A 49,287-nucleotide genomic window follows, 5' to 3' on the forward strand; every position below is an offset into this window, starting at 1 on the left:
GCAATGGCAGAAGCTCACTTGGCAGCTAAATTTAACAAACCAGGTTTTGATATTGTTGACCACTACACATATGCTTTGCATGGTGATGGTTGTTTGATGGAAGGTGTCAGCCAAGAAGCAGCAAGTCTTGCTGGACATCTTAAACTTGGTAAATTGGTCCTTCTTTACGATTCAAATGACATCTCACTTGATGGTCCAACATCAAAAGCCTTCACAGAAGATATTAAAGGTAAATTTGAAGCTTACGGTTGGCAACATATTTTAGTTAAAGATGGTAACGACCTTGAAGCTATTGCAAAAGCAATTGAAGAAGCAAAAGCTGAAACTGAAAAACCATCTATCATCGAAGTTAAAACAATCATCGGTTTCGGTGCTGAAAAACAAGGAACATCTGCAGTCCACGGTGCTCCTCTTGGTGTTGATGGTATTGCCTACGCTAAAAAATCTTACGGTTGGGAATATCCAGAATTTACAGTACCTGAAGAAGTGGCTAAACGCTTCGAAGTTGGTATCAAATTCCGTGGTGAAGCTGCTCAAAATGCATGGGAAACTAAATTCCGTGAATATGAAGCTGCTTATCCAGAATTGGCTGCTGAATACAAAGCAGCATTTGCTAACAAACCAGTTGATGTAAAACTTGAAGACTTCGAACTTGGAACAAGTCTTGCTAGCCGTTCATCAAGTCAACAAGCTATCCAACAAATTTCAGCACAAGTTCCATCATTCTGGGGTGGTTCAGCTGACCTTTCTGCATCAAATAACACAATGGTCAAAGTAGAATCTGACTTCCAACCAGATAACTATCTTGGTCGTAACATTTGGTTTGGTGTACGTGAATTTGCTATGGCAGCAGCAATGAATGGTATTGCTCTTCATGGTGGTACTCGTGTTTACGGTGGTACATTCTTCGTATTCTCAAACTACCTTCTTCCTGCTGTTCGTATGGCTGCTCTTCAACAATTACCAACAGTTTATGTTATGACACACGATTCAATCGCTGTTGGTGAAGATGGTCCAACTCACGAACCAGTTGAACAATTAGCTAGCGTTCGTTCTATGCCTAACCTTAACGTTATTCGTCCAGCAGACGGTAACGAAACAAATGCTGCATGGAAACGCGCTCTTGCTGAAACTGATCGTCCAACAATGCTTATCCTAACTCGTCAAAATCTTCCTGTTCTTGAAGGAACAAAAGAATTGGCAGAAGAAGGATTGAACAAAGGTGCTTACATTATTTCAGAAGCTAAAGGTGATCTTGATGGTATCCTTATTGCAACAGGTTCTGAAGTGAAATTAGCACTTGATACGCAAGCTGCTTTGGAAGCTAAAGGTATTCATGTTCGCGTTGTTTCAATGCCAGCTCAAAACATCTTTGACGAACAAGATGCTGCTTACAAAGAAAGCATCCTTCCATCTAACGTTACAAAACGTTTGGCAATTGAAGCTGGTTCAAGCTTCGGTTGGGGCAAATACGTTGGTCTTCAAGGTAAAACTCTTACTATCGATACTTGGGGAGCTTCAGCACCAGGTGCTAAAATCTTTGAAGAATATGGCTTCACAGTTGATAACGCTGTTAACCTTTACGGATCATTGTAATCTTTGATTATTTATAGATAGAAGTCCTTGCTTTAGCAAGGGCTTTTTATAATTAGTTGACAAATAAAGTAAGAAAAGGTAATATATTGTAAAACCTTATTTGTGTTATTATGATAGTACAAATAATCTTGGGGGAAGGTGAGATTTAATGGAAGAAAAATGTAGTAAGTTATATTCAGCTATTAAAGTCGCTTATGAAGATATGATTGTCAGACAAGATATAGAACTATCAAAGATTTTACTATCAGCGTCTAATGAAGTTATCAAGAGTAGAGATGCTGGTTTATGTGCTTTGCATTTAAATCGCAAACTAAATCTCTACAGCGCTCATAACGATTTAATTTTGCCGCGTGGTGTTAAGGAATTAAAAAAATTAACTCAACAGTGGGCAAGAGATTATTACGAAAAAAAAGAAGTCTCTAAGTGGATAAAGTCACTTTGAGGAGATTAGGGGGAAAGAAAAAATGATTCGTTTTGAACATGTTTCAAAATTATATGGGGATAAGGAAGCACTTAGTGACCTAAACGTGAGTATTGAAAATGGGGAAATTTTTGGTTTAATTGGTCATAATGGTGCTGGGAAAACAACAACTATTAGTATCTTGACGTCAATTATTGATGCGACATACGGTGAAGTTTACGTGGATGATTTGGCACTTTCTAAACATCGTGATGAAATCAAAAAACGTATTGGTTACGTCCCAGACTCACCTGATTTGTTCTTGAATTTGACAGCTAGCGAATACTGGCATTTTTTGGCTAAAATCTATGGTGTTGCTGATGCGGAAGCTTCTGAACGAATTGATCGTTTGTCGCACTTATTTGATATTGCAGAACATGTCGATGACTTGATAGAAAGCTTCTCACATGGGATGCGTCAAAAAGTGATTTTAATTGGAGCTTTGATTTCGAATCCTGATATCTGGATTTTGGATGAACCATTGACTGGTCTTGATCCTCAAGCTTCTTTTGATTTGAAAGAAATGATGAAAGAACATGCTCGTGGTGGCAATACAGTTTTGTTCTCAACACACGTTTTAGCAGTTGCGGAACAATTGTGTGATCGTATTGGTATCTTAAAAGAAGGTAAATTAATTTTTGTTGGTTCTTTAGAAGAACTAAAAGCTAATCACCCTAACAAAGATTTGGAAACTATTTACCTAGAACTTGCGGGGCGCAAGGTAGAAGAGGGGTGAGCGTATGAACTGGTCAACTGTTTGGGAACTCGTTAAGATTAATATTCTATATTCAAATTCACAAACTGTAACTGCAGTTAAACGTAAGCAAGAAAAGAACCCAAAGAAAAAATTTTCAATGTATAAAAGTGTGATTCGTCAGCAAATTTTCTTGAGTCTTTTCTTTGCGGTGATTTACATTTTTATGTATGTCAACCTAGATTTTAACTACTATCCAGGTTATTTCACTTTTTATACTGCTATCTTTTTTATCATGGCAACTTTAAATGCATTTACCGCCATGTATAGCATTTTTTATGAAAGTGATGATGTTAAGCTTTATGCACATTTACCAATAAAATCAAGTGAGCTTTATTTAGCAAAAGTAATCTCAAGTTTTGGAATGGGACTAACTTTTTTGATGCCTATATTATCACTCTTTTTCATAGCTTATTGGCAAATGGCAGGCCTTCTAGTTGCCATTATTGCAACTTTGATTGGATTTGGCATTCTTTTTCTAACGTCAACAGTGCTGGCACTTTATGTCAATAGTTTTGTTGGTGGCTTAATTGCTCGTAGTCACCATCGAAAATTGATTTCAACAGTTTTGATGTCACTTTCTACGATTGGTGCAGTAGGGGCCATTCTTTATATGAATGTCATCAACAGTAGAAATATGGGTGATGTTACAGCAATTACTGATTGCCCAGTTATTCCTTATTTTAGAGGTTTTTATGATCTTGTTAAAGCCCCCTTTAGCTTGGCGACAGTTTTGAATTTTTATTTACCTGTACTTGTTCTTTGCGGCCTAGTGATTGGTCTGGTTAAATGGGCGATGCCAAATTATTACCAAAGTACTTTGTATGCTAGACCTAAAGAAGTTAAGGCTAACAAGCAGCCAAAATCTCATTCAGGTAAAATTCCTTCGTTGACAAATATGATGATTCGTCATCATACGTCAACACTTCAAAATGCAACCTTACTGAGTCAAACTTATTTAATGCCTTTGATTTATGTGGTTATTTTCCTAACCCCAATGCTGGTCAATGGATTTTCTTTAGCTAAGGTATCTAACCAGTATTTTGGAATAGCTTTGTTGGTTGGAGCTATTTTGGGAACAACTTGTGCTATGCCAACGACTTTATTAGGTGTTGGGATTTCACTTGAAAAAGACAACTATAATTTTTTGAGAAGTTTGCCGCTTAATTTTAAAGGTTTCCTTGTTCAGAAATTCATCGTTTTGGCTTTTCTTCAAGCCTTAGTTCCTGCTTGTGTTTATTTAGTTGTTGGATTAGGGCTTTTGCATATCAGTTTGCCATTGATGCTAGCCTTTTTGGTGGGACTGTGCGCTATGATTGTTATTCAAGGTCAACTCATGTATTGGCGTGATTATAAGCATCTCAATTTGCTTTGGCAAGATGTGACACAGCTCTTTAATCGCAATTCTGGTCAGTGTCTTGCCTTTGGTATTATGATGTCAGCTTACCTTCTTGGTGGAGGTCTTGCGCTAGGGTTGGTTATTCTTGGTAATGCTATTCAGCAGGTTCAACTTATTAATATGACCTTGGCAATTGTTTTAATCATTCTAGCAATTATCAGTCAAGCCTTGATTAGTCAAAAATTTTGGAAGAAAATCTCACATTAATTTCTAAAATCTCCTGAAATTAAGATGAGAATTAAAACTGACTAAATAGTTAGATAAAACCTTATAAAAACAGTTCCTAGGACTGTTTTTTTAGTGTATAATAAGCGTATGAAACGAAATTTTGAATCAGTACAACGAATTGTTATAAAAATTGGGACAAGTTCTCTTGTCATGCCAAATGGCAAAATTAACCTTGAAAAAATTGATCAGCTAGCCTTTGTTATTTCTAGCTTAATGAATAAAGGAAAAGAAGTTGTTTTGGTATCATCTGGTGCCATGGGATTTGGTCTTAATGTCTTGAATATGGACAAACGTCCAACTGAGATTGCACGTCAACAGGCGGTGTCAAGTGTTGGGCAGGTGGCTATGATGAGCCTCTACTCACAAATCTTTTCACATTATCAAACAGAAGTCAGTCAGCTTTTGATTACACGTGATGTTATCGAATATCCTGAAAGTTTGGCAAACTTTACGAATGCCTTTGAGACTTTGTTGTCAATGGGAATTGTGCCAATTGTCAACGAAAATGATGCTATCAGCGTTGATGAAATGGATCATGCAACAAAATTCGGTGATAATGACCGACTTTCTGCTATTGTAGCTAAAGTAACCAAAGCAGACTTGTTAATCATGTTATCAGATATTGATGGTCTTTATGATAAGAATCCAAATGTTTATGAAGATGCTAAACTTCGTGAACATGTTACTGAAATTACTGATGAGATTATTAAGTCAGCTGGCGGTGCCGGTAGTAAATTTGGTACGGGTGGCATGCTTAGCAAGATTAAGAGTGCTCAAATGATTTTTGATAATAACAGTCAGATGATTTTAATGAATGGTGCTAATCCACGTGATATTTTACGTGCTCTAGAAGGTGCTAATATCGGAACATGGTTTTCACAATCTAAGTAATAAGGGAGGTCTTGAGATGGGCTATATTGATGAACTAGGTAAAAATGCAAAGACAGCTTCTCAAAGTTTGGTAAAGCTTGGGACAGCAGAGAAAAATAAAATCTTGGCTCAAGTAGCGGACGCTTTGCTTGCTGAAACAGATTTTATCTTGCAAGAAAATGCACGTGATGTGGCAAAAGCGCAAGAAAATGGTATTTCACCAGTTATGGTGGATCGCTTGCGCCTAGATGCTGGCCGCATTGAAGGTATTGTCGAAGGTGTTCGTCAAGTAGCTGATCTTCAAGACCCAATTGGACAAGTTGTTCGTGGCTATACGAATCTAGATGGTTTAAAAATTGTTCAAAAACGTGTGCCATTAGGTGTCATTGCTATGATTTTTGAAAGTCGTCCAAACGTATCTGTTGATGCTTTCAGTCTTGCTTTCAAAACAAGTAATGCCATTATTTTACGTGGTGGTCGCGATGCTATTCATTCAAATACAGCTCTTGTGACAGTTATCCGTAAGGCACTTGCTAAAGCTGGTATTGACGAAAACGTTGTACAACTTGTTGAAGATACTAGTCACGCTGTTGCTGAAGAGTTGATGCAAGCTGTCGATTATGTTGATGTTTTGATTCCACGTGGTGGAGCCCGCTTGATTCAAACGGTCAAGGAAAAATCTAAAGTTCCTGTTATTGAAACAGGTGTCGGAAATGTTCACATTTATGTTGATGATTCAGCAGATTTTGATATGGCAACTAAGATTGTGATTAATGCTAAAACACAACGTCCAAGTGTTTGTAATGCTGCTGAGAGTCTTGTAGTTCATGAAAAAATTGCAGAGCAGTTCTTGCCTCAATTAGAAAAAGCTATTAACAAGGTTCATCCAGTGGAATTCCGTGCAGACCAAAAAGCGCTAGCTATTTTTAAAGATGCAAAGGCAGCAAGTGAGGAAGACTTTGCAACAGAATACAATGATTACATCATGTCTGTTAATGTGGTGTCTTCACTCGATGAAGCTATTGATTGGGTAAATCACTACACAACCCATCACTCTGAAGCGATTGTGACAAAAGATCTTGAGAACGCCGAACGCTTCCAAGATGAAGTGGATGCAGCAGCAGTTTATGTGAATGCCTCAACACGATTTACAGATGGATTTGTCTTTGGCTTGGGAGCAGAAATTGGAATTTCTACCCAAAAAATGCATGCGCGTGGTCCAATGGGCCTAGAAGCATTAACAAGCACAAAATTTTACATTAACGGTAAAGGACAAATCAGAGAATAATTTATTTTCTTTCGGAAATGAGTTCATTTTTCAAATAAAAAAGAGCCAAGTGTCTCAAATATGGGACGCTTGGTTTTTCTATTTCTCCTCATCTTTTAAGGAAGAATCTTTCTATTTGTGTTATAATGAAAGGTATGACAAAAGACTTTCATCATATTACAGTACTTCTACATGAAACCGTTGATATGCTTGATATCAAGCCAGATGGAATCTATGTAGATGCAACGCTTGGAGGAGCAGGACACAGTGAATATCTCCTCTCTAAGCTTGGCCCGAATGGTCACCTCTATGCTTTTGACCAAGACCAGACGGCTATTGACAATGCACAAATTCGATTAAAAGATTATATTGAAAAAGGACAAGTCACTTTTATCAAGGACAATTTCCGCAATCTTGCTTCAAATTTAGCAATGCATGGAGTAACTGAGATTGATGGTATTTTATATGACCTTGGGGTGTCAAGTCCGCAACTAGATGAGCGTGAGCGTGGATTTTCTTATAAAAAGGATGCTCCGCTTGATATGCGTATGAACCGTGAGCAAGATTTAACGGCTTATGATGTGGTGAATACTTACGATTACCATGATTTGGTTCGTATTTTCTACAAATACGGTGAAGATAAGTTTTCAAAACAAATTGCGCGCAAAATTGAACAAGCTAGACAAGAAAAGCCGATTGAAACAACGACTGAATTGGCAGAAATCATCAAATCAGCTAAGCCTGCTAAAGAGCTTAAGAAAAAAGGGCACCCTGCTAAGCAAATTTTCCAAGCCATTCGTATCGAAGTTAACGATGAATTAGGAGCAGCAGATGAGTCTATCCAACAAGCGATTGACTTATTAGCGGTTGATGGTCGTATTTCTGTGATTACTTTCCACTCGCTTGAAGACCGTTTGACAAAACAATTGTTTAAAGAAGCGTCTACAGTGGAAGTTCCAAAAGGGTTGCCTTTTATTCCAGATGATATGCAGCCAAAACTTGCTCTTGTCAATCGTAAACCGATTTTACCAAGTCAAGAAGAGTTGGAAGCCAACAATCGTTCTCACTCAGCAAAATTGCGCGTGGCTAGAAAGGTTCGTAAGTAATGACTGATAAACACCGTAACGAAGCCATTGCTAAGGCTCTTAGACGTCGTATTCGAAAATTTTCACGCATCGAAAAAGCTTTTTATGGTTCTATCATTTTAACGGCTATTACCATGGCGATTAGTATTATTTACCTTCAAAGCCGTAATCTTCAAGTGCAACAGCAAATCACTGACTTAAATAGTCAGATTACTGAAGTACAGACAAATTACGACAATGCTAAACAAGAGGTCAATGAACTGTCAAGTCGTGACCGTGTTGAGCAAATTGCCCAAAATGCTGGTTTAACAAGCCAACAGGATAATATTAAACAGGTGGAGTAGTCTATGAAAAAATTAATGAATCGTTTTTTAGACTATGTGGTAAAGGACAGACGCACACCCGATAAAAATCGCGAGCGTGTTGGTCAAAATCTAATGATTTTGGCAGTCTTCCTTTTCTTTGTGTTTATTATCAATTTCGCGATTATTGTGGGAACAGATACCAAGTTTGGTCATAATCTATCTAAAGAAGCCTCAGATGTTTACCAACAAACAGTGACGGTCCAAGCTAAACGTGGTACGATTTATGACCGTAATGGTGTTGCACTAGCTGAGGATTCGACAACTTATAGTGTTTATGCTATTATCTCGAAATCTTATGTGTCAACAACTGGTGAAAAACTCTACGTTAAAAAATCTCAATACGATAAAGTTGCTGAGATTTTGAATGCCCAAATCGGTATTGATAAAGACGAAGTCTTAAAACAATTGAATCAAAGTGGGCTTTTCCAAGTATCATTCGGAAGTTCAGGGTCTGGTTTATCATACAGCAAGAAATCAGAAATTGAAACAGCTATGAAGGACGCTGGAATTAAAGGAATTGGATTTGAATCAACACCTGGACGTATGTATCCAAATGGTGTCTTTGCTTCACAATTCCTAGGACTTGCCCAATTAAAAGAAAATAAAGATGGTAAAACATCGAGCCTTGTCGGAACATCAGGTTTAGAAGCCTCATTGAACGATGTGCTATCAGGGACAGACGGAAAAGTAACTTACCAAAAAGATAAAAATGGTAACTTGTTACTCGGTACAGAAACGACAGTTAAACGAGCAGTTGACGGAAAAGATGTCTACACAACACTTTCTGAACCACTGCAATCTTATCTTGAATCACAAATGGACATTTTCCAAAATGATGCTCAAGGTAAATATGCTAGTGCGACAGTGGTTAATGCTAAAACAGGAGAAATCTTAGCAACCACACAACGTCCAACCTATAATGCACAGACAATGGAAGGTTATAATGAAGATAACCTTAAGACATGGAATACCATTCTCTATCAAAGTTATTATGAACCAGGGTCAACCATGAAAGTGATGACACTTGCTTCAGCTATTGATGATGGTATCTTCACGCCAAACGAAGTGATTTCAACAATCAACGGTATTACAGTTGCTGATACAAAAATCAATGACTGGAACGTCAACGAAGGTAACACTTCTGTTCAATATATGACGTATGCTCAAGGGTTTGCTTGGTCAAGTAACGTTGCTATGACAAGTCTTGAACAAAAAATGGGTAATGACAAATGGCTAAACTACTTGTCTAAGTTTAAATTCGGTTACCCAACACGTTTTGGTATGGTCAATGAAGGTAGTGGCTTGTTACCATCAGACAATGAAGTAACCATTGCCATGAGTGCTTTCGGTCAAGGTATTGGTGTGACACAAGTTCAAATGCTTCGTGCCTTTTCTGCGATTTCTAATAAAGGGGTTATGCTTGAACCACAATTTATTAGTCAAATCTACGACCCAAATAATAATACAGCCCGTAAAGCGTCAGCTGAAATCTCTGGTAAACCTGTCTCAGAAAATGCTGCTAATCAAACACTTGATTATATGGTAACGGTTGGTACAGATTCACAATTTGGTACCTTGTATGATAGCACGGAAGGGGCACCGGTTATTCAAGTCGGTGATTACTCAGTTGCCGTCAAATCTGGTACAGCCCAAATTGCCGCATCTGCTGAAGAAGGTGGAGGATACTTGACTGGTGATAATGACTACATCAACTCTGTTGTTGCTATGGTGCCATCAGATGATCCTGACTTTATCATGTATGTTACCCTTCAACAACCAACAACGACTTTTAAACGTAGTTTCTGGAAAGATGTAGTTAATCCAGTGCTTGAACGTGCCATGATGATTAAGGACACTTTGACAAGTACAGCCGTGACTGGTACAGATACAGAAACCAAATACCAATTGAAAGATTATATCGGAAAAGCACCTGGTGATACCGCTCAGGAACTTCGTAATAATCTTGTTCAACCAGTTGTCGTTGGGTCAGGTAACAAAATCAAGAAAATGTCTAAAAAAGTCGGAAGCAATCTTTCACAAAATGAACAAGTGCTACTTTGGACAGGAAAATTAAAAACAATGCCAGACATGTATGGCTGGACGAAAGAAAATGTTGAAAAATTTGCGAAGTGGACTGGAATCAAAGTAACCATTAAAGGCTCTGGTTCAAAAGTCACTAAGCAAAGTGTCGATACCGGAAAAGATATTGACAAAGTCAAAAAAATTAAAATTACTCTAGGAGACTAAACTAAAATGTTTTTAAGTTTAATTGCAGGTATTGTCGCGTTTGCCTTGACAGTATTTGCTATGCCGCATTTTATTCGTATTTATCAATTGAAAAAAATTGGTGGGCAACAAATGCACGAGGATGTCAAACAACATTTGGCTAAAGCTGGAACACCAACAATGGGTGGGACAGTCTTTCTAACAGTTGCCATTCTTGTTAGTCTTGTCTTTAGTTTCTTTATTGAAAGACAAGCTGGTGCTTCAATGGGAGCAACCGTAGGAATTTTAATGGTTCTTTTGATTTATGGAATTGTTGGATTCCTTGATGATTTCTTGAAAATCTTTAAACAAATCAATGAAGGTTTGACACCTTGGCAAAAAATGAGTTTGCAAATTATTGGTGGTTTGATTTTCTATTTTGTTCACGTGCGTCCAAGTGGAACAGATGACTTGAATGTCTTTGGATTTGATTTACACCTTGGCGTTCTTTATGTTGCCTTTGTTCTTTTCTGGATTGTTGGATTTTCAAATGCGGTTAACTTGACTGATGGGATTGACGGTTTGGCTTCAATTTCAGTAGCTATTAGTTTGGCAGCTTACGGTGTTATCGCAGTTGTTCAAAAACAATTCGATGTTCTCTTGATTATTGTTACTATGATTGGTGCTTTGTTTGGTTTCTTTGTCTTTAACCATAAACCAGCTAAAGTCTTTATGGGTGATGTGGGAAGCTTGGCATTGGGTGCTATGCTTGCCGCAATTTCAATTGCCCTTCGTCAAGAATGGACATTGCTAATCATTGGTTTTGTTTACGTTTTTGAAACAGCTTCAGTAATGCTTCAAGTATCTTACTTCAAATACACTAAGAAAAAATATGGTGAAGGTCGTCGTATCTTCCGTATGACACCATTCCACCATCATTTGGAGCTTGGTGGTTTGTCTGGAAAATCAGAAAAATGGTCTGAATGGAAAGTTGATGCTTTCTTGTGGAGCGTTGGAGCTATTGCAAGTATCATCACATTGATTTTCCTTTATGCCTTATAATAGTGAAAGCGAGTTGAGACATTCTCAGCTCGTTTTTTTACTTCTTAAAGCGCATAGTGCTTTGCTTTAATCCCCCTTTTAATGATATAATAGAAAGGAATGAAAAAATTCACCTAGCAATACTGGCTAGGGATGAAACGATAAACAGATATAGAGAAATTTCAAGTAGAACTTGATGAGATAAGAAATTGAGGTAAAACATGTCTTTTAACGATTTTAATTTTAAGCCCTACATCCGTGAGGCACTCGCAGAGCTTAAATTCAAAAATCCGACAGAAGTGCAACAAAAATTAATTCCTGTTGTACGTTCAGGTCGTGATTTGGTAGGTGAATCAAAAACTGGTTCAGGGAAAACACATACTTTCTTGCTACCTATCTTTGAAAAATTAGATGAAACAAGCGACAACGTTCAAGTTGTTATCACAGCACCAAGCCGTGAATTGGCAACACAAATCTATCAAGCCACAAAACAAATTGCTGAAAAATCTGAAACAGAAATCCGTGTAGCAAATTATGTTGGTGGGACAGATAAACTTCGTCAAATTGAGAAACTAAAATCATCTCAACCGCACATCGTTATTGGGACACCAGGTCGTATCTATGATTTGGTGAAATCAGGCGATTTAGAAATTTATAAAGCTCATACCTTTGTTGTTGATGAAGCTGATATGACGCTTGATATGGGATTTCTTGATACGGTTGATAAAATCGCTGGGACATTGCCAAAAGATGTTCAAATTTTGGTCTTTTCAGCAACTATCCCACAAAAACTTCAACCATTCTTGAAGAAATATTTGACAAATCCAGTCATGGAAAAAATCAAAACAAATACTGTTATCGCTGATACAATCGATAACTGGTTGGTATCAACTAAGGGACGTGATAAAAATGCACAAATTTTGGAAATCACAAAAGCCCTTAACCCATACCTTGCCATGATTTTTGTTAACACTAAAGAACGTGCTGATGAATTGCACAGTTACCTTGCGTCAAATGGTTTGAAAGTGGCCAAAATCCACGGTGGTATTCCGCCACGTGAACGTAAACGTACAATGAACCAAATCAAAAAATTGTCTTACGAGTACATCGTAGCAACTGATTTGGCTGCGCGTGGTATTGATATCGAAGGTGTTAGTCACGTTATTAATGACGCTATTCCACAAGATTTGTCATTCTTTGTTCACCGTGTTGGACGTACAGGACGTAATGGTTTGAATGGTATTGCGATTACTTTGTATCAACCAAGTGATGATTCAGATATTCGTGAACTTGAAAAACTAGGAATCAAATTTGTACCGAAAATGCTTAAAAACGGTGAATTCCAAGATACCTATGATCGTGATCGCCGTGCTAACCGTGAAAAATCATACCAAAAACTAGATACAGAAATGATTGGTTTGGTTAAGAAGAAAAAGAAAAAAATCAAACCTGGTTACAAGAAAAAAATTCAATGGAAAGTTGATGAAAAACGTAAACGCGAACGCCGTGCAGCTAACCGTGCTAAGGGTCGTGCAGAACGTAAAGCTAGAAAACAAACTTTCTAAGATGAGAAGTAGTCTGAAACAAAAGTTTCGGACTATTTTTTATGCTTTTTTTAATGATTAGGGTATAATTGTCAAAAATAGAATCCCCCAGAAATTTGGCTTGTTGCAGTTCTGTCAAGAAATAGGATTTATGCCTTGATAGTTTTTCTTTATCGAGTCTATAGAAAATATATATTGGGAATGTCATGTTAAGTTTGGTAGACTGTAACAAAGATGATTAGAAGAGAGGACATTTAGATGAAATTGAAGAGATTATTGACTGTGACTTTCTTAGCAGCTACAGCTATTACTTTAGCAGCTTGCTCAAATCAAACACAATCTGGTGGAAAAACAGTTGTAAAAGTGGCAACTGACTCAGATACAGCACCATTTACTTATAAAGAAAATAATACCTTTAAAGGTTATGATATTGACGTGGTTAAAGCCATTTTCAAGGACTCTAAGAAATATAAAGTAGAATTTGTGACAACAGCCTTTGACTCTATTTTGACAGGGGTTGATGCTGACCGTTATCAAATTGCCGCAAATGATTTTAATTATAATGACGAACGAGCTCAAAAATACCTTTTCTCAGACCCAATTTCACACTCAAATTATGCTATTACGAGTGCTGAAGGAACAAGCTATGATAGCTTAGATGATTTATCAGGTAAAAAAACTGAAGTGATTTCAGGTTCTAATTATGCCCAAGTTTTGGAAAAATGGAATAAAGAGAATCCTGACAAAGATCCTATTAAAATCAAATATGCTGCAAGTTCAACTGGGCTAACAACACGTGTCCAACACATTGAAAATGGAACCATTGATTTTATTCTTTATGATGCGATTTCATCAAATTATCTGATTGAAGATCAAGGCTTCAATTTGACCGTGACAAATGTGAAAGATCAAATTGGTGGTGAAAATGATGGTTTGGAATACCTTTTATTTGCTGATACAAGTGAAGGAAAAGAGTTACAAAAATTTGTCAACAAACGCATCAAAGACCTCAAAGAAGATGGAACATTAGCTGAATTGAGTCAAACTTATTTTGGCGGTGATTTTGTTTCATCTGTTAAGTAATAGAAGGAGTTTACATGTCTTTAACAACAATTGCAACTGGCTTGTCTTGGTATGACAAGTTGGTTGAAAAAATACCTGAAGGTCAGTTATTTAGTTGGCGAGCAGTTTTTGATGCCATTCCTGATTTGATTGGTCGCTTACCAACAACTTTGGGCTTGACTGTAGCAGGTGCTTTATTTGGTTTGATTTTAGCTTTGGTATTTGCGATTGTGAAGATTAATCGCACTAAGGTTCTATATCCTATTCAAGCTGTCTTTGTCAGCTTTTTACGTGGAACACCAATTTTAGTTCAACTCATGTTAACTTATTATGGGATTCCACTCTTTCTAAAATTTCTCAAATTGAAATATGGCTTTGATTGGAATATTAATGCCATTCCAGCTTCTGTATTTGCAATTACTGCTTTTGCCTTTAATGAAGCAGCTTATACAAGTGAAACCATTCGTGCAGCTATCCAAGCTGTCAATGTTGGAGAAATTGAAGCAGCGCGTAGTCTTGGAATGACCACTTTTCAAGTTTACCGTCGAGTCATTATTCCAAATGCGGCAGTCATTGCAACCCCAACTTTGATTAATAGTTTGATTGGTTTGACGAAAGGAACGTCGCTAGCTTTCAATGCGGGGATTGTTGAAATGTTTGCCCAAGCACAAATTTTGGGTGGATCAGATTACCGTTATTTTGAACGTTACATTTCTGTCGCCCTTGTTTATTGGGTTATTAGTATTATTATTGAGCAAATTGGCCGTTTAATTGAAAAGAAAATGGCTATTGATACACCGCAAGTTAATCAAGATACCGTAACAGGAGAGATTCGCTAATGATTAAGATTACAAATTTAACAAAAGCATTCTCTAATCAGAAAGTTTTAGATGGGCTAGATGTTGCAATTGAAAAGGGTGAAGTACTTGCTCTTGTTGGCGCATCTGGAGCTGGGAAATCAACATTTTTGCGTAGCTTGAATTATTTAGAGCAAGCTGATTATGGTAGTATTGCCATTGATGATTTTAAGGTTGATTTTCAAAAAATATCAAGAGAAGAAGTACTTGAACTTCGCCGAAAATTAGCTATGGTTTTTCAGCAATTTAATCTTTTTGAACGTCGCACAGCGCTTGAAAATGTCAAAGAGGGATTAAAAGTCGTTAAAAAACTATCAGATGTTGAAGCGACTAAGATTGCTAAAGAAGAACTAGCAAAAGTTGGCCTTTCTGATCGTGAGAATCACTACCCGCGACATTTGTCAGGTGGGCAGAAACAACGTGTGGCTTTGGCGCGTGCCTTGGCTATGAAACCAGATGTTCTTTTGCTTGATGAACCAACATCCGCGCTTGATCCAGAATTAGTTGGAGAAGTGGAAAAATCAATTGCTAACGCTGCTAAGGCTGGTCAAACTATGATTTTGGTTAGTCATGATATGAACTTTGTTTATCAAGTAGCGGATAAAGTTCTCTTTTTGGATAAGGGACATATTCTTGAAGCAGGGACACCTGAAGAGGTTTTCAAACATCCTAAAGAAGCAAGAACCAAAGAATTCTTTGCAAATTATACAAAAACGTATATTTAAGTAAGCAGATTTGATATAATAAAAGCTGAAAGTTTTTTTCAGCTTTTTTAGAGCAATAGAATACTAGTGCAAGGTGAATTATGTTTTTAGAAATTTTTAGTCTTTATATTCAAGGCTTACTTTTATCAATAGTCAGTGTTTTGTTAGTTGGAGTGATTTGGAATTTTTGGCGAGCTAGTCGTAAATATGATAAAACAGCCAAAGAACGCCAGGCTTTTTTGTATGATATTTTGATGATATCTATTATGGTGATTCCAATTTTTTCATTTGCTTTTATGGCTATCTTATTGATGTTTAAAGCATAATAATTGCCTTTTAGTAACGAGATTGATAGAATAGAAAAATAATCAATAAGACGAGGTAAAAAAATAATGTACGATACACTAATTATAGGTTCAGGTCCTGCTGGTATGACTGCAGGGCTTTATGCCGCCCGTGCTAACTTAAAAGTTGGTATTATTGAACAAGGAGCTCCTGGTGGGCAAATGAATAATACCTCAGAAATTGAGAACTACCCAGGATATGATCATATTTCTGGACCAGAGTTGTCAATGAAAATGCACGCACCGCTTGAAAAATTTGGTGTGGAAAATATTTATGGTATCGTCAAAAGCATTGAAGATGCTGGCGATGTTAAACGAGTTATCACAGAAGACGCTACTTACGAAGCTAAGACTATTATTTTGGCAACAGGTGCTAAAAATCGTGCTCTTGGGGTAGCAGGTGAAGAAGAGTACACTAGCCGCGGAGTTTCATATTGTGCTGTTTGTGACGGAGCATTCTTCCGTAACCAAGATTTATTGGTTGTCGGCGGTGGTGACTCAGCAGTAGAAGAAGCTGGGTATTTGACACAATTTGCAAAATCAGTGACTATTATTCACCGTCGTGATGAATTACGTGCCCAAAAAATCTTGCAAGAACGTGCTTTTGCCAATGAAAAAATCAACTTTATCTGGGATTCTGTAGTTAAAGAAATCAAAGGAAATGACATTAAGGTTTCAGGTGTTGTTGTAGAAAACGTTAAAACTGGTGAAATCAGTGAACACGACTTTGGTGGAATCTTCATCTATGTTGGGGTTGACCCAGTTTCAAAAATGGTGGAAAATCTTGGCATTACAGATGAAGCTGGATGGGTTATCACAGATGATCACATGAGAACTTCTATTCCTGGAATTTTTGCCATCGGTGACGTTCGTAAAAAAGAGCTTCGCCAAATTACAACTGCCGTTGGTGATGGTGCTATTGCTGGTCAAGGTGTATACCAATATATTGAAAACATGAAATAATGGTACAGAGTCCGAGATGAGAATCTCGGGCTTTTTTATATCTATTAACTAAGATAGAAAGATGAAAATATTTTCTGAAAATCATTATTTTTTCAAATCTTTGCGCAAAACCTCACAAAGTTTTAGCCAGTCTCCCGTAATTGTGCTATAATATGGGGGATAATTAATCTTTTGACAATACTAGCAAAGGTTGTTTGAAACCAGATATGATAAGACTAGTATTAGGTCAATAATCTTAAAAAGGGGATACCACATGTATCAAGATGATAGTTTAACTCTCCACACAGATTTGTATCAAATTAATATGATGCAAGTTTATTTCGATAAAGGCATTCATAATAAAAATGCTGTTTTTGAAGTCTTTTTCCGTAAAGAACCATTTGAAAATGGTTATGCTGTTTTTGCTGGTTTGCAACGTATGGTTGAATACCTTAAAAACCTTCGCTTTACAGAAACAGATATTGCCTATTTAGAAGAATTAGGTTATCCAGCTGATTTTATTGCTTACTTAAAAGATTTTAAATTAGAATTAAGCATCCGTTCTGCTCAAGAAGGAGATGTAGTTTTTGCCAATGAACCAATTGTTCAAGTTGAAGGACCACTTGCTCAATGTCAATTGGTTGAAACAGCTTTGCTTAATATCGTTAACTTCCAAACTTTGATTGCAACAAAAGCCGCACGTATTCGTTCAGTGATTAACGATGAACCATTGCTCGAATTTGGTAGCCGTCGTGCTCAAGAAATGGATGCTGCTATTTGGGGAACACGTGCTGCCGTAATCGGTGGTGCTAATGCCACTTCAAATGTTCGCGCTGGTAAAATGTTCGATATTCCAGTATCAGGAACACACGCTCACGCTTTAGTTCAAGCTTATGGTGATGACTATGAAGCCTTTATGGCTTACGCTGGCACTCACAAAGATTGTGTTTTCTTAGTTGATACTTATGACACCCTTCGTTTAGGTGTTCCAGCAGCTATTCGTGTGGCAAATGAACTTGGTGACAAGATTAATTTCCTTGGCGTTCGTATTGACTCAGGTGATATGGCTTACTTGTCTAAGAAAATTCGTGAACAATTAGACGCTGCCGGTTATCCAGATGCTAAAATTTATGCATCAAATGATTTGGATGAAAATACTATCCTTAATCTTAAAATGCAAAAAGCCAAAATTGATGTTTGGGGTGTAGGGACAAAACTAATTACTGCTTATGACCAACCTGCTCTTGGTGCAGTTTATAAAATCGTTTCTATTGAAGACGAAAATGGGGTTATGCAAGATACCATTAAGTTGTCTAATAACGCTGAAAAAGTATCTACCCCAGGTAAAAAACAAGTTTGGCGCATTACTAGTCGCGAAAGAAATAAAACAGAAGGTGACTACATCACTTTCACAGATACTAATGTGAATGAACTTGATGAAGTTTACATGTTCCACCCAACATATACTTACATCAATAAAACAGTTAAAGATTTCGAAGCTGTACCTCTTCTTGTTGATATTTTTGATAAAGGTGACTTGGTTTATGATTTACCAACACTTGCTGAAATTCAAGATTATGCTCGCAAAGAATATGATAAACTTTGGGACGAGTATAAACGTCTGCTTAACCCGCAAGATTATCCAGTTGATTTGTCACAAGAAGTTTGGCAAAATAAAATGGATCTTATCGACCGTATTCGCAAAGAAGCACAACAAAAAGGAGAAGTTAAGTAATGACTTTACAAGAAAAAATTATTGCTGAATTAGGTGTTAAACCAAGTATTGATGCTAAAGAAGAAATCCGTGTCTCTGTTGATTTCTTAAAAGACTACATGAAAAAACATACTTTTCTTAAAAGTTATGTGCTTGGTATTTCTGGTGGTCAAGATTCTAGCTTGGCAGGACGTTTGGCACAAATCGCTATGGAAGAATTGCGTGCTGAAACTGGTGATGACAGCTACAAATTCATCGCAGTTCGTTTGCCATACGGTGTTCAAGCTGACGAAGAAGATGCACAACGTGCGCTTAAATTCATCAAACCAGATGTTAGCATTGCTGTAAACATCAAAGAAGCTGTTGATGGACAAGTTCACGAACTTGAAAAAGCTGGTATTGAGGTTTCTGACTTTAATAAAGGTAATATTAAAGCACGTCAACGTATGATTACACAATACGCAGTAGCAGGTGCCAACAGCGGTGCTGTTATCGGTACTGACCACGCTGCAGAAAACATTACTGGATTCTTTACAAAATTTGGTGATGGTGGTGCTGATGTGATTCCACTTTACCGTTTGAACAAACGTCAAGGGAAACAATTGTTAGCTGAACTTGGTGCAGATCCAGCTATCTACGAAAAAATTCCAACAGCTGATTTGGAAGAAAATCGTCCTGGTATCGCTGATGAAGTAGCACTAGGAGTTACTTACAATGATATTGATGATTACCTTGAAGGTAAAACAGTTTCACCAGAAGCACAAGCCAAAATCGAAAACTGGTGGAATAAAACAGAACACAAACGTCACCTACCAATTACAGTATTTGACGATTTCTGGAAATAATATTTCATTTTAAAGAGACCCTTGGGGTCTTTTTTTCTTATGCATCTAACATTAAAAGGTAGAATCTCTAGTAGGTGGAGCGTTTGATGTTTGAATTCCCGACATAAGTTGTTATAAAAGTTTACGCATTTTTTTGAAAATTTCAAAAAGTGCTACAAATTCCCTTGCATTCTTCTTAATAAGCGTTATAATGGTTATTAGTCAAGTTGGGTTAAGTCAGAAAATATAACATAATTGCTTAATCCAAAATATTAGGAGGAAATATGTCAGAATTATCATCAACATTTACTGATAAACTATTTGCTGATTTTCAAGCAGATAGCAAATTGCGTGCTGTTGAAAATGCTGTAACTCACAATGGTTTGTTAAAATCACTTGAAACTCGTCAAAGTGAAATGGAAAACGACCATGCTTTTTCAATTGATTTAACAAAAGATAAAGTTGCTAACCAAAAAGCATCTGGTCGCTGCTGGATGTTTGCAGCTCTTAACACATTCCGTCATAAAATGATCTCAGATCTTAACTTGGAAAACTTTGAACTTTCTCAGGCACACACATTCTTCTGGGACAAATATGAAAAATCAAACTGGTTCTTAGAACAAGTTATTGCAACTGCAGACCAAGAACTTGGTAGCCGTAAAGTGAAATTCTTGCTTGATGTTCCTCAACAAGATGGTGGTCAATGGGATATGGTTGTTGCCCTATTTGAAAAATATGGTGTCGTACCAAAAGCAGCTTACTCTGAATCAATCTCATCAAGCAATAGCCGTGAATTGAACCAATACCTTAATAAATTGTTGCGTCAAGATGCTCAAATCTTGCGTGAAGCTATTGCAGCTGGTGCTGATGACAAAGCTGTTCAAACTAAAAAAGAAGCTCTTCTTCAAGAAGTCTTCAATTTCTTGGCAATCAATCTTGGTTTACCACCACGTACATTTGACTTTGCTTACCGTGATAAAGACAATAACTATCATTCAGATAAAAATATCACACCACAAGAATTCTTCAAAAAATATGTTGGTTTAGATCTTTCTGAATATGTATCAGTTATCAATGCCCCAACAGCTGACAAACCTTATGGTAAATCATACACTGTTGAAATGCTTGGTAACGTGGTTGGTAGCCGTGACGTTCGTTACATTAACCTTGATATGGAACGCTTTAAAGAATTGGCTATCGCTCAAATGCAAGCTGGTGAAACAGTTTGGTTTGGTTCTGATGTTGGTCAAATCTCAGATCGTCAAAAAGGTATCATGGCGACAAATGTTTACGACTTTGAAACAGCTATGGATATCAGTTTCACCCAAGACAAAGCTGGTCGTCTTGATTACAGCGAAAGTTTGATGACACACGCTATGGTCCTTACAGGTGTTGATTTGGACGAAAACGGAAAATCTCTTAAATGGAAAGTTGAAAATTCATGGGGAGATAAAGTCGGTAACAAAGGTTACTTTGTCGCTTCAGATGCTTGGATGGATGAATTTACATACCAAATCGTGGTACGTAAAGAATTCTTAACAGCAGAAGAACGTGCTGCTTATGAAGCTGAACCAATTGTTCTTGCACCTTGGGATCCAATGGGAGCTCTTGCTAGCAAATAATAAGATATATAAATACCAGAAGCATTAATACTTCTGGTATTTTGGGTATTAGAAAACCTCCTCTGTCTAGAGGAGGTTTTTAAAATCTAATCATTGGTTTCTGTACTGCTATTGTTATTATCAGCAGTTGCTTCAGATGTTTGGCTATCTTCTGTTGAAGAACTGTCCTCACTAGATGATTGGCTAGATGAAGAGTCTTCTGAAGAACTTGAGCTTGAACCATAGATGTTACTGTAGACAGAACTTGATGAAGCTGAGTAAGTGTAGTTGCTTGAACCGCTTAGATAAGCGTAGCCACCACTTGTGTAAACACCTTTAGGAACATCAAAGTCTTCGTTACCACTACCGTATTTTTCATTTAGGTAACTTTGCATAGCTTTGTAAACGTCAGCAGCAACGTTTAGACCATTACCGTAAATAGGTGTCATACGGTTTTTGTAACCTGTCCAAACGGCCATTGAATATTGTGGTGTGTAACCAACAAACATTTCATCAGGAGCCATTGTTCCAACGGCACTGTTGTAAATACCTGTTGATTCTTCAATTTCAGCAAGTTCATCATCTGAATAGTTAGATGTCCCTGTTTTACCTGCTTGGTAGATACCAGGAAGAGCAGCTCTAGTACCAGTACCGTAAGTCAAAACAGTTTTCATCATTGAAGTCATTAAGTAAGCTGTTGATTCTTTCATCGCACGGCTACCAGATGCATCGAATGACTTGCTTGTGCCATCATTAAATTCAATTTTATTAACGTACTGTGGTTCGTAGTAGATTCCACCATTAGCAAATGCGGCGTAAGCAGCAGCCATTTTTTCACTACTTGCTCCATATTTTTGGCTAGAATCACTTGTTGAACTTGAGATAGCATTTGAGTAGTAGAGTTGTGGATAGTAAATACCAAGACCTTCTAAGAATGACTTAGATTTATTTAAACCAACTGCTTCAAGTGCTTTAACCGCAGGAACGTTACGAGATTGTTGAATAGCGGTTTGGATTGTCATGCTACCGTAGTATTGACGGTCCCAGTTATAAACTTGAGTTGATGTACCAGGCCAGTAGTATTTATTATCGCTAGTAACAGCAGCGGTACTTGTGTAGATACCATTTTCAATCGCTGGAGCATAGTCAGTGATTGGTTTCATTGTAGAACCCCAGTCACGGTCAGTTAGGACGGCTTGGTTAGTTCCAAGTGAAACAGTTGTGTCTTGGTTACGTGATCCAAGTTGGGCAATGACTTTACCAGTGTTGACGTCAACAACTGTTGAGGCAACTTGGAGGTCAGTATCTGGGTAGTATACGTATGAGTCAGTATTGTAAATATCCCATAGATATTTTTGAGCTTCAGTATCAACGTTTGTGTAAACTTTTAGCCCAGCTGAGTAGATATCTTGGCCAGTTTTATTGCTAACTTCTTGGATAACTTCTTTAATGTAGTTATCAAGATATGGTTCGTAGCTTGTTGATTCTGTCAGTGTTTGTAGACCATCTGTAACAGGAGTAGCAAGTGCTGTCTTATACTCAGATTTAGTGATGTTACCATCTTCGTACATTTCAGCTAGAACAGTATTACGACGGTTTTGGGCAGCGTCAGGATTTGTGTATGGGTCGTATTGACTAGGAGCTTGAGGAATACCAGCAAGCAAAGCCAATTGAGCAATAGACAAATCTTTCAAATCTTTACCGTAGTAAGATTTAGCAGCTGTTAGCATACCATAGTTACCATTTCCCATGTACACTTTGTTAATGTAGAAAGTTAGAATTTCTTCTTTGGTGTACTTACGTTCCATTTGAAGGGCAAGCCAAGCTTCTTGAGCTTTACGTTTCAAGGTTTGGTCAGATTCTTTTGTTGAGAAGTAAGCTAACTTGATTAATTGTTGGTCAAGTGTTGAACCACCTTGTGTGCTAGAACTTGTGAAGTTATTCAAGGCTGCTCCAAGGATACGATAGACATCGATACCACGGTGTTTAAAGAAGCGCTTATCTTCGATAGATGTAACAGCATTAACCAAGTTTAAAGGAATGCTATTAGCTGATACGCTTTCGCGTTTTTCAGAACCCAAGTCAGCAATCAATGAGCCATTAGCATCATAGATAAGACTTGAATTAGTAGATGAGAGTTTGCTAGCTGTTAGTTTTGGTGTGCTGCTGACATAAAATGCAAAGATTGAGCCACCAATTAAGAAACCAGCAACAACTAAAGTCATCAAAGTGATGAGACCATATTTTAACACCTTAAGAGCTGTTTCTTTAGATGCAGGATTACTTGTTCGTCTGTGTTTTGTTGTTTTCTTTTTAATTGTGATCACCGCCTAAAATTTTTTGATCGATAATATCCAAATAAGGAACTTGAGGGAGTGAACTTGTTGTCACCATATACCCATTTTTTCTGATATAATCAAGTGGCATGGATTTGGTGCCGAGGTTGATTTGGTAAAAGTCTACTAGCGCGCTAGCAGGTAAAAAATAAGTTTCCTTAAGTGTCGAAAAGTGAAGTAATACAAAGCAGATGCCGTCTTGTTTTAAGACATGTTCCATATGCTCAATTTGGTGAGCGTGAAAGTTCTTTAATGGCATAGATGTCTTTTGCCGCGTTTCTTTCGCTTCAAAGTCAATATAGCGCCCTTTGTAGACGCCAGAATAATCGGTCGTTGATGCTTGGCGAAAGTAAGCTTCTACAATTTTGGCACGGCTTCTTTTAGGATAATCAACTTTTACAATTTGAATTGGGGTTGGTTTTTTGTGAACAACAGCAATATCACGAGATAAGTAGTAATTATTGGTTTCATTGATTGCTGCTTCAAAACTCATCCCACGATTAGCAAAATTAATCGTTGATTTTGTTGTCTTTCTAGAAGCTGGGACTGCTTGTTTTCGAATAAGATGATGAGGGTAATTAACCATAAAACTCCTAACATTCATGCTTAAGTCAATATAAGCACTACTATTATAACATATTTTTAGAAAGGAAGCAGGATATGACTTCAATTCTCGTCACGGGTTATAAGAGTTTTGAACTTGGTATTTTTCAAGAAAAGGACGAGCGAATCGAGGTGATTAAAAAAGCAATTAGGCATGATTTCATTCGCTATTTTGATGAAGGTGTTGACTGGTTAATTTTTATGGGAAACCTTGGATTTGAATATTGGGCATTACAGGTTGCAAAAGAGCTGCAAGAGGAGTATGATTTTAATATTGCAACGATTTTTACCTTTGCAAATCATGGTCATAATTGGAATGAAGCTAATCAGGTCAAACTAAGCGAGTTTAAACAGGTGGATTTTGTTAAATACTCTTATCAAGAGTATGAAAATCCAAGTCAGTTTAGAACCTACAATCAATTTTTAGTAGATAATACGGATGGTGCTTATCTATTTTATGATCCTGAAAATGAGACAAATTTGAAATATTTAGTGCAGGTTATGCGTGAAAAAGACAACTATCCAATTCAGTTTTTGACCTTTGATCGTCTTAATGAATTTCTTGAAGATTGGTAATCAATTTTTAATGATGTTTTAAAAGTAAATGCTTGATTTTTCATTAAATTTTCTGTAACATATATCTTGATATGACGTTTTCATATTCTAAGGTTAACTAGAATAGTTTTGTTTGGAGAGAGATAGAATGGCAAGTATTATTTATAGTCCTAAGGACATTTTTGAACAAGAATTTAAAACCAGCATGCGTGGTTACGATAAAAAAGAAGTTGACGAGTTCCTTGATGACGTTATCAAAGATTACGAGACTTATATTTCTCAAGTTCAAGAACTACGTGCTGAAAATGAAAAATTAAAACAAGAATTGGCTGCTAAACCAAAAGCAGCTCCAACAACTTCTTATGTTGCTCCACAGGCAGAACATGCACGTGTTGCGCAATCTGCGACAAACTTCGATATTTTGAAACGTATCAGTCGTTTGGAAAAAGAAGTGTTTGGTAAACAAATCACTGAATAATAACTTTTTAGTTATTTGCTGACGAAGTTATTAAATAATTTGTATAAGACTTATCTCTATTTACGGAGATAAGAAAGATAATTGCAATTTTTGGATAATCGCGTGGTATTCTAATACCATGAGGAAAGTCCATGCTAGCACTGGCTGTGATGCCGGTAGTGTTTGTGCTAGGTGAATTAATAAGCCTAGGGACATCTTTTGATGTTACGGCGAGTGAAAGGGCTAAGTCCTTGATATGCCTAAATAGCTCTGAAAAGTGCCACAGTGACGTAGTTCCTGAGGAAACCCGGGAAGTGGAACGCGGTAAACCCCTCAAGCTAGCAACCCAAACTTTGGTAGGGGCACGGGATAGTAGGAATCCGAACGATCTATCCTGACTGGAAACAGTAGACAGATGATTATCGAAGGAGATAAGACCTAGTTATCTCTGGAACAAAACATGGCTTATAGAAAATTGCATATAGGTATCTAGCTAGCTTAGGCTAGCTTTTATTTTTGCTGTATTTTAATACTAAATGATTGCTTTATTTGGTATTTGAAAATTAATCGATTTTTACTAGCTATATGCTGGTAAAACGTGTTAAACTTATAGATAAGTATTTTGATGAAAATAGGAATGTGTGAATGAAAAAAACATTTAATTTAGTAGCAACTGCAGCTGCAGGACTTGAGGCTGTTGTTGGGCGTGAAATCCGTGATTTAGGGATTGATTGCCAAGTTGAAAATGGTAAAGTACGTTTTCAAGGAGATGTTAGAACGATTATTACAACAAATCTTTGGTTACGTGCAGCAGACCGTGTCAAAATTATTGTTGGTGAATTTCCAGCGCGTACCTTTGAGGAATTATTCCAAGGAATTTATAAATTGGATTGGGAAAATTATTTGCCATTAGGTGCCAAATTTCCAATTTCAAAAGCTAAATGTGTGAAATCTAAATTGCACAATGAGCCAAGTGTTCAAGCAATTAGTAAAAAAGCTGTTGTCAAAAAACTTCAAAAGGTTTACCATCGTCCAGACGGTGTGCCATTACAAGAAAATGGTGCTGAATTCAGAATTGAAGTTTCAATTTTGAAAGATAAAGCAACGGTCATGATTGATACAACAGGAGCTAGTCTCTTTAAACGCGGTTACCGTGTTGAAAAAGGTGGCGCTCCGATTAAAGAAAATATGGCAGCTGCCATTATTGAATTGTCAAACTGGTATCCAGATAAACCATTTATCGATCCAACATGTGGTTCAGGAACGTTCTGTATTGAAGCAGCTATGATTGGGATGAACATTGCTCCTGGTTTTAATCGAGACTTTGCTTTTGAAGAATGGAATTGGGTTGACGCTGATTTGGTTCAACAAGTTCGCGATGAAGCTGAAGAAAAAGCTAATTATGATATTGAACTTGACATTTCAGGATTTGATATTGATGGTCGCATGATTGAAATTGCCAAGAAAAATGCTGAAGAAGCAGGACTTGGAGATATCATTAAATTGAAACAAATGCGTCTTCAAGATTTAAAAACTGATAAAATCAATGGTGTTATCATTTCTAACCCACCCTATGGTGAACGATTGCTTGATGACAAAGCTGTTGACATCTTGTATAATGAGATGGGACAGACTTTTGCACCATTGAAAACATGGAGTAAATTTATTCTGACCAGCGATGAACAGTTCGAACGAAAATACGGGTCACAAGCTGATAAAAAACGTAAATTATACAATGGTACGCTTAGAGTTGATTTGTACCAATTTTACGGTGAACGTGTTAAACGCTCTGCTATCACGCAAGCAAAAGAAAAGTAAGGGAAAGTGCGCTTAACAAGCTTAGTTAGGCAGTTGAAATTTTAATTAGAGAGGTGACCAAAACGTGTCAGAAAAAAAAGACATGCCGTCTTCTGAAGAACAAGATGGGCTTAATTTGCAAGATGTTAAAAATCTAACCATTGAAGAAGCTGTTCGAAAAGATTCTGAAATGAAAGCTGGAATTACTGAGTCTGATGGCGTTTTAGATAAGTATATTAAACAGCACCGAGATGAAGTAACATCACAAAAATTTGAAACAAAGCTATCTGATTTTGATGATTTAGATACAAAAGCTTTAGATAATTTTATTAAAAAACAACGCGAAGAACTTGTTAATAGTGGTATTGTTGGCAAAGAAGTTTTTGAGGAAGCTACTGAAGCTAATCAAGTGCCTGAAGCAGAAGAAGTGGTTGAACCAGCTGTTGAAGCTACCGAAACTGAGCCTGAACAAGTAGAGCCAGTAAGTTCTGAGTCAAAAGAAGCAACTTCAGAAGAAGCACCAAAGGTTGAAGAAACCGTTGAAGCTACTGAAGAAGAAAAAGAGGAGCCGGTAGTAGCTCAAATTGAAGATTCAGAAAAAAAAGCTGAACCAACTATTGCTCTTACAACTGATGAAAGTAAACCAAGTTCTAAGAAAAAACGTGTTATTATTGGGGGCTTAGCTGCTCTTGTAGTTGCTATTTTTGGCGCTGGTTATGGTTTACACTATGTTAAAGGGTCAAATACTACAGTTGCTAGCTCATCAACATCATCAAGTCAGAAAAAAACATCATCAAGTTCAAGTGCAGCAGCGAAAGCAAAACAAGCCAAAAAAGCTTTTGATGAAGCTTATGCGGCAATGTTCACTGATGATACTAAGACTAAATTAAAAAACAGTGAATTTGATAAAATTTCTGTTCTAAAAGAAAAATTAGATGCTCTAAAAGGAACTGATTTTTATGATGATGCCAAAAAACAATATGATACAGTAGCAGCTCACATTACTGCTATCAAGGCTATCAATGCTTTGTTTGACAAAGATGTTATTGTGGATGGTAAAAAGGTTTCAGGAACTGTCAAGGCTGATGCTAACTTTGATAGTTTGTCTAGTGATGTTTTGAATACTGGTGATGCTAAATTAGATAATTTGTTGCAATCAGTGATTACTGATGGTAAAAATCAATTAGCTGCTAAAGCTCAATCAAGTAGTCAAGCACAAGCAGCTGCAAACACTGCTAACCAGACAGAAAGTAGTGAAGAAACAGCGGATGCCAAACCACAAGCTCCAGCTTCTGATAATTCAAATCTTCAACGCGATAAGAGTCGTGTTCCTTATAATGAATCGGCAATTGCTGATTCAGGAAATCCAGCTTGGACATTTGGTGATGGTGTGCTTGAAAAAATTGTTTCAACATCACAAGCGCGTGGCTATTTCTCAGGAAATGATTATATTCTTGAAAAAGTTAATATTATCAATGGTAATGGCTATTACAATATGTTTAGAAAAGATGGAACATATCTATTCTCAATTAACTGTAAAACAGGTTACTTTGTAGGTAATGGTTCTGGTCACTCTGACGCATTGGATTATTAATGAAAAGTTTAAAAAGCTCTCCTTTTGGAGGGCTTCTTTTGATTTCAGAAGTGAAATAATGAAAAAATCTTGAAAAAAGTTTCAAAAAATTGACAAGAAAAAATGGAAGCGCTATAATTGGCGTAATTTAAAGATTAAGGGGTGATATTATGGTAAAAGTAGCCATTGTTACTGGTGCAGGCCAAGGGATTGGCTTTGCTATTGCAAAACGTCTTCATGAAGATGGATTTAAGATTGGAATCTTAGATTACAATCAAGAAACAGCAGAAAAAGCTGTTCAGGAACTTTCCCCACAGGATACTTATGCAGTTGTAGCTGATGTTTCTAAGCGTGAAGAGGTTGCTAAGGCATTTGCGCAGGTTGTTGAACATTTTGGAGATTTATCGGTTGTTGTAAATAATGCAGGGGTTGCCCCAACAACGCCTTTAGATACAATCACAGAAGACGTTTTTGAACGCACTTTTGCCATTAATGTCGGAGGTGTTATCTGGGGAGCTCAGGCAGCCTTGGCTGAATTCAAAAAATTAGGTCATGGTGGTAAGATTATTAATGCTTCATCTCAAGCTGGTGTAGTTGGTAACCCTAATTTGACTGTTTACGGTGGTAGTAAATTTGCTATTCGTGGTATTACACAAACCCTAGCACGTGATTTGGCAGATTATGGTATTACTGTAAATGCTTATGCACCAGGGATTGTTAAGACACCGATGATGTTCGATATTGCTCATGAAGTCGGTAAAAATGCTGGTAAAGATGATGAATGGGGCATGCAAACTTTTGCTAAAGACATTACTCTTAAACGATTGTCTGAACCAGAAGATGTAGCTAAAGCAGTTGGATTTTTGGCAGGACCTGATTCTGATTACATTACTGGACAAACCATTATTGTTGATGGTGGTATGCAATTCCATTAAAATTTTCATGACAAACACAAAGGCAGGGAGGAAAACTCCCTGCCTTTTTAGAAACAAAAAAGCCAGCAAGGCTGACTTTTGATTTTTTAGATGACGTGACGTTCAAATGGATCGTCTGAGATACCGTCTTTAAGAATAAGTTTTGCCCATTCTTTAGCAGTAAATAGGCTGTGGTCTTTGTAGTTTCCACATGATTCAATTGTTGTTCCTGGCACATCATCCCATGATGTTACAGTAGCAATTTCTTCTAAACTTGATTTGATGACTTTGGCAATTTCAGTTGTGTTGTGTTTACCCCACATGATCAAGTGGAAACCAGTACGGCAACCAAATGGTGAGCAGTCAATCATTCCGTCGATACGTTCACGGATAAGTTTAGCAAGTAAGTGTTCGATAGTGTGCAAGCCAGCAGTTGGAATAGCATTTTCATTTGGTTGAACCAAACGGATATCAAAGTTTGTGATGACATCTCCAAGAGGTCCAACTTCCTCAGAAATCAAACGAACATAAGGTGCTTTAACGATTGTATGATCTAGTTCAAAACTTTCTACAGTTACTTCTTTTTTTGACATAATAGACTCCTTTTTTATTCCTCTAATAATCATATCATAAATTTTAGTAAAACGCTTTACAATTTTAAATTGTGAAAAAACTCGATTTATGGTAAACTTGAAAGTAGCTTTCTATAGATGAAATCTAAAATTTTTATTGAGGTAAAAACATGCCAAATATTATTATCTTGATTGTTTTTGCCCTCATTGGTTTGATAGTTGGTTATGCACTGATTTCCATCAGACTTAAGTCTGCGAAAGAAGCTGCAGAACTCACTCTTTTAAATGCAGAACAGGATGCTGTTAATCTACGTGGTAAGGCTGAACTTGAAGCTGAACACATTAGAAAATCAGCTGAGCGAGAAACGAAAGCTCATCGCAAAGAATTACTGATCGAAGCAAAAGAAGAGGCTAGAAAATATCGAGAAGAGATTGAAAAAGAATTTAAATCTGAAAGACAAGAGTTAAAACAAATGGAGACTCGTTTGACTGAACGAGCGTCTTCTCTTGATCGCAAGGATGAAAATCTAACCAGCAAAGAAAAAGTGTTGGATAGTAAAGAACAAAGTCTAACCGATAAATCTAGACACATTAATGAGCGTGAAAAACAAATCGGAGAACTAGAAGAACAGAAAAAAGCAGAACTTGAACGTGTCGCCTTGATGACGATTGCTGAAGCGCGTGAAATTATTTTGACAGAAACTGAAACTAATTTGACGCATGAAATTGCAACTCGCATTAAAGATGCTGAACGTGAGGTCCGCGATAAGTCTAACAAGCTCGCCAAAAACATTCTCGCTCAAGCCATGCAACGAATGGCTGGTGAATATGTTACTGAACAAACCATTACAACCGTTCATCTACCAGATGATAGCATGAAAGGTCGTATCATTGGTCGTGAAGGACGTAATATTCGTACTCTTGAAAGTTTGACAGGAATTGATGTCATTATCGATGATACACCTGAAGTGGTAGTCCTCTCAGGATTTGATCCAATTCGTCGTGAAATTGCTCGTATGACATTGGAAGCCTTGATTCAAGATGGTCGTATTCACCCAGCTCGCATTGAAGAATTGGTTGAAAAGAACCGTTTGGAAATGGACAACCGTATTCGTGAATATGGTGAAGCTGCTGCTTTTGAAATCGGCGCTGTAAACTTGCATCCTGATTTAATTAAAATAATGGGTCGTTTGCAATTTAGAACGTCATATGGTCAAAATGTTTTACGTCACTCAGTTGAAGTTGGTAAGATGGCTGGTATTCTTGCTAGCGAACTTGGTGAAAACGTAATGCTTGCTCGTCGTGCAGGTTTCTTGCATGATATGGGGAAAGCTATCGACCGTGAAGTTGAAGGTAGCCACGTTGAAATTGGTGCCGAATTTGCTCGTAAGTACAAAGAAAACCCAATCGTGGTTAATGCGATTGCCAGTCACCACGGTGATGTCGAACCTGAAAGTGTGATCGCTGTGATTGTTGCAGCAGCTGATGCTTTAAGTTCAGCTCGTCCAGGTGCTCGTAACGAGTCAATGGAAAATTACATCAAACGTCTTCGTGATTTGGAAGAAATTGCAACAAGCTTTGATGGTGTTCAAAACAGTTATGCTTTGCAAGCTGGACGTGAAATTCGTATCATGGTGCAACCAACTAAAGTTTCTGATGACGAGGTAACAATCCTTGCTCACAAAGTTCGTGAAAAAATCGAAAGCAACCTTGATTATCCAGGTAACATTAAAGTTACCGTTATTCGAGAAATGCGTGCTGTCGATTACGCAAAATAATAAAATAGACAAAAAGAAGTGCGTTTCAGACGTACTTCTTTTTAATGTGAAGGAGCTTGTAAATTTCCTTGAAATATAGCCTTATCTTTGATATACTAGAATGTAGTCTAATTGAATAAAAAGCAAGTCTTAACTTGTAGTCTATAATAAGGAGAGTGGCATGACCGAACGTGGTTTGTTAATTGTTTTCTCAGGACCTTCTGGGGTTGGTAAGGGAACAGTTCGCCAAGAAATTTTTTCAACACCTGATCATAAATTTGAGTATTCTGTTTCTATGACAACGCGCCAAAAGCGTCCAGGAGAAGTTGATGGCGTTGATTATTTCTTCCGAACTCGTGAAGAATTTGAAGAGCTTATTAAAAATGGTCAAATGTTGGAATATGCTGAATATGTAGGCAACTACTACGGCACACCACTGACTTACGTTAATGAAACGCTCGATAAAGGAATCGACGTATTCCTTGAAATCGAAGTTCAAGGGGCTCTTCAAGTTAAGAAAAAAGTTCCAGATGGTGTCTTCATTTTCTTGACTCCACCAGATTTGGACGAATTAAAAGATCGTTTGGTCGGTCGTGGTACTGATAGCGAAGAAGTTATCCGCCAACGTATCGAACGTGCTAAAGAAGAGATTGCTTTGATGCGCGAATACGATTATGCTGTTGTTAATGACGAAGTGCCTTTGGCAGCTGAACGCGTTAAACGTATCATTGAAGCAGAACATTTCCGTGTTGATCGTGTTATTGGACGTTACAACGACATGATTAAAGACATTGACTAAAAGAGAGAAGAGAGAAAAAAGCTATGATGTTAAAACCTTCTATTGACACTTTGCTTGATAAAGTGCCATCAAAATACTCACTTTGCATTCTTCAAGCTAAACGCGCTCACGAACTTGAAGCTGGTGCAAAACCAACTCAAGAATTCAAATCAGTAAAAGCTACTTTGCAAGCTCTTGAAGAAATTGAATCTGGTAACGTTGTTATCCACCCAGATCCAGAAGCAAAACGAGCTGCTGTTCACGCTCGTATCGAAGCAGAACGTTTGGCTAAAGAAGAAGAAGAACGTAAAATCAAAGAACAAATTGCTAAAGAAAAAGAAGAAGGAGAAAAAATCTAAGGTATTTTATCTTAGATTTTTCTTGTAATAAATCATTGTGATAAAGTAAACAAGTATTAAAAATGATTACTTATCACGATGATTATTCTTTTTTCATCAGGATAAAATTTTTGAGTTCATTGAGGATTAGAAAGGAGAGTTATGACAAAAATTGCTCAGGTCATTGTTGATGTCCCATTAATGCAGACTGATAAGCCTTTCTCATATCTTGTGCCAGAAGATATGCAAAATCAAGTCACCTTGGGGTCGCGTGTTCATGTTCCTTTTGGTCGTGGTAACCGTCTTTTACAAGGATTTGTTGTAGGATTTTCGGAAACGTTAGAAAGTGATGTCAGCCACTTAAAGGCTATTAGCGAGGTTTTGGATTTTGAGCCAGTTTTAAATGAAGAACAACTCGCTCTAGCAGATCAGATGCGTCATACCGTCTTTTCTTATAAAATTTCGATTTTGAAATCGATGATTCCTAATTTGCTCAATTCTCAATACGATAAGCGTTTGATGCCAACAAAGACACTATCTAGCGAAGACCGTTTGGCTTTGTTTGGAGATAAAGAAAGTAGGCTTCATTCAACGCTTTCTGAAGCGGAAGCTAAAAAAGTAGCTCGTCTAGTTCAAGCTGGAAAAATCACAGTTGATTATCTTGCTAAAGATAAGAAAAATATCAAAACGGAAAAATTCTATCAAGTTAATTCTGACCAGTTAGCTCAAGCAGAAATTTCAGCAAGGGCTAAGAAGCGTTTGATGTTACGTGATTACTTGCTTGAGCATCCTGAAGAAGGCAAACTTTCTGATTTGCATCAGCTCTTTTCCCGTGAAGTTGTTAAATTCTTTGTGGAGAATCATCTGTTAACCATTTTAGAAAAAGAGAAAAAGCGTTCGGACGCTTACTTTGATGTTGCAACGACAGATTTTCTTGATTTGAACGAAGAACAAGCAGCAGTTGTTGAAGAGGTGATTAGCCAAATTGGCAAAGACTCTAAACCATTTTTACTAGAAGGTGTGACAGGTTCAGGAAAGACTGAAGTGTATTTGCACATTATTGATAAGGTCTTAAAACTTGGTAAAACAGCAATTGTTTTGGTGCCTGAAATTTCTTTGACACCTCAGATGACAAATCGCTTCATTTCACGTTTTGGTAAGCAAGTGGCTATTATGCATTCAGCTTTATCTGATGGTGAAAAATTTGATGAGTGGCGCAAAATTAAATCTGGTCAAGCTCGTGTTGTTGTTGGTGCGCGCTCTGCCATTTTTGTTCCAATGGAAAATATCGGAGCTATCATCATTGACGAAGAACATGAGGCAACTTACAAGCAAGAATCAAACCCGCGTTATCATGCGCGTGATGTGGCTTTGCTTCGAGCTAAATATCATAAAGCTGTTTTGTTAATGGGTTCTGCGACTCCAAGTATCGAAAGTCGTGCCAGAGCAAGCCGGAATGTTTATCATTTCTTACAGCTGACTCATCGAGCCAATCCTTTAGCCAAGATTCCTAAAGTTGACATTGTGGATTTTCGCGATTATGTTGGCCAGCAGGAGGTCAGCAATTATACACCTTACTTGTTGGAAAAAATTGCGGATCGTTTGGAAAAACATGAGCAAGTTGTGCTCATGCTTAACCGCCGCGGCTACTCAAGTTTCGTTATGTGTCGTGATTGTGGTTATGTGGATGAATGCCCAAATTGTGATATTTCCTTGACGCTTCATATGGATACGAAGACTATGAATTGTCACTATTGTGGTTTTGAGAAACCTATTCCACACACTTGTCCAAATTGTCATAGTCGCAGCATTCGTTATTATGGAACGGGGACACAGAAGGCTTACGATGAATTGGCAGAAGTCTTCCCGCAAGCACGTATTCTACGTATGGATGTTGATACTACACGACAAAAAGGAGCCCATCAGCGTATTCTTGATAAATTTGGCAATCATGAGGCTGATATTCTACTTGGAACTCAGATGATTGCTAAGGGGCTTGATTTTCCAAATGTTACCTTGGTTGGTGTCTTAAATGCGGATACGTCTCTAAATCTGCCAGATTTTAGATCGTCAGAACGAACATTTCAATTGTTAACCCAGGTTGCTGGGCGTGCGGGACGCGCTGAAAAAGAAGGTGAAGTCCTCATTCAGACTTATAATCCGCAACATTATGCTATTAAGTTAGCTCAGAAGCAAGATTATGAAGCCTTCTATGCTTATGAAATGGGAATTCGAAAGCAATTATCATATCCACCGTATTATTTTACCGTTGGTTTGACCTTGTCACACAAGGATGAGCAGACAGTTGTGCGTAAGTCTTTTGAGTTGTTACAAATCTTGCGCCAGCATTTGTCTGATAAAATTAAAATCCTTGGACCAACTCCTAAACCAATTGCTAGAACGCATAATCTTTACCACTACCAAATCATTGTCAAATATCGCTTTGAAGACCATTTGGAAAGTGTCTTAAATCAGATTTTAGACATGACTCAATTACCAGAAAATAAAGATTTACGTTTAGTAATAGATTATGAGCCACAAAATTTTATGTAGTGCTCTGCTATGCTATAATAAAGAAAAATTTAAGTAATAAAATCCTTTGAGAGGAACTAAGATGACAAAATTAATTTTTATGGGAACACCTGATTTTTCAGCGACTGTTCTAAAAGGTTTGCTAGATGATGCCAACTATGACGTTTTGGCAGTTGTAACACAGCCAGACCGTGCTGTTGGTCGTAAAAAAGAAATCAAAATGACTCCTGTTAAGGAAGTTGCTTTGGAACATAATCTCCCTGTTTACCAACCTGAGAAGATGTCTGGTTCAGACGAGATGGCTGAGCTTATGACTTTGGGAGCTGACGGGATTGTAACAGCTGCATTTGGTCAATTTTTGCCAACAAAATTGCTTGATTCTGTTGATTTTGCGGTTAACGTGCATGCATCACTTCTTCCCAAATATCGTGGTGGTGCACCAATTCACTATGCTATCATCAATGGTGATAAAGAAGCTGGTGTGACAATCATGGAAATGGTTAAGAAAATGGATGCTGGTGATATGATTGCTAAAGCCTCTACACCAATTACTGATGATGATAATGTTGGAACAATGTTTGAAAAATTAGCTGTCATTGGACGTGATTTGCTTTTGAAAACATTGCCGGATTACATCGCTGGCAACATCAAACCAGAACCACAAGATGAAAGCCAAGCGACTTTCTCACCAAATATCACACCAGAAGAAGAACGTATTGATTGGAATAAATCAGCGCGTGATGTCTTCAACCATATCCGCGGATTGTACCCATGGCCAGTTGCACATACTCTTCTTGATGGCAAACGTTTCAAAATTTATGAAGCAAGTTTGGCAGAAGGACAAGGAAAACCAGGTCGAATCATTGAAAAAGGTAAGAAATCATTAGTTGTGGCAACTGGAGATGGCGCTATTTCTCTTAAAACAGTGCAACCAGCTGGTAAACCACGCATGAGTATTGTTGATTTTCTTAATGGTGTTGGACGTAAGCTTGAAGTAGGTGACCTTATTGGCGAATGATTGGAAAAATCAAGCTCGTGGCTTAGCGCTACTTGTTCTTGAAAATGTCTTTGAAGAAGGAGCTTATTCTAATATCGCTCTTAATCAAGAACTAAAACACACGAAACTATCGCAAAAAGATAAGTCTTTAGTGACTGAAATTGTATATGGTACGGTGGCACGAAAGATTACTTTAGAATGGTATCTTGCTCACTATATCGAAGATCGCGATAAGCTAAATCCTTGGGTTTATTACCTCTTGATGTTGAGCCTTTATCAATTGTTATACCTTGATAAAATGCCTGCTCATGCTGTGGTTAATGATGCGGTTAATATTGCTAAAAATCGCGGTAACAAAAAGGGTGCTGAAAAATTTGTTAATGCTATTTTACGACGCTTGGCCAAAGAAAAGCTCCCAAATCCTGAAGAGATTAAGCGTAAAAATAAGCGTTATTCAGTTCTTTATTCTTTACCAGTTTGGTTGGTTAAAAAACTGATTGACCAATTTGGTGAAGACCGTGCAAAAGCCATTATGCAAAGCTTATTTGTTCGAAATAAAGCAAGCATTCGAGTGACAAATCCTGAAAAATTGGCTGAGATTAAAGCTGCGACAGGCGCAGAACCATCTACTTTATCGCCAGTAGGTTTGGTTAAAACATCAGGTCACTTTGCTGGAACAGACTATTTTGCCAAAGGTGACATCACGATTCAAGATGAATCTAGTCAATTGGTGGCCCCAACGCTTAATATTCAGGGCGATGAAAATATCTTAGATGCTTGCGCAGCTCCAGGTGGAAAGACCACTCACATGGCTTCTTACCTGACAAGAGGGCACGTCACAGCATTAGATTTATACGACCACAAGCTTGATTTGGTAATGGATAATGCCAAACGCTTACATGTGGCTGATAAAATCTCTACACAAAAAATGGATGCCACAACAGTTCACGAACATTTTGCACCAGACACTTTTGATAAAATATTAGTTGATGCACCATGTTCGGGAATTGGTCTTATCCGCCGTAAACCTGACATTAAGTACAATAAAGAAAATCAAGATTTCACGGCTTTACAGGAAATTCAATTGCAAATTCTTGATAGCGTTTGTCAAACATTGCGTAAAGGTGGTATAATAACTTATAGCACTTGTACGATTTTTGATGAGGAAAACTTCCAAGTCATTAACAAATTTTTAGAAACTCATCCAAATTTTGAACAGGTAAAACTGAGTCATACGCAAGAAGATATTGTAAGAGATGGTTGTATTGCGATTACCCCTGAACAATATCAGACAGACGGGTTCTTTATTGGACAAGTTAAACGTATCTTGTAATCTCAAGGAGGAAACTGACACAGTCAGAAGGAAAACTATGAAAATTTCACTTGTAACTGATATCGGACAAAGACGTTCAAATAATCAGGATTTTATTAATAAATTTGATAACGAAAAAGGTATCACTTTAGTCATCCTAGCAGATGGTATGGGAGGTCATCGTGCTGGTAATATTGCTAGTGAAATGACCGTTACTGACCTTGGACGTGAATGGATTACTACCGATTTTACTGAATTAAGCCAAATTCGTGATTGGCTGATTACTGCGCTTGAAGCAGAAAATCAAAGAATTTATGAACTGGGTCAAACCGATGAGTATAAAGGTATGGGAACAACCGTTGAAGCTTTAGCGATTGTTGATAACAATGTTATCTTTGCTCACGTTGGTGATTCACGCATTGGCTTGCTTCATAATGGTGAATACGAATTGTTAACAAGCGATCACTCTCTTGTTAATGAATTGGTTAAAGCTGGTCAATTGACAGAAGAAGAAGCTGCTAATCACCCACAAAAAAATATTATCACGCAATCTATTGGACAAGCTAATCCAGTTGAACCTGATTTAGGGGTTCAAGTTCTTGAAGAAGACGATTATCTTATCATTAACAGCGATGGTTTAACAAACATGATTACCAATGACGAAATTGTTAGCATTTTGAGCCAAGATAAAAATCTTGACGACAAAAACAATGAGCTAGTCACTCTTGCTAACGAACGTGGAGGTCTTGATAATATCACCATTGCTCTTATCCACGCCGAAAGTGAGGAAGCTTAATGATTCAGATTGGCAAATTATTTGCTGGTCGTTATCGGATCCTCAAATCTATCGGACGGGGTGGAATGGCAGATGTTTATCTTGCCAAAGATCTAATTCTTGATAATGAAGAAGTGGCTATCAAAGTCCTTCGAACTAATTATCAAACAGATCAAATTGCCGTTGCTCGTTTCCAACGTGAAGCGCGTGCCATGGCAGAGCTAAACCATCCAAATATCGTTTCGATTCGTGATATTGGAGAAGAAGACGGACAGCAATTCTTAGTAATGGAATATGTTGATGGTTCGGACTTGAAAAAATATATTCAAGACCATGCCCCGCTTTCTAATAATGAAGTTGTTAGAATCATGGAAGAAGTCTTGTCTGCGATGACTTTGGCTCATCAACAAGGAATTGTTCACCGTGATTTGAAACCACAAAATATCTTGTTAACCAAAGACGGAACGGTTAAAGTTACCGACTTTGGTATCGCTGTAGCTTTTGCAGAGACAAGTTTAACACAGACAAACTCAATGCTTGGTAGTGTACACTATTTATCACCTGAACAAGCGCGTGGATCAAAAGCCACTGTTCAAAGTGATATTTATGCTATGGGGATTATGTTGTTTGAAATGTTGACTGGTCACATCCCATATGATGGTGATTCAGCTGTTACAATTGCTCTTCAACATTTCCAAAAACCACTTCCATCAATCATTGATGAAAATAAAAATGTTCCACAAGCCTTGGAAAATGTTGTCATTAAAGCAACTGCAAAACGTTTGAGTGATCGCTACGCCTCAACTTTTGAGATGAGCCGTGATTTAATGACTGCTCTTTCATATAACCGCAGTCGTGAACGCAAACTTGTCTTTGAAGATACAGAAAATACGAAGACACTTCCAAAAGTAACAACTTCAACACCTGTTCCCTCAACTACAGAACAATTGTTGAAAAAACAAAAAGCGGCTAAAGTTAATCGTGAAGCTGCGGATAATAAAATTGCAAAAGCGAAAACGAAGAAGAAAAAATCACATCGTATGTTTGGTACTTTAGTGAAAATTTTCTTTGCGGTCGTAGTAGTTGCAATTGCTATCTTTACTTACTTGACGCTAAGCACACCAGCTTCAGTCAACGTTCCAGATGTAGCTGGAACAAGTTTACAAGCTGCTAAGACAAGTCTTACATCAGCAGGGCTTAAAGTTGGAAAGACTAGGAAAATTTATAGTGATACTGTTCCAAGTGGTCAGGTTATTGAGACTAATCCGAAAGCTGGCACATCTAAGAAAGAAGGTGCCAAAGTTGATATTTATGTATCAAAAGGAACTTCAGGCTTCAAGATGAAAGATTATACTGGTCAAAACTATCAGGAAGTTATCAAAGAACTTAAAGATAAGCACGGTATTTCAAGTGATAAGATTGATGTTGAATGGATAACAGGTACTAACTATGACGGTGGTACTATCATTAGTCAAACACCTGAAAAAGGTACAAAAGTAGTTAGTGAAGATAAGATTACTTTCAAGGTTGCAGCTTATGTGATGCCGAACCTAATTGGTTATACTTATCAAGATGCCATTGCTGAATTGACAGCACTTGGTTTATCAAGTTCACATATTACGGTATATCAAGCGGATGTAAATTCTTCATCAGGATATTCTCAAGTGAAAACACCATCTGCATCGTCAGTTGTTGTGGCCCAAGATCCTTATTTCGGTGCAGCTATTGAAGGAAATGTGAAACTTTACTTCTCATCTGGAAGTGACGTTCAATCTTCTGAAGTAGCACCATCTCAATCTGTTTCTGAGTCATCTGAGTCAAGTGAAACGACTGAGTCAAGCTCATCAAGTAGCAGCAGTAGTAGTAGCAGTACTGAAGAAAGCTCTCAAACAGATGCATCAGTTGAGTAATAATCTCTTACAAGGACACCCAAAAGGGTGTCCTTTTTTAGGCAAAATCGAGCATTTTTCCCTTCTTTTTGGTAAAATACAGAAAAAGAAAGGGTATGATATGAGGAAAGTTCAATTCTTTGTCATTGTAGAAACAATTCTATTAGTCATGGGCTTGATGACAATCATGGCAAATAATTTATCAAGTTTTATTTTGATTTTAGTGCTAATTCTTTTGGCATTGCGCTTTTATGATCAAGATAAACGCAATAATTTTTTGTTAACGGTAGGCCTAGTCCTATTATTTTTGATTTTAATGCTAAATCCTTACATCATCATGGCAGTTGTTCTTGGAGTTGTTTATGTGGTTATTAACCATTTTTCACAAGTTAAAAAGAAAAATCGTTTTGCACTCGTACGATTCCGTGAAGAAGATTTAAAAGCTAAGCCGATTCGTAACCAGTGGATAGGTAGCGATTTTCATGACAGTGATTTTTATGCCTTTGATGATATTAATGTGATTCGATTAACTGGAAGTGACACAATCGATTTAAGTAACGTTATTGTGACGGGTAAAGATAATGTTGTTGTTATTCGTAAAGTATTTGGGCCAACTAAAATTTTAGTTCCAATTGATGTCGGTGTTAAATTGGATGTTAGTGCCATTTACGGCAGTGTTCGTTACTTTGATTTTGCTGAATACGATTTGCGAAACGAATCTTTGAAATTGTGGCATGGGCAAGATGATGAATATTTGAAGGGGGTTAAAATCATTGTTAATACTTTAGCAGGGGATGTCGAGGTGGTACGTAAATGAAAAAACATCATTTTTTACTTTTGATTCTCTATGCAAGTATTATTATCATTTCTATTGTTGTCGTTGTTTTAGATAGTTTAGAATTACATTTAGGAAATCTTATTTCAGATTTTTGGATGGGAGAGCGTTTTGTTTTCTCAATTGTTTTCCTAATCTTAGCTGTTACGATTCTGTTATTACTTCTTTGGGTTATTTTAGATGATAATAGCAAACGCAGTATTAACCAAAATCTACGTCGGATTTTGAATAATCAAGAAGTATTTTTAGATGAAGATACTGAAATTAATACGAATTTATCACGTTTATCTAAAAAGATGACGCATTTGACAAATAGCTTACAAAATACAGAAAATAGCCGTATTCAAAATGGTCAAGAAATCGTAGAACAAGAGCGTAAACGCATCGCACGTGATTTACATGATACGGTTAGCCAAGAACTTTTTGCTTCATCAATGATTCTTTCAGGGGTATCTGCTAATCTTGATCAGATTGAAAGAGAGCAACTAGAATTCCAGTTGACTGCTGTTGAAAGCATGCTGCAAAATGCTCAAAAAGACTTGCGTATTTTACTCCTACATTTACGACCTACTGAATTAGAAAATAAAACCCTTTCAGAAGGTTTTGATATCCTCTTGAAAGAATTAACAGATAAGAGTAGTATAGAAGTTGTTTATAAGAAAAATATTGGAAAACTACCTAAAAAGATTGAGGATAATGTTTTTCGTATTGCTCAAGAGTTTATTAGTAACACACTCAAACATGCTAAAGCGACACGTTTGGAAGTTTATCTTAATCAAACAAAGACTGAATTACAATTAAAAATGGTTGATAATGGGGTTGGTTTTGATATGGATGAAAGACATGATTTAAGTTATGGTCTTAATAACATTGAAGAACGTGTTGATGATATGGCTGGAACGATGACATTATTGAGCCAAAAAGGAAAAGGGGTATCCATGGATATCCGATTACCTTTGGTTAAGGGAGAAAATGAGGAGAAAGAAGATGACCCAGAAAATTAGAGTTATTCTAGTTGATGATCACGAAATGGTACGTCTGGGGTTGAAAAGTTTTTTTAACTTGCAACCAGATATTGAAGTTGTTGGTGAAGCGGGAAATGGTGTTGAAGGGATTAAGCTTGCTTTAGATTTAAAGCCAGATGTAGTCGTCATGGATTTAGTAATGCCCGAAATGAGTGGTGTTGAGGCAACCTTGAAACTTTTAGAGGAGTGGAAAGAGGCTAAAATCCTTGTTTTGACATCATATCTTGATAACGAAAAAATCTATCCTGTAATCGAAGCGGGCGCTAAAGGCTACATGTTAAAAACATCTAGTGCAGCAGAAATTTTAAATGCGATTCAAAAAGTTGCGCGAGGAGAGCTAGCTATCGAAACAGAAGTCGATAAAAAAATCAAAGCTCATGACAAGCAACCTGAATTGCATGAAGATTTGACCGCTCGTGAGCGTGATATTTTGAGACTTTTAGCTAAAGGTTATGATAATCAAACCATTGCTGATGAATTGTTTATTTCATTGAAAACGGTCAAAACACACGTTTCAAACATTTTAGCTAAGTTAGAAGTAGATGACCGTACGCAAGCAGTTGTCTATGCCTTTAAGCATCATTTAGTACCGCAAGATGAGGATTAATGATATAATAAGAACATAGCTTTTCTTTGATTTCAAAGTTAGAAAGGAAAATGGGACAAAAAGTCTTTGGACTTTTTATGGAAAATGAGATTTAATGACCATTTCCTTTCCCATAATGATACAGATGGATGTAAAAACAAAATACAAGGCTAAAAAAACAAAGATTGTTTTCTTTGATATTGATGATACCTTGCGTGTCAAAGTAACAGGATATATGCCTGAATCAATCAAATACGTTTTTAAAAGCTTGAAAGAAAAAGGAATCATGACAGGGATTGCCACAGGACGCGCTCTTTATGGTGTTGTTCCTGAAATCCGTGATTTAAACCCTGATTACTTTGTAACAATCAACGGAACGTATGTTATTGATCATAAAGAATCTGAAATTTTGAGTGATCCACTACCACGTGATTTAGTTGAAAAATATGTAAATTGGGCTAAATCAGAAGGTATTGAATATGGATTTACCGGTAAGGATAAACCTGTTGTTTCAACAAGAAGTCAGCTAATTGATGATGCTATGGCCCCAATTTATGGCATTTGTGATGTCGAACCAGATTTCTATTTGACAAATGATGTTTATCAAATGTGGACATTTGCTGAAAATAATGCTGACTTGCAATTGCCTGAAGAATTAGCTAGTGAAATTCGCTTGGTTCCTTGGCACGAACATTCATCTGATGTTGTTAAAGTTGGTGTGTCTAAAGCCTCAGGTGTTGCTCATGTTTTAGAAAGTCAAAACTTAAAACCACTCAATGCCATGATGTTTGGCGATGGACCAAATGATATGGAAATCTTTGATTATGTTGGCTTAAAAATTGCCATGGGGAATGCAGTACCTGAACTCAAAGAAAAAGCAGACTTTGTAACAAAAACAGTAGAAGAAGATGGCATTTTATATGCTTTGGAGGAACTCGGTTTGGTAGAAAAACAATTAAATTTCCCACAAGTTGATTTATCAACAGTTGAAGGTCCAGTTGCGACAATCAAAACAAATCATGGTGACATGAAAATCAAACTTTTCCCTGATCATGCACCAAAAACAGTAGCAAACTTTGTTGCTTTGTCAAAAGATGGTTACTATGACGGTATCATTTTCCACCGTATCATTCCTGAATTCATGATTCAAGGTGGTGACCCAACTGGTACTGGTATGGGTGGACAATCTATCTATGGTGATAGCTTTGAAGATGAATTCTCAGAAGAACTTTACAATGTTCGTGGAGCTCTTTCAATGGCAAATGCTGGTCCAAATACAAACGGAAGCCAGTTCTTTATCGTTCAAAATAGCAAAATTCCATACGCTCAAAAAGAACTAGAACGTGGTGGTTGGCCAAAATCAATCGCAGAACTTTATGCTGCTAAAGGTGGAACACCTCACCTTGACCGTCGTCACACAGTCTTTGGACAAATCATGGACGAAGAATCATACAAAGTTCTTGATGAAATTGCAAACGTTGAAACTGGCGCACAGGACCGACCAGTTGAAGATGTAGTTATTGAAACAATTGAGGTAGTAGATTAATGAGAATTGGCGACAAAATCACTGGAACAATAACAGGTATAAAACCTTATGGTGCCTTTGTCGCATTGGATAATGGGACTACAGGCCTTATTCATATCTCAGAAATTAAAACAGGCTATATTGAAAATATTTACCAACTGCTTAAAGTTGGTGAGAAAGTCTTGGTACAAGTTGTTGATTTTGATGAATTTACGCAAAAAGCTAGCCTTTCTTTGCGTACCCTTGAAGAGGAAAAACATCACCTCCACAGACGCCATCGTTTTTCAAATAGTCATTTAAATATTGGTTTTCAACCATTGGCAGACAATCTGCCAAAATGGACAAAAGAAAGCCTTGAATTACTAACAAAAGATTAAATAAAAAATGCTGAGACGAAGTGCTCAGCATTTTTTATATCATAATCATAAGAAAACAAGGTTAGAGCAGAACTCTAGCCTTGTTTGATTTTAGATAGATTTATTCACCAAAGTCGTAAAGAGAAGTTGAAAGGTAACGTTCGCCGTTGTCAGGAAGAAGGGCTAAGACTTTTTTACCTTTACCAAGTTCTTTGGCTTTTTCAATAGCTGCAAAAATGGCTGCGCCAGAAGAGATACCAGCAAGGAATCCTTCCTTTCCACCAAGGTTACGGCTTGTTACAATAGCATCGTCTGATGCGACGCGAATGACAGCATCATAAGATTTAGTATCAAGGGTGTCTGGGATAAAGCCAGCTGAAATTCCTTGAATTTTGTGTGGACCAGGTTTTTCACCAGAAAGAACAGCAGATTCATCAGCTTCAACTGCATAGACTTTGATGTCTGGGTTTGCTTTTTTAAGAGCGTGAGAAACACCAGAAACAGTTCCTCCAGTACCAACACCAGCTACGAAAGCATCAAGACCTTTTGGACCAAAAGTTTCAATGATTTCAGCTCCTGTTGTTGCTTCATGAACAGCTGGGTTAGATGGATTAGCAAATTGAAGTGGTACCCATCCATTTTTCTCTGCAGCGACTTCTTTGGCTTTAGCGATAGCACCTTTCATTCCTTCGCTTCCTGGTGTCAAAACAAGTTCAGCACCATAAGCTTGGATAATTTTACGACGTTCAAGGCTCATTGTTTCAGGCATTACAATAATGACTTTGTATCCTTTAGCTGCACCGACCCAAGCGAGACCAATACCAGTATTACCTGATGTAGGTTCAACAATTGTATCACCAGGTTTGATTGTACCTGCTTTTTCAGCGTCTTCAATCATACGAAGAGCAATGCGGTCTTTAACAGATGAGCCTGGGTTAAATGATTCAATTTTGACGTAAACATCAGCAGCATCTTCAGGAACAATGTTGTTAAGTTTGATAATAGGAGTGTTTCCAATTAATTCAGTAATTGAGTTATAAATTTTTGCCATAAATGATTCTCCTTGAATTAAAATTTATAGGTCAAGTATATGCTCAAATTGACTGTTTGTAAAATATATAATTCTTATCATGGTGATAGGGAAATCTTATCACAAGGCAACTTCGACAATTTTTGAACCAGATTTTTCAAAGGAAACCTTACCTTGATAAAATTCAACAAGACGGTCACTAACCTCTGTTACATTTTCTGGGTCAAGGTAGATGTGAGTCGTTATATTTTCTAGAAATTCGGTGTCAAATTCTTGAAGATTTTCAGCTTGCAAGAAGTTGGAGAATGTTTGGTATTGTGGGTAAGAAAGGGTGAGTTTTAGCCCTTCTTGTTCCTTAACTTCTACGATACCAATCTCTTTAAGAGCATTAGCAACGCTGCCAGCGTAAGCACGGATTAGCCCACCTGCACCAAGTTTAATACCACCAAAATAACGTGTGACAACGGCGACAACATTGGTTAAACCTTGTTTTTCCAAAACAGTTAGCATCGGTACACCAGCTGTTCCACTTGGCTCACCATCATCACTAGAACGCTTGATTTCGGCATTCTCTCCAATAATCATAGCTGAACAAGAATGAGTTGCTTTATAATGTTCTTTTTTGATTTGAGCAATAAATTCTCGTCCTTCTTCTTCAGTTTCAACGCGTTTTAATTGGCAAATAAAGCGTGATTTTTTAATCTCTTCCTCGCAAATGCCATCGTTTTTGATTGTTTTATAGTTCATACCCAAATTTTACAAGATTTTTTGGGATTTAGCAAAGTTTTCGAATAAATAGGTATGACAGAGTTGAATGATTACTATGGAAGAATTTTTACAGAAAGTCAATTAACAGATGACTTGAAAAAGGAAGCAAAAGTCCTTCCTTCGGTTAAAAAGGAAAAAGGTCAAATGATTTGCAATCGCTGTGGAAGAGTAATGGCAGCAAATCAAATGTTGCAAACTGGTCGTATCTATTGTAGAGAATGCTTGACTTTTGGTCGAAATACCAGTGATAGTAACCTATATTATTTTCCTCAAATTGGCTTTCCAGAGACTAAGTCTCTCATTTGGCAGGGAGAATTAACGCCTTATCAAAAAGAAGTTTCTCAAGGAATGTTGGCAGGCATTGCTCAAAAAAGTGATTTATTAGCTCATGCAGTAACAGGTGCTGGAAAAACAGAGATGATTTATCAAAGTGTTGCAAGCGTGATTGATCAAGGTGGCTGTGTTTGTCTGGCAAGTCCCCGAATTGATGTTTGTTTAGAGCTTTATAATAGGTTGTCACGAGATTTTTCTTGTCCGATAACTTTGTTACATGGAGATTCAGAAGCTTACAAACGTTCACCACTGATTATTGCGACGACTCACCAATTGTTAAAATTTTACCGAGCATTTGACTTATTGATTATCGATGAAGTTGATGCCTTTCCTTTTGTTGATAATAAAATGCTTTATCACGCTGTTAATCAATCCATCAAAGATGATGGGGTCAAAATTTTTCTTACAGCAACCTCCACAGATGAATTGGATAAAAAAGTAAAAAAAGGAGAACTGACAAAATTACACTTAGCTAGACGTTTTCACGCTAATCCATTGGTTGTTCCTAAAATGGTTTGGTTGGGTGGTTTGCTGTCGTCAATGGAAAAAGGAAAAATTCCTAATAAGTTAATATCTCTTCTAAAAAAACAGCGGCAGAGCCATTTTCCTCTTCTTATCTTTTTTCCAAATATCGAACAAGGCAAACAATTTTCAATTGTTTTACAGGAAACATTTCCGGATGAAGCCATAGCATTCGTATCAAGTCAGACCGAAAATCGTCTTGAATTGGTTGAACAATTTAGAAAAAAAGAGCTCACTGTTCTTGTGACAACAACTATTTTAGAGCGAGGTGTAACATTTCCGTGTGTAGATGTCTTTGTTTTACTTGCTAATCATAGATTATACAGTAAAAGTGCCTTAGTCCAGATTGCAGGTCGTGTTGGTCGTTCGGTAGAGAGACCGACGGGAGAGTTATTATTTTTACATGATGGGACCACAAAAGCTATGCAAAAAGCCATCACAGAAATCAAAGAGATGAATAAAAAAGGAGGATTTGGATGAAATGTTTACTTTGCGGTAAAGAATTCTCCGAAAGAGAAACATTTTTAGGAATAATTTCTATGAGAAAAACAGCCAAGTTAATTTGTCCAGAATGTCAGAATACTTTTGAGAAAATCGGTAATGAGCATTGCCCAACATGTTATCGAAATGGAAGTAGTGAACAATGCACAGACTGCAAAAAATGGGCTAAAGAAGATCATAATGTTCAACATCGAGCAATTTATACCTATAACGAGGCAATGAAAGAGTATTTCTCTAAGTATAAATTTCAAGGAGACATGCTATTAAGTCAAGTCTTTGTTAAAGAATTAAAACAAGTTTTAAAAGAATATAAAGATTATACGATTGTTCCTGTCCCCTTAAGCACGGAGCGAATGGCCGCAAGGCAATTTAATCAGGTTACAGTGTTACTTGATTCCGCGCATATTTCTTATCAAGATATTTTAAGCAAGAAAGAGATAAGAAAGCAGTCTGATAAGAACAGAAAAGAAAGACTAGAATGTGATTGTCCCTTTAGTCTGAAATCAGATAATTATATTCCAGATAAAGTGTTGATAATAGATGATATCTACACGACAGGAGCAACTTTAAGAGGAATTTACCAATTATTTTATGAAAGAGGAACAAAGATTGTAAAAAGTTTAACAATTGCACGGTAAATACTTGCAAATTTTCATGAAAGCAGTATAATAAAAGAGTAAAGAAAGCGCTTTATAGCGAGAAAGAGGTGTTTTTATGATTAAATATAGTGTTCGTGGAGAAAACATCGAAGTAACAGATGCAATCCGTAACTATGTCGAATCTAAACTCGGTAAAATTGAAAAATACTTCAATGCTGAACAAGAATTAGATGCTCGTGTTAATTTAAAAGTTTACCGTGAAAAAACTGCAAAAGTTGAAGTAACAATTTTGGTTGATTCAATCACTCTTAGAGCTGAAGACGTTTCACAAGACATGTATGGATCAATCGATTTGGTAACTGATAAAATCGAACGTCAAATTCGTAAAAATAAGACAAAAATTGCTAAAAAACATCGTGAAAAAGTTCCAGCTAGCCAAATTTTCACAAGCGAGTTTGAAGCTGAACCAGTAGAAGAAGGTCCAGTTGTAAACGTCGTTCGTACAAAACATGTTAGCCTAAAACCGATGGACCTTGACGAAGCGCTTCTTCAAATGGACCTTTTGGGACATGATTTCTTTATCTACACAGATGCTGAAGATGGAGTAACAAACATTCTTTATCGTCGTGAAGATGGTGAACTTGGTTTAATTGAAGCCAAATAACTGATTGCAAATCCGCTAAATTTTTAGCGGATTTTTTAAATTTCCTCTTGACAACAGAAAGAATAGATGATAAATTATTAGAGTTGCTGCTTGGGAAACACCTCAGATGAGGAAGAAGTCAAGAGTAAAAAATCTTGAAAAAGATGTTGACAAAATCAAACGGCAATGATAAACTGATATAGCTGTTGTTCGAGAGGACAGCGGTAACAAGTTTGAAACGAGTTTGAAAATTTCTTGAAAAAAGGTGTTGACAACAAGTTTTAAATTTGATAGAATATAGAAGTTGTCTCTGATGAGACAAAGACCTTTGAAAACTGAACAATACGAACCAAACGTGCGGGTTACGGAAGTAACCTGTCAAAGAAACGATAAATCTGTCAGTGACAGAATGAGAACAAGATTAAATGAGAGTTTGATCCTGGCTCAGGACGAACGCTGGCGGCGTGCCTAATACATGCAAGTAGAACGCTGAAGACTTTAGCTTGCTAAAGTTGGA

The 49,287-nt window shown here is 37.1% G+C and carries 45 protein-coding genes, 1 rRNA gene and 1 other RNA gene (1 of these 47 only partly in view); 42 read left to right on the forward strand and 5 right to left on the reverse strand.

Annotated features, from left to right (window positions below; genetic code table 11):
- The 19 genes from tkt to pepC form a co-directional block, all read left to right on the forward strand.
- On the forward strand, positions 1-1,596 hold the 3' portion of the coding sequence (tkt, locus tag BLP98_RS07545; protein ID WP_074482653.1) for a transketolase. Its footprint begins 390 nt before the window's first position; only the last 1,596 of its 1,986 coding nucleotides appear in the window; its start codon lies beyond the left edge, outside the window; the stop codon is at positions 1,594-1,596.
- Positions 1,597-1,744: 148 nt separating this feature from the next.
- Complete coding sequence (locus BLP98_RS07550) at positions 1,745-2,038, forward strand: bacteriocin immunity protein (protein WP_074482654.1); 294 nt, start codon at positions 1,745-1,747, stop codon at positions 2,036-2,038.
- Between the two features lie 22 nt (positions 2,039-2,060).
- Positions 2,061-2,792 carry an ABC transporter ATP-binding protein gene (locus tag BLP98_RS07555; protein ID WP_074482655.1) on the forward strand — a complete coding sequence of 244 codons (732 nt, stop codon included), beginning with the start codon at positions 2,061-2,063 and terminating at the stop codon, positions 2,790-2,792.
- Positions 2,793-2,796: 4 nt separating this feature from the next.
- Positions 2,797-4,416, forward strand: a complete 1,620-nt coding sequence (locus BLP98_RS07560; protein WP_074482656.1) for an ABC transporter permease — start codon at positions 2,797-2,799, stop codon at positions 4,414-4,416.
- A 108-nt stretch (positions 4,417-4,524) separates the two neighbouring features.
- Positions 4,525-5,328 carry a glutamate 5-kinase gene (gene proB / locus BLP98_RS07565; protein ID WP_074482705.1) on the forward strand — a complete coding sequence of 268 codons (804 nt, stop codon included), beginning with the start codon at positions 4,525-4,527 and terminating at the stop codon, positions 5,326-5,328.
- A gap of 16 nt (positions 5,329-5,344) precedes the next feature.
- Positions 5,345-6,595: a glutamate-5-semialdehyde dehydrogenase gene (locus BLP98_RS07570; protein WP_074482657.1), complete on the forward strand. Its 1,251-nt coding sequence runs from the start codon at positions 5,345-5,347 to the stop codon at positions 6,593-6,595.
- Positions 6,596-6,729: 134 nt separating this feature from the next.
- A complete protein-coding gene (rsmH, locus tag BLP98_RS07575) occupies positions 6,730-7,680 on the forward strand; it encodes a 16S rRNA (cytosine(1402)-N(4))-methyltransferase RsmH (RefSeq protein ID WP_039695993.1) in 951 nt (316 codons plus the stop codon).
- Positions 7,680-8,003 (forward strand): cell division protein FtsL, encoded by a 324-nt coding sequence (gene ftsL / locus BLP98_RS07580; protein ID WP_074482658.1) that lies wholly within the window; start codon positions 7,680-7,682, stop codon positions 8,001-8,003. Before rsmH ends, ftsL begins: the two co-directional genes overlap by 1 nt.
- Positions 8,004-8,006: 3 nt before the next feature.
- On the forward strand, positions 8,007-10,271 hold the full coding sequence (gene pbp2X / locus BLP98_RS07585) for a penicillin-binding protein PBP2X (RefSeq protein ID WP_074482659.1): 2,265 nt from the start codon (positions 8,007-8,009) through the stop codon (positions 10,269-10,271).
- A gap of 6 nt (positions 10,272-10,277) precedes the next feature.
- On the forward strand, positions 10,278-11,291 hold the full coding sequence (gene mraY / locus BLP98_RS07590; protein ID WP_074482660.1) for a phospho-N-acetylmuramoyl-pentapeptide-transferase: 1,014 nt from the start codon (positions 10,278-10,280) through the stop codon (positions 11,289-11,291).
- A 200-nt stretch (positions 11,292-11,491) separates the two neighbouring features.
- Complete coding sequence (locus BLP98_RS07595; RefSeq protein WP_074482661.1) at positions 11,492-12,835, forward strand: DEAD/DEAH box helicase; 1,344 nt, start codon at positions 11,492-11,494, stop codon at positions 12,833-12,835.
- A gap of 237 nt (positions 12,836-13,072) precedes the next feature.
- Entirely contained in the window at positions 13,073-13,897 is an 825-nt protein-coding gene (locus tag BLP98_RS07600) for a transporter substrate-binding domain-containing protein (RefSeq protein ID WP_074482662.1), read from the forward strand.
- A gap of 14 nt (positions 13,898-13,911) precedes the next feature.
- The gene (locus BLP98_RS07605) at positions 13,912-14,715 is read left to right on the forward strand and encodes an amino acid ABC transporter permease (protein ID WP_074482663.1); all 804 of its coding nucleotides are present in this window, start codon (positions 13,912-13,914) and stop codon (positions 14,713-14,715) included.
- Complete coding sequence (locus BLP98_RS07610; RefSeq protein ID WP_074482664.1) at positions 14,715-15,458, forward strand: amino acid ABC transporter ATP-binding protein; 744 nt, start codon at positions 14,715-14,717, stop codon at positions 15,456-15,458. The genes BLP98_RS07605 and BLP98_RS07610 overlap by 1 nt, the downstream gene beginning before the upstream one ends.
- Positions 15,459-15,538: 80 nt before the next feature.
- A complete protein-coding gene (locus BLP98_RS07615) occupies positions 15,539-15,763 on the forward strand; it encodes a DUF4059 family protein (protein WP_074482665.1) in 225 nt (74 codons plus the stop codon).
- A 66-nt stretch (positions 15,764-15,829) separates the two neighbouring features.
- Positions 15,830-16,744 (forward strand): thioredoxin-disulfide reductase, encoded by a 915-nt coding sequence (gene trxB / locus BLP98_RS07620; RefSeq protein ID WP_074482666.1) that lies wholly within the window; start codon positions 15,830-15,832, stop codon positions 16,742-16,744.
- Positions 16,745-16,997: 253 nt separating this feature from the next.
- Positions 16,998-18,458, forward strand: coding sequence for a nicotinate phosphoribosyltransferase (locus BLP98_RS07625; protein WP_074482667.1), 1,461 nt, complete (start codon positions 16,998-17,000; stop codon positions 18,456-18,458).
- Positions 18,458-19,282 (forward strand): ammonia-dependent NAD(+) synthetase, encoded by an 825-nt coding sequence (gene nadE, locus BLP98_RS07630; RefSeq protein WP_074482668.1) that lies wholly within the window; start codon positions 18,458-18,460, stop codon positions 19,280-19,282. The genes BLP98_RS07625 and nadE overlap by 1 nt, the downstream gene beginning before the upstream one ends.
- A 263-nt stretch (positions 19,283-19,545) precedes the next feature.
- Positions 19,546-20,883 carry an aminopeptidase C gene (gene pepC, locus BLP98_RS07635; RefSeq protein ID WP_074482669.1) on the forward strand — a complete coding sequence of 446 codons (1,338 nt, stop codon included), beginning with the start codon at positions 19,546-19,548 and terminating at the stop codon, positions 20,881-20,883.
- Positions 20,884-20,969: 86 nt separating this feature from the next.
- Here pepC and pbp1a read toward each other — a convergent pair whose 3' ends face one another.
- Together pbp1a and recU are read right to left on the reverse strand one after the other, a co-directional pair.
- A complete protein-coding gene (pbp1a, locus tag BLP98_RS07640) occupies positions 20,970-23,189 on the reverse strand; it encodes a penicillin-binding protein PBP1A (protein ID WP_074482670.1) in 2,220 nt (739 codons plus the stop codon).
- Complete coding sequence (recU, locus tag BLP98_RS07645; protein ID WP_074482672.1) at positions 23,176-23,784, reverse strand: Holliday junction resolvase RecU; 609 nt, start codon at positions 23,782-23,784, stop codon at positions 23,176-23,178. The genes pbp1a and recU overlap by 14 nt, the downstream gene beginning before the upstream one ends.
- Positions 23,785-23,858: 74 nt before the next feature.
- Here recU and BLP98_RS07650 point away from each other — a divergent pair, with 74 nt between their 5' ends.
- From BLP98_RS07650 to BLP98_RS07675, 6 genes are all read left to right on the forward strand, one after another.
- Entirely contained in the window at positions 23,859-24,377 is a 519-nt protein-coding gene (locus tag BLP98_RS07650) for an SLOG family protein (protein WP_074482673.1), read from the forward strand.
- A 127-nt stretch (positions 24,378-24,504) separates the two neighbouring features.
- A complete protein-coding gene (gene gpsB / locus BLP98_RS07655) occupies positions 24,505-24,834 on the forward strand; it encodes a cell division regulator GpsB (protein WP_074482674.1) in 330 nt (109 codons plus the stop codon).
- 86 nt (positions 24,835-24,920) lie between these two features.
- Positions 24,921-25,286, forward strand: an RNA gene (gene rnpB / locus BLP98_RS07660) — RNase P RNA component class B.
- 172 nt (positions 25,287-25,458) lie between these two features.
- The gene (locus tag BLP98_RS07665) at positions 25,459-26,631 is read left to right on the forward strand and encodes a THUMP domain-containing class I SAM-dependent RNA methyltransferase (RefSeq protein ID WP_074482675.1); all 1,173 of its coding nucleotides are present in this window, start codon (positions 25,459-25,461) and stop codon (positions 26,629-26,631) included.
- A gap of 64 nt (positions 26,632-26,695) precedes the next feature.
- Positions 26,696-28,204, forward strand: a complete 1,509-nt coding sequence (locus tag BLP98_RS07670) for a cell division site-positioning protein MapZ family protein (RefSeq protein WP_074482676.1) — start codon at positions 26,696-26,698, stop codon at positions 28,202-28,204.
- Positions 28,205-28,353: 149 nt separating this feature from the next.
- Positions 28,354-29,118 carry a (S)-acetoin forming diacetyl reductase gene (locus BLP98_RS07675; RefSeq protein WP_074482678.1) on the forward strand — a complete coding sequence of 255 codons (765 nt, stop codon included), beginning with the start codon at positions 28,354-28,356 and terminating at the stop codon, positions 29,116-29,118.
- A gap of 86 nt (positions 29,119-29,204) precedes the next feature.
- Here BLP98_RS07675 and BLP98_RS07680 read toward each other — a convergent pair whose 3' ends face one another.
- Positions 29,205-29,690: an S-ribosylhomocysteine lyase gene (locus BLP98_RS07680; protein ID WP_074482680.1), complete on the reverse strand. Its 486-nt coding sequence runs from the start codon at positions 29,688-29,690 to the stop codon at positions 29,205-29,207.
- A 149-nt stretch (positions 29,691-29,839) separates the two neighbouring features.
- Between BLP98_RS07680 and BLP98_RS07685 the strand changes: the two genes are divergently transcribed.
- The 13 genes from BLP98_RS07685 to BLP98_RS07745 all read left to right on the forward strand — a co-directional run bounded on the left by BLP98_RS07685 (position 29,840) and on the right by BLP98_RS07745 (position 44,395).
- Positions 29,840-31,447 (forward strand): ribonuclease Y, encoded by a 1,608-nt coding sequence (locus tag BLP98_RS07685; protein WP_074482682.1) that lies wholly within the window; start codon positions 29,840-29,842, stop codon positions 31,445-31,447.
- A 160-nt stretch (positions 31,448-31,607) separates the two neighbouring features.
- The gene (gene gmk, locus BLP98_RS07690; protein WP_003063524.1) at positions 31,608-32,225 is read left to right on the forward strand and encodes a guanylate kinase; all 618 of its coding nucleotides are present in this window, start codon (positions 31,608-31,610) and stop codon (positions 32,223-32,225) included.
- A gap of 23 nt (positions 32,226-32,248) precedes the next feature.
- On the forward strand, positions 32,249-32,563 hold the full coding sequence (gene rpoZ, locus BLP98_RS07695) for a DNA-directed RNA polymerase subunit omega (protein ID WP_014334364.1): 315 nt from the start codon (positions 32,249-32,251) through the stop codon (positions 32,561-32,563).
- Between the two features lie 141 nt (positions 32,564-32,704).
- Complete coding sequence (locus BLP98_RS07700; RefSeq protein ID WP_074482684.1) at positions 32,705-35,095, forward strand: primosomal protein N'; 2,391 nt, start codon at positions 32,705-32,707, stop codon at positions 35,093-35,095.
- Positions 35,096-35,156: 61 nt separating this feature from the next.
- A complete protein-coding gene (fmt, locus tag BLP98_RS07705) occupies positions 35,157-36,092 on the forward strand; it encodes a methionyl-tRNA formyltransferase (protein WP_074482685.1) in 936 nt (311 codons plus the stop codon).
- Positions 36,082-37,404, forward strand: coding sequence for a 16S rRNA (cytosine(967)-C(5))-methyltransferase RsmB (gene rsmB, locus BLP98_RS07710; protein ID WP_074482687.1), 1,323 nt, complete (start codon positions 36,082-36,084; stop codon positions 37,402-37,404). The genes fmt and rsmB overlap by 11 nt, the downstream gene beginning before the upstream one ends.
- A 37-nt stretch (positions 37,405-37,441) precedes the next feature.
- Entirely contained in the window at positions 37,442-38,179 is a 738-nt protein-coding gene (locus BLP98_RS07715) for a Stp1/IreP family PP2C-type Ser/Thr phosphatase (RefSeq protein WP_074482688.1), read from the forward strand.
- On the forward strand, positions 38,179-40,068 hold the full coding sequence (gene pknB, locus BLP98_RS07720; RefSeq protein ID WP_074482689.1) for a Stk1 family PASTA domain-containing Ser/Thr kinase: 1,890 nt from the start codon (positions 38,179-38,181) through the stop codon (positions 40,066-40,068). Before BLP98_RS07715 ends, pknB begins: the two co-directional genes overlap by 1 nt.
- A 100-nt stretch (positions 40,069-40,168) precedes the next feature.
- Complete coding sequence (gene liaF, locus BLP98_RS07725) at positions 40,169-40,864, forward strand: cell wall-active antibiotics response protein LiaF (RefSeq protein WP_074482690.1); 696 nt, start codon at positions 40,169-40,171, stop codon at positions 40,862-40,864.
- Positions 40,861-41,886, forward strand: coding sequence for an envelope stress sensor histidine kinase LiaS (locus tag BLP98_RS07730; RefSeq protein ID WP_074482691.1), 1,026 nt, complete (start codon positions 40,861-40,863; stop codon positions 41,884-41,886). Before liaF ends, BLP98_RS07730 begins: the two co-directional genes overlap by 4 nt.
- Positions 41,870-42,514, forward strand: a complete 645-nt coding sequence (locus BLP98_RS07735) for a response regulator transcription factor (RefSeq protein ID WP_074482692.1) — start codon at positions 41,870-41,872, stop codon at positions 42,512-42,514. Before BLP98_RS07730 ends, BLP98_RS07735 begins: the two co-directional genes overlap by 17 nt.
- Before the next feature lie 124 nt (positions 42,515-42,638).
- Positions 42,639-44,039: a bifunctional Cof-type HAD-IIB family hydrolase/peptidylprolyl isomerase gene (locus BLP98_RS07740; protein WP_081341179.1), complete on the forward strand. Its 1,401-nt coding sequence runs from the start codon at positions 42,639-42,641 to the stop codon at positions 44,037-44,039.
- Complete coding sequence (locus BLP98_RS07745) at positions 44,039-44,395, forward strand: S1 RNA-binding domain-containing protein (RefSeq protein ID WP_020916316.1); 357 nt, start codon at positions 44,039-44,041, stop codon at positions 44,393-44,395. Before BLP98_RS07740 ends, BLP98_RS07745 begins: the two co-directional genes overlap by 1 nt.
- A 100-nt stretch (positions 44,396-44,495) precedes the next feature.
- On the opposite strand, the gene cysK is transcribed toward BLP98_RS07745, so the two are convergent.
- On the reverse strand, positions 44,496-45,425 hold the full coding sequence (gene cysK, locus BLP98_RS07750) for a cysteine synthase A (protein WP_074482693.1): 930 nt from the start codon (positions 45,423-45,425) through the stop codon (positions 44,496-44,498).
- Between the two features lie 99 nt (positions 45,426-45,524).
- Positions 45,525-46,151, reverse strand: a complete 627-nt coding sequence (locus tag BLP98_RS07755; RefSeq protein WP_074482695.1) for a YigZ family protein — start codon at positions 46,149-46,151, stop codon at positions 45,525-45,527.
- 54 nt (positions 46,152-46,205) lie between these two features.
- Between BLP98_RS07755 and BLP98_RS07760 the strand changes: the two genes are divergently transcribed.
- The 4 genes from BLP98_RS07760 to BLP98_RS07775 all read left to right on the forward strand — a co-directional run.
- Complete coding sequence (locus BLP98_RS07760; RefSeq protein ID WP_074482697.1) at positions 46,206-47,507, forward strand: ATP-dependent helicase ComFA; 1,302 nt, start codon at positions 46,206-46,208, stop codon at positions 47,505-47,507.
- On the forward strand, positions 47,504-48,166 hold the full coding sequence (locus BLP98_RS07765; RefSeq protein WP_074482699.1) for a ComF family protein: 663 nt from the start codon (positions 47,504-47,506) through the stop codon (positions 48,164-48,166). The genes BLP98_RS07760 and BLP98_RS07765 overlap by 4 nt, the downstream gene beginning before the upstream one ends.
- 76 nt (positions 48,167-48,242) lie before the next feature.
- Complete coding sequence (hpf, locus tag BLP98_RS07770; protein ID WP_074482701.1) at positions 48,243-48,791, forward strand: ribosome hibernation-promoting factor, HPF/YfiA family; 549 nt, start codon at positions 48,243-48,245, stop codon at positions 48,789-48,791.
- A gap of 400 nt (positions 48,792-49,191) precedes the next feature.
- Positions 49,192-49,287, forward strand: a 16S ribosomal RNA gene (locus BLP98_RS07775); the annotation flags it as partial.

It is taken from the genome of Streptococcus equinus (assembly GCF_900104225.1).
Lineage (GTDB): Bacteria > Bacillota > Bacilli > Lactobacillales > Streptococcaceae > Streptococcus > Streptococcus equinus_D.

Bases quoted from the DNA above. Each gene is read 5' to 3' on its own strand.
- BLP98_RS07550 (WP_074482654.1), top strand. From the start codon at position 1,745: ATGGAAGAAAAATGTAGTAAGTTATATTCAGCTATTAAAGTCGCTTAT.
- BLP98_RS07555 (WP_074482655.1), top strand. From the start codon at position 2,061: ATGATTCGTTTTGAACATGTTTCAAAATTATATGGGGATAAGGAAGCA.
- BLP98_RS07560 (WP_074482656.1), top strand. From the start codon at position 2,797: ATGAACTGGTCAACTGTTTGGGAACTCGTTAAGATTAATATTCTATAT.
- proB (WP_074482705.1), top strand. From the start codon at position 4,525: ATGAAACGAAATTTTGAATCAGTACAACGAATTGTTATAAAAATTGGG.
- BLP98_RS07570 (WP_074482657.1), top strand. From the start codon at position 5,345: ATGGGCTATATTGATGAACTAGGTAAAAATGCAAAGACAGCTTCTCAA.
- rsmH (WP_039695993.1), top strand. From the start codon at position 6,730: ATGACAAAAGACTTTCATCATATTACAGTACTTCTACATGAAACCGTT.
- ftsL (WP_074482658.1), top strand. From the start codon at position 7,680: ATGACTGATAAACACCGTAACGAAGCCATTGCTAAGGCTCTTAGACGT.
- pbp2X (WP_074482659.1), top strand. From the start codon at position 8,007: ATGAAAAAATTAATGAATCGTTTTTTAGACTATGTGGTAAAGGACAGA.
- mraY (WP_074482660.1), top strand. From the start codon at position 10,278: ATGTTTTTAAGTTTAATTGCAGGTATTGTCGCGTTTGCCTTGACAGTA.
- BLP98_RS07595 (WP_074482661.1), top strand. From the start codon at position 11,492: ATGTCTTTTAACGATTTTAATTTTAAGCCCTACATCCGTGAGGCACTC.
- BLP98_RS07600 (WP_074482662.1), top strand. From the start codon at position 13,073: ATGAAATTGAAGAGATTATTGACTGTGACTTTCTTAGCAGCTACAGCT.
- BLP98_RS07605 (WP_074482663.1), top strand. From the start codon at position 13,912: ATGTCTTTAACAACAATTGCAACTGGCTTGTCTTGGTATGACAAGTTG.
- BLP98_RS07610 (WP_074482664.1), top strand. From the start codon at position 14,715: ATGATTAAGATTACAAATTTAACAAAAGCATTCTCTAATCAGAAAGTT.
- BLP98_RS07615 (WP_074482665.1), top strand. From the start codon at position 15,539: ATGTTTTTAGAAATTTTTAGTCTTTATATTCAAGGCTTACTTTTATCA.
- trxB (WP_074482666.1), top strand. From the start codon at position 15,830: ATGTACGATACACTAATTATAGGTTCAGGTCCTGCTGGTATGACTGCA.
- BLP98_RS07625 (WP_074482667.1), top strand. From the start codon at position 16,998: ATGTATCAAGATGATAGTTTAACTCTCCACACAGATTTGTATCAAATT.
- nadE (WP_074482668.1), top strand. From the start codon at position 18,458: ATGACTTTACAAGAAAAAATTATTGCTGAATTAGGTGTTAAACCAAGT.
- pepC (WP_074482669.1), top strand. From the start codon at position 19,546: ATGTCAGAATTATCATCAACATTTACTGATAAACTATTTGCTGATTTT.
- recU (WP_074482672.1), bottom strand. From the start codon at position 23,784: ATGGTTAATTACCCTCATCATCTTATTCGAAAACAAGCAGTCCCAGCT.
- BLP98_RS07650 (WP_074482673.1), top strand. From the start codon at position 23,859: ATGACTTCAATTCTCGTCACGGGTTATAAGAGTTTTGAACTTGGTATT.
- gpsB (WP_074482674.1), top strand. From the start codon at position 24,505: ATGGCAAGTATTATTTATAGTCCTAAGGACATTTTTGAACAAGAATTT.
- BLP98_RS07665 (WP_074482675.1), top strand. From the start codon at position 25,459: ATGAAAAAAACATTTAATTTAGTAGCAACTGCAGCTGCAGGACTTGAG.
- BLP98_RS07675 (WP_074482678.1), top strand. From the start codon at position 28,354: ATGGTAAAAGTAGCCATTGTTACTGGTGCAGGCCAAGGGATTGGCTTT.
- BLP98_RS07680 (WP_074482680.1), bottom strand. From the start codon at position 29,690: ATGTCAAAAAAAGAAGTAACTGTAGAAAGTTTTGAACTAGATCATACA.
- BLP98_RS07685 (WP_074482682.1), top strand. From the start codon at position 29,840: ATGCCAAATATTATTATCTTGATTGTTTTTGCCCTCATTGGTTTGATA.
- gmk (WP_003063524.1), top strand. From the start codon at position 31,608: ATGACCGAACGTGGTTTGTTAATTGTTTTCTCAGGACCTTCTGGGGTT.
- rpoZ (WP_014334364.1), top strand. From the start codon at position 32,249: ATGATGTTAAAACCTTCTATTGACACTTTGCTTGATAAAGTGCCATCA.
- BLP98_RS07700 (WP_074482684.1), top strand. From the start codon at position 32,705: ATGACAAAAATTGCTCAGGTCATTGTTGATGTCCCATTAATGCAGACT.
- fmt (WP_074482685.1), top strand. From the start codon at position 35,157: ATGACAAAATTAATTTTTATGGGAACACCTGATTTTTCAGCGACTGTT.
- BLP98_RS07715 (WP_074482688.1), top strand. From the start codon at position 37,442: ATGAAAATTTCACTTGTAACTGATATCGGACAAAGACGTTCAAATAAT.
- pknB (WP_074482689.1), top strand. From the start codon at position 38,179: ATGATTCAGATTGGCAAATTATTTGCTGGTCGTTATCGGATCCTCAAA.
- liaF (WP_074482690.1), top strand. From the start codon at position 40,169: ATGAGGAAAGTTCAATTCTTTGTCATTGTAGAAACAATTCTATTAGTC.
- BLP98_RS07730 (WP_074482691.1), top strand. From the start codon at position 40,861: ATGAAAAAACATCATTTTTTACTTTTGATTCTCTATGCAAGTATTATT.
- BLP98_RS07735 (WP_074482692.1), top strand. From the start codon at position 41,870: ATGACCCAGAAAATTAGAGTTATTCTAGTTGATGATCACGAAATGGTA.
- BLP98_RS07740 (WP_081341179.1), top strand. From the start codon at position 42,639: ATGGATGTAAAAACAAAATACAAGGCTAAAAAAACAAAGATTGTTTTC.
- BLP98_RS07745 (WP_020916316.1), top strand. From the start codon at position 44,039: ATGAGAATTGGCGACAAAATCACTGGAACAATAACAGGTATAAAACCT.
- cysK (WP_074482693.1), bottom strand. From the start codon at position 45,425: ATGGCAAAAATTTATAACTCAATTACTGAATTAATTGGAAACACTCCT.
- BLP98_RS07755 (WP_074482695.1), bottom strand. From the start codon at position 46,151: ATGAACTATAAAACAATCAAAAACGATGGCATTTGCGAGGAAGAGATT.
- BLP98_RS07760 (WP_074482697.1), top strand. From the start codon at position 46,206: ATGACAGAGTTGAATGATTACTATGGAAGAATTTTTACAGAAAGTCAA.
- BLP98_RS07765 (WP_074482699.1), top strand. From the start codon at position 47,504: ATGAAATGTTTACTTTGCGGTAAAGAATTCTCCGAAAGAGAAACATTT.
- hpf (WP_074482701.1), top strand. From the start codon at position 48,243: ATGATTAAATATAGTGTTCGTGGAGAAAACATCGAAGTAACAGATGCA.